We start from the raw sequence: 57,671 nt of genomic DNA on the forward strand, positions 1-57,671 counted from the left end.
CAGGATGGAGTTGTCGGGCAGAAAGTTCATGGTTGCACCTTTGTCGGGTCTATGGGCCATGCGGCCCGCTTCATGCGAAAAAAAGCCGGGCCTCAAGCAAGCCACGGCTTTCCTGTATTTCTTTACGTGTCTACGCCTTCTTGGTCACGACCATGCGACGATCGGGAAACATCATTTCATGCATCGCTGGACGATCTCCCACGCATTGGCCTCGGTTTGCCGGTACTCGTCCGGGGTCAACCCTGCGCCCAGGGCGATGGTCCGCCGCAGATCCTCGCCGATGAGATCGCGCGGAGCGTGCGCGTCGTTATCAACCACGAGCCTCGCCCCGTGCTTGCGGGCCATGGCGGCCACATGTCCGTTGGTGTAGCTGTGACCGCCGCGCGTGGTTATTTCCAGGGCCACGCCCTTTTCCACGGCAAGCCGGACCTCCTCGTCGGTGATCAGGCCGGGATGGGCCAGAATGTCCACGCCCGCCTCGATGGCCGCCAGATTGGTGCCGGGGGCCACGGGCTCCACCGGGGTCTCGCCATGCATGACCACCACTTGCGCCCCACTCTCTCGCGCGGCCCGGACCATTTCGCCGATAAGCGCGGGTGGCACGTGGGTCAGCTCCACCCCGGCCAGGACATTGATGTCGAAGAAATGGCCATGCTTCCGGACGAAACGCAAGACGTTCTCCAGGGTGTGGTACATGGTCGCCTCGTCCGCATGGTCGGTCATACACAGGGCCTTGTAGCCCATGACCTCGGCCCGACGGACGAGTTCGGCGGGAATAAGTTCCCCGTCGCTGAAAACGGTGTGGGTATGCAGATCAATCATGAAGGGCCTACATCTTGTATTTGATGTCGTCTTCGGAGAGCTTGTCCAGCTCCTCCTGCCATTTCTCGGCGTCCTCTGTCTTGATGACCGCCTCGGGGTGTTCCGGAAACGCCCCGCCAGCCTCGTCCAGGACGGTTTCGCCCGCCAGGATGGGACATTCGGCGCGCACGGCCAGGGCAATGGCGTCCGACGGGCGGCTGTCGATACGCAGGGTCTCGTTTCCCGTGTCCACGACGATCTCGGCGAAAAAGGTCCCGTCCTCGATATCGGTAATCTCCACGCGAGCGACGGCGCCGCCCAAGACGCGGATGGCGTTGAGCAGGAGGTCGTGAGTCATGGGTCGGGGAAACGGCACCTTGTTGATGGCCATGGAGATGGACATGGCTTCCATGGCCCCGATCCAGATGGGCAGGACCCGGGTCTCTTCCTCGTCCTTGAGGACGATGATCGGGGACTTGCCCGCCTCGTCCACGGCCAATCCGAAAATCTCGACCTTTACCACGGCTCGCCCGTCCTCTCTCCCACGAGGGAGTGTTTCTTGGCTTCCCTGATCCGCACCGGAACCATCATGCCAACCATGTCGCCGCGCTCAACCATGGAGACGTTGACGATACGTCCAGCCGGGTCGCGCCCCTTCCATGAGAGGACGTCCCCCTCCTGCATGCGGCTTAACCCTTCGATGAACGCATCGGTTTGCGCGCCCACCAAATTCTTTAGACATTTTCTAGTAATATTATTTTGCAGAGTCTGCAAGCGCAGCAGCCGATCCGCCGCTTCTTCGGCCGTGACCTTGGGCTCCATGTTCACGGCCGCCACGCCCGGGCGGTCGGAATACTTGAAGGAAAAGCTGGATTCGAAGCCGACCCGCTCGACCATCTCCAAAGTCTGAAGGAAGTCCTCCTCCGTCTCGCCGGGGAAGCCGACAATGAGGTCCGTGGTCAGGGAGATGTCCGGCCTGGCCGCCCTCAGTCCGTCCACGATGGAGAGATAGCGCTTCATGTCATACTTGCGGCGCATGGCCTTGAGTACCCGATCCGACCCGGCCTGCATGGGCAGATGCAACGAGGGACACAAATTTTCCAGCTCTCCGAAGGCTCGGACGACCTCCTCGGCGATGTCTTTGGGGTGGGACGTCGTGAAGCGCAGCCGGTCCAGGCCGGGGATGGCCGCCACCGAACGCAGAAGCCCGGCGAAGCTGACGCCCGTCCCGCCCTTGTCCAGGCCGAAGCTGTTGACGTTTTGCCCGAGCAGGGTGATCTCGCGCACGCCGCTTTCCACCAGCCCCCGGCACTCGTCCAGGATGGCGTCGGGGGTACGGGATTTCTGGCGGCCGCGCGTATAGGGCACGATACAGTAGGCGCAAAAATTGTCGCACCCCTGCATGATGTTGACGAATGCCTGCCGGGTGCCGTCCTGGGCGGCCGGGGCCTCGGGCTGCTCGCGCTCCTCGTACAGGGTCACGAAATCAAGCAGGGCCACGCGGTCGTCCCGACCCGAGGCGATACGCTCCAGGGCGTTGGGCGCCCCGGCGATGCCGTCCGAACCGAAGACCAGACGAACAAAGGGGAAGCGCTCGAAAAAGCCCCGGCCCACCTGCTGGGCCACGCAACCGCCCACGGCGGCGAAGACATTTTCATCCCGCCGGAGATGCGCGGCCACCCGGCCCAGTTCGCTGTAGACCTTCTGTTCCGGTTTGTCGCGTACGCTGCACGTGTTCAGAATGTAGACCTGGGCCTCGTCTTCGCCCGCCTGCTCCCAGCCCCTGCTTTCCAGGGCACGGGTCAGCCATTGCGAATCGTGGACGTTCATCTGGCACCCGAAGGTGGTGATATGGAATTTCATATGTATGTATCCGGCCTCGGGGACCGTTTCGTTTCGGTTCAGGCCGACACATCGGCGTGGTTATGAGGGCAGTTAAACACTGGCGAGCCAAGTGTCCAGAAAGTGCAAGGTTTTTCTCAAGGTCTCCGGCTTGGCCAAGGCGGTGTTGTCGATGACGAATTCGGCCCCGGGATCCTTCTCGAAAGGAACGTCAACTCCGATGACCTCGCCCAACCCATCGAAATCGCGGCCTGTTTTCTTACGCTCCAAGGCCTTGCAATAGAGCCCCGCCATGATTTTTCCCTCGGGCCGCCCGGCCTCGCGGGCCATGGCCGTCTCCAGGTCGCAACGGACGAATATCTCGGCGAACCGGGAGATAAGCGAACGCGCATACCGGCGCATGGATACCTGGTAGGCCGCCCCGTCCAGAATCACGTTGCGTCCCGCCCGCGTCAACCGGGCCGCTTCCTCGGCAAACAACCGGTAAGCCGTTTCGCGCTCCTCCCGGGTGTATCGGGGCTCGGGAAAATAGACTTTCCTCCGCTCGTCCATCTGGAGCAGTTCCACATCCACGCCCCGGGCCCGAAGCGAGTCGCGCAGGCCGTACGCCAGGGCGGACTTGCCGCACCCAGGCAGGCCCACAACCCAGACCGCCCAGCCGTCGCCATCTTGCCCGGTCATGCCTACTCCAAATAGCGGTTGACGTGCCGCCAGTCGAAGACGTCGTCCTCAAGGACGTTGGCCACGAAGTTGAACAGACGGCGGCGTACCGGCGCCGGGTGGTCCGGATACCACTCGGGCGAGGCAATGACCAGCCCGCGAAAGACGCAAAATGGGGCCAGGACCTCCAGGACCTCGCCGTCCCCGGTGCGGTCCAGGTACTCTCCGAAATAAGCCAGATACAACTCCTTGAAGGGGCCGCCCAGCTTCTCGCGGTCGTACAGGGACCAGAGCAGGTAGTTGATCGCCATGGAAGCCAGGTCGCCGCCCGGTTCGCCCCACTCGCCCCGGCTGCGATCGAGCACCGAGAAATCACCGTCCTCGGTAACGAGCACATTCCAGGGGTGGAAATCGCCGTGCACCGCGCTCAACCGATGAGCGTAGCCCTTGAGTTTCCAGCGCCAATCGATGAGCCGTTTTTCCAGGGCCCGAAAGCGGTCTTCCCCGAAGAAGGCGTAATCCCTGGGGAAGGCCTCATCCACCAGCCCGAGGATGCACTCGCTGGCCCCGAGCAGGTTGCGGATGCGCCGGGCGTACAGGTGCGAATCGTCGAGCTTGTCCGCGTGCACCCGGGCCAGCCAGCGGGCGAACTCGCGAGCCGTGTCCAGGTCGCCGTCGCGCAGGCCGTGCGCGCGGATCCGTTCCAGGTCCAGAAAATAATCGTGCCCGGGAAGCTTTGCGTTGACGATGAAGAACTCCTTGGGGGCCTCCATCGGAACGAGTTCGTCCGCATCGTTCACATAGCCGAGGCCGAGCGGCCGGACGTGGCGTTCCATGCGGGCGGAAGTCTCGTACTGGAACATGAGGATGGCTGCCCGGTCCCAGTAGAACTGGTGACCATACTTGTCGCCTTTCATGACCGAGAACACAGCCTCCCGGACCTCGCCGCCCGCCTCGAAGCGAACCAGAAGGGGTTTGCCGTAGCCGAACCCCTTCATGCCCTGGGCGTCGAGGCTGCCGATGTCTCCGGCCCCGAGGAGCCGGACGTCGTCGCCATGGACGCGCCGCAGATACTGTTCAATGGCACGGACTTCGAGTTCGATCATGTCGCCCTCCCCGGCCTGTTTGGCCGACGGCTACGTCAGCGGCCCGAAGACCGATTCATAGCGCTCGGTGAACTCCTCCAAAGTGAAGGAGTGTTCCTGGGTGCCCTTGAACTCCACCGCGTAGGTGGCGCAGGTGGCGCCCAATTTGCAAGCTTCGGCCACGGGTTTGCCCAAGGCCAGCCCCTTGAGCAGTCCGGCACGGAAGGCGTCGCCCGCCCCGGTGGGGTCGAGCACTTCTCTGGCCGGAACCATGCCCACGGAGATCTCCCCATCGCCGCTGCTGACGACGGAGCCCTTCTCCCCGAGAGTGGTAATCAGATACTCCACGCGCTCCACGATATCCGCCTTGGACAGGCCGGTGGACTTCATGACCATCTCCAACTCGTAGTCGTTGACGATCAGAATCTTCGCACCGTCGAGGGCCTCTTTCAGCCTGTCTCCGCCCAGGGCGGGAATCTGCTGGCCGGGATCAAAGATGTACGGGACGCCGTGCTCGCGATAATATCTCGGATGATCCACCATGTCGTTGATATTGCCGGGCGCGACGAGGCCGATGGCCTCGGCCGGGTCAATGCGGCTCATATCGTACTGCGAAGGGTATTTCATAGCCCCGGGGTTGAACCCGTTGATCTGGTTGTCCGACATGTCCGTGGTAATGTAACACCCGGCGGTGAACTCCTGCTCGATGGTCCGGATGCCGTCCACGGCAATGCCGTAGTGTTGCAGCCGCTCGTCATAGGGGCCGAAGTCCTTGCCCACCTGGCTCAGGATGGTCGATTTCTCGCCCAACAGGGAAAGGTTGTAGGCAATGTTGCCCGCAGTGCCGCCGAACCGCTCCACCAGCCCGTCCACCAAAAAGGAAACGTTAAGGATATGGATCTTGTCCGGCAGAATATGATTGGAAAACTTGTCGGGGAAAGTCATGATGCGGTCGAAGGCAAGGGAACCGGAAATATAAATCTGCATGAGCACTCCTTGGAAGCGGATTTGGTCAACGGGAACCTACTTGCATGATCCCGATGCTGTCAACGATCCCCTTGCGGAGCGTGCTTACTACTACTTCGTTTCATTCCCGATCCACTCCAGGAAGTCTTGGTTGCCGCCGGTAATGGGCAACGCGACCACGCACGGCACTTCGTAGCCGTGGGCCGCCTTCACCGCCCCGGTCAATTCGTCCACCAGGTCGGTGCGCGTCTTGGCGATGAGCACCACTTCCTCGGCCCGCTCCACCTTGCCACGCCACCAATAGAGCGAACGCATGCCGGGCAGGATATTCACGCAGGCGGCCAAGCGCGTTTCCACGAGCATCCTCCCGATGGTCTCGGCCTCCCCGGCGTCCGCGCAAGTCATGTAGATGAATGATTCGGACATGGTTGCCTCCATTCGTCCTGATGATACATGGTTCGCCGACGGACGCAAGCGGGGGCCGCCGCCTTTGACGCTTGAGCCGCACGGCCACAGGTGTTAACAAGCCTCCGACACGGAGGACACATGAACAAGAAAGAACGCGCAGCCGAAATTTTCGACCGCCTCTCCAAGCGGTACCCATCTCCTCAACCGGCCCTGACCTACACCACTCCCTGGGAACTGCTGGTGGCCACGGCCCTGTCCGCCCAGTGCACGGACGAGCGGGTGAATATGGTCACCCCGGCCTTCTTCGAACGCTGGCCCGCCATCCGGGACGCGGCCGAGGCCGATGTGACCGAGATCGAAGAGGTCGTCCGCTCCACGGGATTCTTCCGCAACAAGGCCAAAAACATCAAGGCCGCGGCCCGACGGATCATGGACGAGTATAACGGCGAAGTCCCCCGGACCATGGCCGAACTGGTCACCCTGGGCGGCGTGGCCCGCAAAACGGCGAGCATCGTCCTGGCCAACGCCTTCGGCGTGAACGAAGGCATCGCCGTGGACACTCATGTAAAACGGCTGGCCTTCCGCATGGGACTGACCACCAAGACCGACCCCATACAGATTGAAAAGGACCTCATGCCGCTCTTCCCGCGCGAACACTGGGGCGACGTCAACCATATCCTTGTTTTCTTTGGCCGTGAGGTATGCCCGGCCCGCAAGCCCCATTGCGACGCCTGCGAACTGGCCGACATCTGTCCGAAAAAGGGGGTCGCACAATGACCAAACCCGGAGATTTCGTCCTTCACGCCACGGACAACCTGGCCCGGCGCGGCACCCTGACCACGGCCCACGGCGACATCCAGACGCCCATCTTCATGCCCGTGGGCACCCAAGGCACGGTCAAGAGCCTGACCCCGCGCGACCTTGAGGAGATGGAGGCCCAGATCATCCTGGGCAACACCTACCACCTGTACCTCCGGCCCGGCGACGAGTTGGTGGCCCGACGCGGCGGCCTGCACAAATTCGCGGGCTGGAAACGCCCCATCCTGACCGACTCCGGCGGTTTCCAGGTCTTCAGCCTGGAGGGCATCCGCAAACTGACCGAAGAAGGCGTGGAATTCCGCTCCTATATTGATGGATCAAAGCACTTTTTCTCGCCGGAAAAAGCCATAGACATTCAGAAGAACCTCGGCTCGGACATCATGATGGTGCTCGACGAATGCGTGGGGTACGGCAACGACCGGGCCTACACCGAGAAATCCCTGGAGATGACCACCCGCTGGGCCCGACGATGCCGCGAGCATTACCCGAAAGGCAGCGGCGACCAAATCATGTTCGGCATCGTTCAGGGCGGGTTCCACAAGGATCTGCGCGAGCGCAGCCTCGAACAGCTCAGGGAAATAGATTTCGAAGGTTTCGCCATCGGCGGCCTGTCCGTGGGCGAATCCACCGAGGAGATGTACGACATCCTCCATCACATCGCGCCCAAACTGCCCCGCGACAAACCGCGCTACCTCATGGGCGTGGGTACACCCCTGGACATCCTCGAAGGAGTCTCGGCGGGCGTGGACATGTTCGACTGCGTGCTGCCCTCGCGCAACGCCCGCAACGGGACCCTGTTTACCTCCATGGGCAAGGTCAACATCAAGCGTGCCGAGTACGCCGAGGACGATTCACCCCTGGATCCCAACTGCGGCTGCTACACCTGCCGCAACTTCACCAAGGCATATCTGCGGCATCTGTACATGGCCAAGGAGCTGCTCTCCTACCGGCTGAACACCTACCACAACCTCTATTTCTATCTCGACCTGATGAAACAGATCAGACAGGCCGTGGAAACGGGAACCTTCCGCGAATTGAAGACGAAATACGAGACGGCCTACGGCCAGAAGTAAGCGGAATCAAACGCGTTGCGGGCAACGGCCCGATTCATCTTCCGGCACGATGCTGAAGACGGCCCCGGGGTACTCCTCGGCGCATTGCAGCAGGGTCAGGTTAGCCTCGCTTTCGGCCGTGGCCTGGCCCAGGCTGCCCAAAATACGGTCCAGAAAGCCGTATTTCTCGTCGAACTCGGCAAAAACCCGCCGCTCCCCTTCCATGTTGACGGCCCGGATGACATCGAGCACGCGCACGTCGCTCAGATCGCGCGCCGGGGCGTAGACCTCGCAGCCCGTCATCTCGGCCGGGATCGTATAACCTGCGCGCTGCAATACGCGAAACAGGTCCGAGACCAGCGATGCCGGGGCCATGAGGCCGTCGGAGATCTCTTCCACGGACGGCAGGGCCGCGCCCTCGTGGAACCGCTTGGCCAGAACGACCATCATCAGCACCGCGATCTTCTGCCGCTCGTAGGGCGAGGCCGTACCGAAGTAGCGTTGCTTGACGAAGGAATTGATATTCTGCCAGGCGTGGCTGACCTGGGCCCCGAGCAGGACGATGACCCAGCTCAGGTAAATCCAGACCAGAAGCAGGGGCAACTGGGCGAAGCTGCCGTAGATGGCGTTGTACTTGACCGCCCCGATTTGCCAATTGATGTACAGCCATTGGGCCATCTGCCACAGGACGCCGCCGACCACGCCGCCGATGACCGCGGCCCGGATGCGCACCCTGGTATTGGGAATGAAGGCGTACATCATGGAAAAGGCCATGATGATTAAAAAGTACGGCACGGTCTTGAGAAACACCGACTCCAAGTAGCCGATGGCCTTGAGGCTCATGACCGTGGTGATGATCTCCTGGTTTTGCAGGCTGACGTTGAAGCTCGAAGCCACGAACAGGAAAATGGGCCCGAAGAGGATGACCGGGAAAAAATCCGTGACCCGACGCCAGGGCGACCGCCCCTTGTCCACGCTCCAGATGACGTTGAAGGCCTTTTCGATGGTCCCCACCAGGGAAAGGACGGTGAAAAGCAGTGTAACCACGCCCACCCAACCCAGAGCCTGCACATTGGTCCGGTCGATGTACTCGATGATCTTGTCCGCCACCTCGGGCTGCCCCGTGGTCAGATGGAGGATCAGGTCGCGCATCCTGTCGGTGTTCTGAAAGCCGAATCCCTTGGAGATGGAAAAGGCCACGGCCAAAAACGGCACGATGGACAGGATCGTGGTGAAAGTCAGAGCCGCAGCGCGGATGATGACCTGGTCTTTCACGAAGCTGAAGCAGATCAAATAGATCAGGCGGCAAGCGCCCCGCCAGAGACGCACGATATACGGCGTCCCGGCGGTATTGCGCTCCCAGATGCCCTCGAAAAATTGCCGTTTCAACTGCATGATCTTCCTGACCAGACTCATAGCCGCTCCACGTGCATGATTGAAGTTCCGCCTTGCTGCCGCATACACTCATTACGACCGCGCAGGCAAGCCGGCCGTCTTTCCATCAAAACAGATCCCGCAGGAATTCGAACGATTTCTTGGGCAGGCTGAGGATGTTCAGGACCGTATCGTTGAGGATGCGTCCAGTGGGCACCTCCACTTTGGGGTCGCTCAATTTGCCCGTCAGACGCACTGTCACGCTTGGCACGGCCACGAAGTCGTTGCGTACCGACAGATTGATGGTATTGGCGGGCAGGCTGAAATTGCCTTCGCCGTAGGATTGAAGCATGGGCGGAGCCTCCAGCCGAAAATTATTGAGCGTGAATACGCCCTTTTCCACTGTGGCCTCGGTGGCCGCCCGGCGAAAGACGGTGCGTCCGTCGGTCTTGCGCTGCCGGTCTTCGCCGATCTGCGAGCTCCGCCCCTGGTTGACGGGCTTGGACGGCAGGTCCCAGCCGGTGAACTTGAAAGATCCATCGGTGATCCGCACTGAAGCCGTGCCGTTCAAGTTGGCCAGGATGTTGTCGTCGGTCCGGCCCACGCTGTTCAGGTCCGCCTTGATGTCCGTTGCGCCGCGCAGATATTCGCGCTTGGCCATTTCCCGCATGAACGGGCCGGCCTGCATATTGTCCACATCCAGAATCAGATGCAGGGCCAGGGCGGCGTCTCCCGCCTGGCCCCCCAGGTCCGCCTTAAGGTTCCCGCCGTAGAGTTTGCCCTGAACCTTGGCCAGGTGCAGGATGCCCTCGTTGGCCCGGATGTAACCTTCCAAGGACTCGCTGCGGATGCGCGCCAGGGTGAATTCCTGAAAAAAGACCTTGCCGTTGAGCTTGAGACCACGAAGAAATCCGAGCGGCAGATCCGCAGGCGCGGCCTCGGGCTCGCGGCCCTCGCGGATGTCGTTCAGGCTCCGGGCCGGGGGAGGCGGAAGGTAACGGTCCAGGTTGAAAGCCCCGGCGGCCAGGGAAAAGGCCAATAGGGGATCGGCATACCCTGTGCCGACCACGTGCCCCTTGACCGGCGTGCCATCCAGCTCGCCGTTCAGGTCGCTCAGGGTGAATCCGCTCCGGTCGGCCTTGAATTTCGCCGCAAGCGAGGCCTTGCGCAGGGCCGCGCCGTCCCGGGTGCGGAGACTCTTGCCGGTCAGGAGATACACGATCCGTTTGGGATCGGCCTCGGTCACGGCCAGGTTGCCTTCCACATGCCGCTCCCGAGCGGGACCCGCCAAACGGGCATCAGCCGTAAGTGTGGCCCCCAGGGCCTGGAACATACCGTCCGAAAGCGACACGAAGTCGTCCGCCGAGTCGAAGGCCACGGTACCGCCGAAGGCCAGCCTGCGGGCTTCCTGGGGCAGACGAGGCGAAGTCAGATACCCATTGACCACCATGTCCCGGCTCCGGGCGCGCAGTTCGTCGATGCCCGAAGAGAGCCCCCCCTCGACCGTAACGTTCAGGGATTCCAACTCGCCGCCGGTGCGCAACTTGAGAGCGGCCGAAAGGCGGCTGTTCCAGAACCCCTTGGCGACGTTGCCGTCGGGACGGACTTTCACTTCCAGATCGGCCTTGGCGTAGTCTAGGGAAAGAGGGGCTTCCTCGCCCCGCCGGAATGTCGCCCCGCCCCGGCCCAGGGAGAGCCGGGCCAGCCCGCCGAGATGTTGCAAAAGATAAATGGAACGGGCCTCGGGCGGGCAGGCCATCCGGGGAACCGAGGCTTCCAGATGGATCGAGCCACGGCCGCCCACGTTCAACGGATCCCGTTGCAGGAACGCGAAGCCCTGCCGTTGTGACTCGGCATCCACCGCCGCGTTCAGGGCCAGGGTCGGCTGCCCTTTCTTGTCCATACCGATAACCACGTTCATGGTCCCGCCCAGGGAGGCCAGTCCCTCGCGGATGGCGCCGGCATCGAAGGTCATGCCCTGGTCCGTGGCGGCCACCTTTATGCGGATGTCCGAGACCAGGGTGTCGAGAACCTTGAAGCCGTCCGCCCGAATCGTGCCGCCGCCCCGGAATGCCCGGAAGAACGGCAGGCTGAAATCGTCCCAGATAAACGGAGTGCCGGTGCGGAACAAGGGCAGGTAGCGGTCCAGGTCGATGGTGTCCGCATGCAGATCGAAATCGAAGACCGGGCGGCTCCACCCCGTAAAGCCGCACTGGCCGCGCACGGTGATGTCGTCCAGGGTCAGGGCCAGATTTTCCAAGCGCACCCCTTGCTCGGTGACGTGCACGAAGGAGGCCACCGCGCCGCTGCGCAGACCGTCCACGTCCTTGATGGGCATGCCCGGAGCATATTGGGCGATGAGGTCGCGCGGCACATAGGGGCGAACAGTGATATGTCCCTGGAAATCCCACCCCTTGTCCAAATCCCCGCTGGTCACATTGCCTTCGGCGCGCAGGCCGAACAGACTGGCTTCGAAATTATCGAAGGTCACGACCCGGTTGTCCCAATCCAGATTCACGGCGGCGATGAACTCCCCCCGGGCGGCGTTCCTGGGCAGGAAATCGCCGTAAACCTTGGCCTGGACCGTGGTCTGGGAAAAAACGGGCGGCGTGCCGTCATCCCTCACCCGGATCATGCCCTTGAGGATCAGATCCGCCCTGAGGCCTTGGTCGGCCCACGAAAATCCGCTGCTCAGAGAAAACGGCACATCCTCGTCCAAAGAGACGGTCCCGGTATTGATGTCGATACCGGAAAGGCGATACTCGGTGGATCCCATCTCGTCGCGAAAGAGGATATCGGCGTTCGCGATCTCCACGCTGTCCACGGCAATGGTCCAGTCGCCCAGGGTCATTCCCTGGCCGTCTTCGTCGCCATGCTCCACCAGGGATTGCCAATTGAAGACGCCTTTCTTGTTGCGGACCACGACGCCGTCCAGGCCGTTCAGTTCCAGGAATTCCACCTCCACGTGCCGGGAGAAAAGCGGAATGATGCGCACGCTGATACCGATGTCCTCGAACCGGGCCGCGGGGATATCGCCGAAGCCCGGGGCCTCGCCAATACTTAAATCCTCAACGGTCAGAGCCAGTCGCGGCCAGATCGCGATATCCAAATCGCCATTCAGGATCACGGGCCGGGCCAGGACAGCTTCAAGGGTCTCGGTGAACCGGGCGCGGAATTCACCGGTGTCGATGTAGTAGGAAGCCCAAAGCAGAAGCCCCGTGCAGCCCAGGACGAGAGCTACCAGACTCTCGACCAGGATGCGCGGCAGCCGCCTAAGCATGATCCGCCCCGCCATCACGCTCCGGGCCGTCATGGAGCGATCGCTCGCGAACGCTCAGGCACAGGGCGCTCGCCCCGAATCGTAGGCCGGTCTTGCGGGCGATGCGCGGGCATTTGACCTTGAAGGCGCAGAACACGCCGGGCCAGACCCCATCCAGGGCCTCGAAGTTGCCCTGCCCCTTACTCAGGATGACGTCGCTTGCGCGCATGCGCTCGATAAACGAGGGGGTGCAGCGGCTCAAGACCGTGCCGGGGGTGTCCACGCCGGATTCCACAACAGGACACAACGCGGTCATGCCCACGGCCACGGCGTCGTCCATGGTGGCGTCGTTGAGCACGGGTCGGGAGCGGACGGCATAGGTCACTTCGCAGCCAAGTCTGGTCAACTCGCGGACCAACAAGGTGTCCAAGACGATCTCGCCGGTATTGTCGCCCAGGATAAGCACGGACGCACCGGGCTCCACACGCTTGCGGAAGGCGTTCAGAACCTCGGGGGACACCGATTCGGCCACGTGGGCCAGCTCCTTCTCCAGATCGAAATCCAACTCCACGCCCCGGTCGATGTAGTTGCCGATGATGGCCAGCTCCAGGGCAAGGCTCAGGGGATCGCCCGAAGACCGCCGGGCTTCCACACGTTCCTCAAGGGACGGCAGCAACCCGAGAACAAAAGCGTTGGCGGCCCGCTTGTCCTCCGCATATAGATCGGTGCAACCGGAGATATCGCGGACCAGTTCGGCCAGACGGCGGGCGATGGCAGGCGGCGGCTCGTCCATGTCCAGCTGGGGAAGAAGCGCCTCCCACCGGGCCACGATTTCTTCGCGTAATGCGGGGTCGTTCGGACAGGCGATTCTCGCCTCCCTGATCGCCATCCGCTTGAAGCAGGGCATGCATTCGAGGGCAGTATCCATGGAGCCATCCGTCTTTGAAGGGAAATCAGAAAAACATGGGCGTTATGGCCAACCATAACTCCATGACTTCAAAGAGTAATCGCACAACGTCCCGCCATTGGCAAGACGTCGAAGGAATCGTCGAAAAGATGTCAGGAGGATTCGGGGAAGGAATCCGGGGTCAGACCGACCAAGGCGATGCCTGCCTTGTCGGCGAATTCGATGGCCGCTTCGCGATCGAAGAACAGGCTCTTGCCCGCCTCCACGCCAAGACAGGTGGCCTTGCCCTCGGCCATGAGCTTGACGGTATCCAGACCGAGGCTCGGCAGGTCCACTTCCTTTTGCTGGCCGGGCTTGAAGACCTTGACCACCACGCATTCCGGACCGCCATACTGGAAACCGCGGCGCAGGGTCTCGTCCGTGCCTTCCAAGGCTTCCACCGCAGCCACGATGCCTTCGCGGACCACGACGCACTGCCCCACGTCCAGACGGCCGAGTTCCTTGGCGATGCCCCAGGCGAAACGAAGATCGCCCCACTCACGCGCATCCGGTTCGCGCCGGGTCATGACGCCCTCGGGCGAAAGCAGATCCGGCATATATTCATGGGCCGGGACCACGGGCATGCCCTCCTGCTCGAACTCCCGGGCGATGATGCCCAACAGCGCGGAATCGCCTTTGTCCCGGCGTCCGAGAACGAGTTTGATGGCCCGCATGTCCAGATGACGGATATCCATGACCTTGGGTTTTTCGATGGTCCCGGCCATGATGACCCGGTCCACCTTCTCGTCCTTGAAGAAAGAGATGAGTTGGTTGAGCTTGCCAAGCTTCAATTCGCGAAAGACGTCGGCCAGCGGCGCCACATCCATGTTGGTGTGGCCGGTGAATCCAGCCACCACGAGTCGGTGGCCCCTGGCTTTGACGCCGCGGGCCACCAACTCGGGAAACTGCTTGCCTCCGGCAATGAGGCCGATGGTGCTGACGGATTCGGACATATTGCTCCGGCCTAGTGGCCGTTGGCGCAGCGCTGCTTATGATCGGGCACCACGCCGTTCTTGCTTTCGCGGATAAAGCCGATGAGTCGGTCCACCTGCGGAATGCCGGGAAGCTCCTCCTCCACTTGGGCCAAGCTCTGTTCCTTGGTCAGGCCGGAGCGGAAGATGATCTTGTATGCCTTCTTGAGCGCCTTGCAGGTCGCGGAGTCGAAACCGTTGCGCCTGAGACCGATGAGGTTGGGGCCGAAAAGCATGCCCCGAACGCCGTGGGCCAGCATGAACGGCGGCACATCGAGCTTGTAGCCGCTGGCCCCGCCGAGGAAGGAATACTCGCCGATGCGGATGAACTGCTGAACCGCGGACATGCCGGAGATGGTCACGTTGCGGCCGACCTCCACGTGCCCGGCCAGCTGCACGGCGTTCGCCAGGATGACGTGATCGCCGATCTTACAGTCGTGGGCAACGTGCGAATAGGCCATGAACATGCAGCCCGAACCGATGACGGTCTCCTGCACGCCCTGCACCGTGCCGCGATGAATGGTCACGCATTCGCGGATGATGTTGTTGTCGCCGATGCGGGTGAAGGTCTTCTCGCCCTTGAAGGCGGAATGCTGCGGCTCGCCGCCGATAACGGCATGCGGGTGTATGTGATTATTCTTTCCGAGTTCGGTGTTGGCCTGGATGACGCAGTGGGCCTCCAGGAAGGTACCGTCGCCGATCTTGGTGTCGGCCCCCACAACCACGTAAGGGTCGATACGGACATCGGCTCCCAGTTCCGCCGAGGGATGAATGATGGCGCTGGGATGGATCTGACTGGACATTACATGTCCCCCTTGTGGGCGATGGCGGCGGAGAATTCGCCCTGGCAGGTCACTTGGCCGTCCACTTTGGCGACGCCGCGCATCTTCCATATGTTCAATTTTTGTTTCAAGAATTCGACGTTCAGGATGAGTTGGTCACCCGGAACAACGGGCCTACGGAATTTGACCTTGTCCAGGCCGGTGAACAGGAACACCCTGTCTCCCAAGGGTTCATCGAAGGAATTCACGACGAACAGCCCGCCGGTCTGAGCCAGGGCCTCCAGTTGGAGCACGCCGGGCATAACCGGCAGCCCCGGGAAATGTCCCTGGAAAAAATTCTCGTTGATGGTCACGTTTTTCATGGCCGTGAGGTGCCCCCCAGGCTCGAACTCCAGGACGCGGTCCACCAGCAGAAACGGGTACCGGTGGGGGAGCATCTCCATGATCTTGCGTATATCGAGTGGATAGCCGTTATTCATCGCTCCCTCCGGCGGCCGCTTTCAGCGCAGCCAATTCTTTTTCCATTTTCTTCACGCGCTTGAACAGCTCGGGCAATTGGGGCGTGCAGACGCCCACGGCCTTGAGGTAGGTCTTGGCAGGCATGGCCGGACTGCCTGCGATCCTGCTGCCGGGCTCGACGTCGCCGAGGACGCCGCTCTGAGCGGCCACCATGGCCCCGTCGCCGATCTTCACGTTGTCGGGCACGCCGGTCTGCCCCGCCAGAACCACGCCGTTGCCGATCCGGGAGGACCCGCCTATGCCGGTCTGGCCGATGATCAGGCAGTGTTCGCCGATCTCCACATTGTGGCCGATCTGAACCAGGTTATCGATCTTGGTCCCCCGGCGGATGCGGGTGGTGTCCAGGGCGGCCCGGTCAATAGCCGTGTTGGAGCCGACCTCCACGTCGTTTTCGATGACCACGGTGCCGATCTGCGGAATCTTCATATGTCCGACAGGAGTTTGGGCATAGCCGTAACCATCGCCGCCGAGCACTGCTCCGGGCTGGAGGATGACATTGTCGCCGAGAGTCAGCCCGCCCATGACCACACAATTCGGGTAGAGGATGCAACCGCTTCCGATCACGCTCCCTTCGCCCACGTAGGCTCCGGCGAAGATCACGGTGTCCGGACCAACGGTCGCGCCCTCGCCCACGAAGGCGAAGGGATACACCGTGGCGGATTCAGCCACGTCGGCATCCGGATGGACGAAGGCAAGTTCATGCACGCCGGTCAGGCAACCCTGAGGACGGGCAAAGACATTCACCACACGGGCCAAGTCCATATAGACGTTCTCGCTTATGAGCGCGCACGGGACTTTGGCGGCATAAGAGCCGGATGTGAGAACACATCCGGCCTTGGTGATTTCCAATTGCGACAGATACTTGGGATTAACCAGGAACGACAGGTCGCCATCCCCGGCCCTCTCCAGGGTATTGACCCCGGATATCTCCCTATCCGCGCCGGTAAATGCAAGCCCGAGCCTTTCGGCCAGGGCGGACAGCTTGATGTTCATTCAACTACTTTCCGGCCTTTTTGAGATTGTCGAGTTCCTTGATAAGCTGGGGGGTAATGTCCACGCCGTCGGCGATGTAGGCCAGGCCCGGAGTCTGTTTGTCGAAGGCGAGGGTATAGCCGTGCGCGGAGCAGTAAGTCATGACGACTTTCTCAAGCTTCTTGAGGACGGGCTTGCCCAACTCGTTCTGCTCGGCCTGGATGGCCTTCTGGTAGACGGAAAAATCTTCGTTCCAGTCGCGGCCGCGACGGCGAAGCTCAGTCACCTTGTCCTGCAGAACCTTGCCCTCGAAGGCATTGCTATCGATCTGCATTTTCAACTTCTCAAGGTCTTCGCGCTCTTTCTTCAGCTGATTGCCGCGTGCGGTGAATTTGGCGTCGAGCTTTGCCCGCACATCTTTGCCAAAAGCGGACTCCTGCACGACTTCCTTGGTGCTGAAAACCGCGATCTTGGTCTCGGCAAAGGCCGCGGACTGGAGCAGGAAGACGAAACAAATGGCAAACAGACAGACTTTCTTCATTGTATGACTCCTTAACTGATTGAAGGCTGTGTCAGGTTAAAATTGCTGGCCCATGATCAACTCGATGGTGTGCTGCTTCGAGTCGGACAGGTCATCCAAAGCGTAAGCGTAAATCAAGCCCACGGGACCGATGGGAGAATACCAGTTAACGCCCGCGCCGACGCTCTTGTACAGGCCCATTGAGGGCTCGCCTACATCGCCGCGCTCCACGGACTCGAACCAATCCTCGTCCTCCTTCCAGGAGTTACCGGCGTCGAAGAAGCCCAGCGCGGTGATGCCGAGTTCCTTGCTGATGGGACGCTTGAGCTCAAGGTTGGTGTAGAAGGCCTTGTTGCCGCCGACGTCCGCGTCGGACTTGGGACCTTCCGTAGGCGTAATCAAGTAGTTGGAATAGCCGCGAACTGTGTATTGGCCGCCAAGTTCGAAACGTTGCGCAGTGGGGATTTCGTCGCCACCCCAGTTCTTGTGCAGATAGCCGCCCCAGAACTTGGAATGGAAGACAATCTGCTCAAGCACCGGGTGCCACCACTCGAAACTTCCGATATATTTGACAAAATCATCAGTACCGCCCACAGGACCGCCACCGAAGACAATCGCCAGAGAGGTCTTGGTACCCGAGGACGTATCGCGGTAGTTGTCGCGTGTATCGCGAACAGCCTGTCCGCTCACGGTCGAAGCCAAATGTGAACCGGCGTCGGCCTTGACCTTCCGGGAGGCGTCGTGATCCACGTCGGTGATGTCGTAGGATTCGAGGCCGTATCCCCACTTGAGTCGCGTATATTCGCCGATGGGATAGAAGAAGTTCAGGTCGCTTCCCACTCTATTGATGGAGTATTGGGAGTAGTCGGTATCGCGTTTGTAGGCCTGAACTCCGAAACCAAGATCCGTATCGTTGATGTGCGGATTGGTGAAATGCAGCACATACTTGTTGTTGGACCCGCCGATCTGGCCGGTAAAGCCCACGTCGTAGCCCCGTCCGAAGAGGTTCTTTTCGGAAATTTCACCGCCGAAGAAGACGCCGTCATAAGTGGAGAAGCCCACGCCGCCGCTGATCTTGCCGGTGGCCTTGTCCTTGACTTTGACCACCAGGTCCATCTCCTCGGGGTTGCCCGTGGGCACGGGGGCGATGTCCACCTTCTCAAAGAAATCAAGGTTGGTCAGCCTTTGGCTGGAGCGTTTGAGCTTGCTGCCGCTGAACTGATCACCGTCGGCCAGACGCATCTCGCGCAGTATGACGTTGTCCCGGGTGACCGTATTGCCCTCGATGAGCACTCGGCGGATGTGCACCCGTTGATGCTTGCTGATATTGTAGATGACGTTGACGATTTTGGTCTCGGGGTTGTCATCAAGTTTCACGCCCACGTCGGCGTAGGCGTAACCATAATTATTGTAATAATTGGTCAGGGCCGAGACGTCTTTCTGGAGGATGAGCCGATCGAAATATTCATCTTCATCCTTGAGCTGATCGATCTGGGTCACCTGCATGAGCTTGGACGGATCGTCGATGAGATCGCCGGTGAAGGAGGTGCTGCCCATCTTGTACCGGTCGCCCTCCCAAACTTTATAGATGACGTCGATGCCGTCGTCCTTGATATCCACCTCGGGCTGGCCAACCTTGGCGGTCAAAAAGCCCTTGGACTGATAGTAGGCCATGATGGCGGAGGCGTCGCGGTCGAGGAGTTCCTCCTTGAGCACGCCGGAATTGTCGATCCAGGAGAGCCAGCCGCGTTCCTTGAGAGCCAGGACCTTTTTGATGTCGTCGGGGTCGAGTTGCTCGGCACCGTCGATGATGACGTGTTCGATATATAATTGCGGGCCTTCGTCGATGACAAAGGTCAGCCTGGCGATGCCGGAGCCGGCGTCATCGATCTCCTGGGTGACGTTGGCCTTGTAATAACCGTCCTTGCGGTACATTTCTCGGATGACGCGGATGTCGTCGGCCAGGACTTTGGGGTTGATGACGCTGCCCTTTTTGGTGGATACCGCCTCAAGGATGTCGTCGGAATCGATTTCCTTGGCTCCGCGGACGCCTATGGCCTGAATGCGCGGCTTCTCCTTGACCACGAAAACGACCTTCTTGCCCTCATCTCCATCCTCGACCCGGACGCGAACGTCATCGAAGTAACCGAGGTCATAAACATTCTTCAGTGCAGTATTGATGGACTTGGCGGTAATCGTATCGCCTTTCTGCATGGTCATGCGCATGAGGACCACGTCCTTGTCCAGGACCTTGGTCCCCTCCACGTCGACCTCGGATACGATGTCCAGGCGCAGGAGATCCATGCGCATATGATCCACCAGGGCGTCCACTGCGGGCAGCAGATTGATCAGCCCCTTCTTGGTCACGGAAATTTTCTTGCCCGAATCGCTGGTATAGGCGTCGATCAGCCGGGCGTCGATGGTCAAATTTTCCCCGATCTGATTCAGGGCGCCGTAGACGCCGAATTGGGCCCCGGCCAGCAAAGCGATCTCGCGCGCCTTGTCCGGATCAAACTGGGTGTATCCCTTGTCGTGAACCATGCGGGCCACTTCCTCGGGAGCGATGACCTTGAACCCGGCTTCCTTCAGCCGGTCGGCCAACAGTTCGGGCAGGCTGTCCTTGAGATAGCTCAAGTCATCCCCCGCGTTGACTGCGAAGGGAAGCACCGCGACGGAGACATCCTGATTGAGTTTTTCGGCGGCATGACCCGTAGCGGCGGCCAGCAGGACAAAGGTTGCGATCACTCCCATCGCCAGGCCGCGAACGAGATTACTGAGCATAAAGTTCTCCTGAACGCAGTTCGAAGCGCCGATGCATCATCGCTGCGAGTTCCGGATTATGTGTGACGACGATAAAGGTCATACCCAATTCATTATTCAGAGAAGCCAGCAAATTCCCGATCCTGGCGCCGTTTTCCTCATCAAGATTGCCCGTGGGCTCGTCGGCAAGCAACACCTTGGGACGGAGGAGAATCGCCCGGGCGATGGCCGCCCGCTGTCTCTCGCCGCCCGACAATGTCGTTACCTTGTGTTCGAGCCTGTGCGCAAGTCCTACCATGTCGAGCGCCTCCCGCGCCATGCGCAGACCTTCGCTGCGCCCCTTCCCTGCAATGAAGGCGGGCATCGCCACGTTCTCCAGCGTGGAGAACTCAGGCAGGAGGTGATGGAACTGGAACACGAAACCGATGTCCCTGTTCCGCAGCACCGCCCGATCCCTGTCTCCCAGGGTACCGAGATCGACACCATTCAAAAAAATCTTGCCGCTAGTCACGGTATCCAGCGTGCCGAGCATGTGCAGCAATGTGGTCTTTCCGGATCCGGACGCCCCTAGAATGGCCAGGGATTCACCCCGTCGAATCTCCAGATCGACCCCACGAAGCACGCGGACCACTTCGGACGGCCCGTCGAACTCCTTACTGACGTCAATCAGTTGGTATATCGACTCCCTACTCATAACGCAAGGCCTCCGACGGGCTCAAACCCGCCGCCCGGCGCGCCGGGTAAATGGTGGCCACGAAACAGAGCAGAAAAGCGGCGGCCCCGATGGTGAACAGGTCAAGCGCCTCCAGGCGCACGGGCAGGTAGTCGACGGGGTAAACGTTGCTCGGCAACTTGATGAACTGATACTCCTTGAGAAGCAGGCTCAACGGCACGCCGAGGAGGAAGCCGAAGAGCGTCCCGGCCAGGCCGATGAACGTCCCCTGGAGCATGAAAATGTTGCGGATGCTGCGTTTGTCCGCGCCCAGCGACATGAGGACGGCGATGTCCTTGGTCTTCTGGATGACCAGCATAACCAAGGTGGTGACGATGGAAAAGGACCCCACCAGGACGATCATGGCCAGGATGATGAACATGGCCGTTTTTTCAAGCTCCAGCGCGGCGAAGAGATTGGCGTTCATTTCCTGCCAGTTGCGTACGTAGACCGTAAAGGACGAGACCTTGTCGCGCAGATCGTTTGAAATCTGTTTGACATTATACACGTCGTTCACGCTGATCTCCAGGCCGGAAACCACGTCGCCCTTGAAGCCGAGCAGCTGACGGGCCGCCGGGATGCTGACGTAGCCCATGGAGGAATCGTATTCGAACATGCCGGTACGAAAAATGCCGGCCACGGCGAAGCGGCGAACCTTGGGAGCGAAACCGGCCGAACTGGTCCGCCCCGAGGGCGAGAGCAGATTGACCAGGGATCCCTCGGTCAGGCCGAGACGCTTGGCCAGCTCCGAGCCGATGATGATCCCGGGGAAGTCCCCGTTGTCGTTGAGGCGGTTGACGCTGCCGCTGACCATGTCTTTGGACAGGGACAGGACCGAAGACGAGGTGGAGGGGTCGATGCCGCGCAGGACCACGCCCTTGACCCCGGTACGGGTGGACAGCATGACCTCGGAATAGACAAAGGGCGTCACACCCGTGACGCCCGGAACTTTTTTCGCCTCGTCGGCCAGTTCCTCGTAATCGCTGATGCCGCCGCGCAGCGAGGTGATCAGGATATGCGCGTTGACCCCGAGGATTTTGTCCCGCAGGTCGGTGGAAAAACCGTTCATAACCCCGATGACCACGATGAGCGCCCCCACGCCGATGGCCACCCCGCAAACCGCAAACAACGATATGACGGAAATGAACGACTGCTTGCGCAGGGCGAACAGATATCTCAGTGCGACGAAACTCTCAAACCGCATAACCCCTACCCGACCTCAGGCCTGAGCAGCGGGAAGAGGATGACCTCGCGGATGGAAGCGGAGTCCGTGAGCAGCATCACCAGGCGGTCGATGCCGATGCCCTGCCCGGCAGCCGGGGGCATGCCGTATTCCAGGGCGCGGACATAGTCCTCATCCATGAAGTGGGCCTCTTCGTCGCCAGCCTCCTTTTCCTGAACCTGGACCTCGAAACGACCGCGCTGGTCAACGGGATCGTTCAGTTCGGAAAAGGCGTTGGCCAACTCGCGGCCGGTCATGAACAATTCGAAGCGGTCGGTTATGTCGGGATTGTCCTCGTTTCGGCGGGACAACGGCGAAATATCGGTCGGGTAATGATAGATGAAGTGAGGCTGGACCAGCCGGGGTTCCACCAGCAGGTCGAAGAGCTTGGCCTGGAGCTTGCCGAGCTTCTCGCCCTTGATAATCTTCTCGCCTTTTTCCTTCACCAGGGCCGCGCACTTGTCGTAATCCGTGTAGACCTCGGGGGAAACGCCGCCGATCTTCTCCAGGGATTCGTGAAACGGCAGACGCGTCCAGGCACCCGGGGACAGGTCGATCATCTCGCCCTGGTACGGGACCACGGTGTCCCCGGTAACCTTCTTGGCCACGCGGGAGAAAATCTCCTCGGTCAGGTCCATGAGGTCCATGAAGTCCGCATATGCCCAGTAAAATTCGAGCATGGTGAACTCGGGATTGTGCTGGGTGTCCATGCCTTCGTTGCGGAAATTACGGTTGATCTCGTAGACCCGTTCAAAGCCACCCACCAAAAGGCGCTTCAAGTAGAGCTCGGGCGCGATGCGCATGTACAGCTTCATGTCCATGGCGTTGTGATGGGTCTCGAAGGGCTTGGCCGTGGCCCCGCCGGGGATGGCCTGCATCATGGGCGTCTCCACTTCCATGAAGCCCTTTTCATCGAGAATCGTCCGCAATTCCCGGATGATGGCCGTTCTGGCCTGGAAAATCTCCTTGGTCCGGGGAGTGACGATAAGGTCCACATAGCGCTGGCGGTAGCGCGTCTCCACGTCCTTGAGCCCATGGTATTTCTCGGGCAGAGGGCGCATGGACTTGGTCACCAGCTGAAAATGCCGGGTCTTGACGGTCAGTTCGCCGGTCTTGGTTCGGAACAGGGAGCCGGTCACGCCGACGATGTCGCCGATGTCGGTCTTCTTGAACAACTGATATTCATCGGGGCCGAGTTCGTCGCGGGCGGCGTAGACCTGGATGTTCCCGCTGCGGTCCTGCATGTGGAAGAAGGTGACCTTGCCGAAAGAACGGTAGGAAACCACCCGTCCGGCGATAGTGAACTGAACGTCCGTATTCTCGAAATCCTCGCCGTCCATATCTCCGCACTGATCCCAGATGGCCTGTATTTCGGAATCACGCCGAAAGTCGTTGGGGTACAGGGGGATATCGTTATCCATGAGAAGACACGCTTTTTCCACGCGCGTCTTGATGACGGAGTTGAGTTCGTCCTTGGCCTGAAGGGCCTCCAACATGTGGGTGAACCGGGCCGCGTTCGGCGACTTGGTTGCCAGCTTAATTTTCTTTTCTTTTTTAGTATCTTGTGCCAAAATTTTTTTCCCTGTTTCCCACTAAATCTAGAAAAATTCGAAAGACGTTGATTCCGTAAGCCATATAACGGATGCCGTCAAGAAAATGGGAGCCTTAGCCCCCGGTAAAAGCGTATTCGCATTTTCCTGAAAAAGTCTACTTTTTTTGCTTGACCCTCCGAAACGATTTGTTTAAACACTCTCTCGCTTCGACGAAAAAATGTTCCCCAGTAGCTCAATTGGCAGAGCGGGTGACTGTTAATCACTAGGTTCGCGGTTCAAGTCCGTGCTGGGGAGCCAAAGAGAACAAGGCCCTTACGAGAAATCGTAAGGGCTTTTTCTTGTCCCGTTCCCGGCCCCCACGCCCCCTATTCTTCGCGACGCAGTAGACACTTCTTCGCAGCCCCGCGCCGCCAACAAGTTATAATCACATAGGCGATATTTTTCTGGTATCATTCTATCTTGACATTATAACCATATGCATTTTCAAAACTTTTCATGACGATGCATAACGGGAGGAAAGAATGAGCCTGAGAGTGAAGCTGTATTCGGCCATAGGACTGCTGCTGGCCGTGGGGCTGGCCATGTTCGTGGCCACCGTGATCATTACCTCGGCACAGGAGCACGATGGGCTGGTCGTCAATCTGGCGGGCCGCCAACGCATGCTCAGCCAGAAAATGGCCAAGGAGGCCCTGCTTTACCTTGAGGAACGTCAGGCCGGACGGGATGGAGCCGAACTCGGCGGGCAGGTCCGAGCCACTTCGCGCCTGTTCCGTCAGACCCTGGCCGCCCTGACCGACTCGGGACCGGCCCCGATAACAGCCGACCCAGACGGCGAAACGCGGGATCTGCCCGCCCCGTCGGACGCGGTCCGAGAACAATTGCTCAAGGTCCAGCAGCTCTGGACACGCTACAGCTCCGCCCTGGACGACATCCTGGAGCGCCAAGTCCTGAATGACGACTTCAACAAGAAGAGCCTGGCCGTGCTGGTCAACATGAACCAGGCCGTGGCCATGATGCAGGGCGAGTCCGAGAGCCGGGTGGACGGTCTGCTCGCCTCGCAGGTCGTCGGCATAGCCATTATGATCCTGACCACCCTGATCAGTTTCCTGGCCATCCAGCGCAAGCTGATCCGACCACTGCACGACTTCAGTTCGACCATGGACAACATCTGCCGGGGCGACCTGACCCAGGTTTGCTTCAGTCCGCAAAACGATGAAATCGGCCTGGTCGCGCGCACGTTGAGTTCCATGGAGGATAAGCTCAAGGGCGTGGTCAGCCACGCCAAGGACTCCACCGTGACCATGGCCGACCGCAGCTCGAGCCTGAACGACATGGCCTCCACCCTGGCCCAGAACGCCACGCGGCAGGCCGGTTCCGTCAGCGAAATAGCCTCCCTGATGGAGGGCATGAACGCCAATATCTCCACCACGGCCGCCAACTCCCGGGAAACCTATCAATTGGCCACCAAGGCGGCCGAGGACGCCCGCCGAAGCGGCCGATCCGTGGGCGTGGCCCTGGAGGCCATCACAACCATCGCGGGAAAGATTACGGTCATTGAGGAAATTGCCCGGCAGACCAACCTCCTGGCCCTGAACGCGGCCATCGAGGCAGCCCGGGCCGGCGACCACGGCAAGGGGTTCGCCGTGGTCGCCTCCGAAGTCCGCAAGCTGGCCGAGCGCAGCGGCGGCGCGGCCAAGGAAATCGGCGAGCTGTCGGCCAGCACCCTGGACATCTCCAACGAGGCCGGAAAACTGCTGGAGTTGCTCGTGCCAGACATTGAGAAAACTTCGGCCATGATTGAGGAGATCAACACGTCCAGTTCTGAGCAGCAGCGCGACACCGAGATGATCGGCCGGTCCGTCCATGACCTGGACCGAGGCATCGGCGAAACCGCCCGCATGGCCCGCGAGTTGTCCGACACTACCGCGGAACTGTCCAGCGAGGCGTCCGGCCTGCGCCAGGAACTGCTCTTTTTTAAGACCGACGACGACGGCCAATGCTCCCCTCCGGCCCGGATGGCAAACCCGGCGTCGATTCCACCGCTGACCGCGCAACCGATCCGCCCCGCGCCAAAACCGGCCGCGCTCCGGCCGTCCGGCCCACCGCGATCCGCGCCAAAACCCGTTGCAGCCCAACCGGCCGCAACACGGAGCGACCAGCCCGAGGGAGTTGAGGAAGCCAAACCGCTCATCGTCTGGGATGACACCATCGCCACGGGCATCGACCTTATCGACGATCAGCACATGGAACTGGTCAAGATGGTCAATCGGCTGAACAGCGCCATGCAACAGGGTAAGGGCAAAGCCGCAGTCGGCAAAATATTGGACGAATTGCGCCACTATACCACCTTCCATTTCAGCCAGGAGGAGGCCCTGTTCGACAAGTACGGCTATGCCGAAACAGAGGAGCACAAAAAATCCCACCAGAAACTGCTTGCCCAGGCCGTGGCCTTCAGCGAGGACTTCGAATCGGGCCGGTCGGCCATGAGCCGCGACCTCTTCCACTTCCTCAAAGATTGGTTGGTAGGGCATATTCAGGGCGTTGACCGGCGCTATGTCGCCTTTCTCAAGGAGGCCCTCGAACGGGACGCCTGACCCATCGCCTGCCACGGGTCCCGGACCGACGACGGTCCGGGACCGACGACCGTTCCACGCCCGCCGAACTCTGCCTACACCATGCTCATGGAAAACAATATCATAATTTCAGCTGGTTATGTGAAAAATCAGCCCGTATCCCGGCCGCATCCCGACACGCCAAACCTTGAGCGGCCGAAAGGCTGAACGCGGGGATCCGCCTGTGCACCCAAACGAAGCATTGCCCAAAGCGGGCGCGCGGGGTAGCCTTGAACCCGACGGGGCGGCCGGACCGCCCCGAGGCCGCCGAAGCGGACGACGAGTACGCCTGGGACCACGAAAAGCAACCACTACCCCCTGCCGGGAGGCAAGGTCATGAAACAAAACCGGACCGCCCTCATATTGATCAGTTGCGCCGTGCTGCTTGCCGTCGGCGCCTTTCTCATCCTAAACCGGAGCCGGGATGAATCCTCCGCCGTCCGGCAGGAGGTCGCCCAACCCGCCGCCGAGCCCGCCAAGGCCCCGGACTGGGTGGACAAGGGCCAAGAGGCCAAGCCCGACTACTCGGCCGCCACGGCCGAGCCCGAGACCACCACCCCGGTTCCGGCCGCCGAATCCGAGCAGCCCAAGGAACCAAAGACCATCGAAGTGACCGAGGACAAGGTTGTCACATTCACCTTCGTGGAATCCCTGGCGGACTTCCTGCTTCAGCGTTTTCAGCCGCGCGGTCCCAACGGCAAGCCCGATACCCTGGCCACGGCCGTGGCCCTGAACCGCTACTACGGCCGCGAACTGGACGGCTTCGCCGTCTCCGGAAACGACATCCGAGCCTCGCGCAAGGCGGTCTACGACTACGTCTTCAATCCGGCCATGATCAAAACCCTGTATGAACTCTACGCCCCGGCCTTCATGGTCCACTTGGTGGACACCGCGGCCAACACCGAACGCGAATACACGGTCGGCAACGCCACCGAAACCCGGCCCCTGACCACCGAGGAAATCAAGGTCATGCTCCGGCTCAACGCCGGGCGCATCGAGCGCACCGCAGAAGTGCTCCACGCCTTTGCCGACGACCCGGCCATCCTCGAAATGGCGGGCAAATACCGCCGCGCGGCCAAGGCCGTGGAGCGGGCCAACGGCCAGTTGCAGACCGCCATGGCCGACGGCAAGGACACGGGAGCGGCAGGCGACCGCCTCAAGCAGGCCATCCTGTTCCGCGAACGGACCCGGGGCGAGATCGTCACGCAGCTCCGGCGGGTCTGCCAGGCCTGCCCGGAATCCGAGCTCTTCCACCTCTCCCAGTGGGGATACCGGCGCACCCTCGACCAGCCCGAGGAAAAGACTAAGACCTTCGGCGCGGCTGCCGACGTCCTGGATGACTTGGCCGCGCGCTTCCGCACCAAGGCCGAAGAACTCAAATAGGTGCTCATATGTTGCATTGACCCCCCTTTGTGCTTATCCTTGCGATAGCAAGAAGAGAATTCACCAAGGAGCTCTCAATGTACTTCAAACAGATCACCACCCCCGGACTCGGTTGCTTTTCCTACGTCATCGGCTGCCCCGCCGCCGGTGAAATGGTCGTCGTGGATCCCAAGCGGGACGTACAGGACTACCTGGACATCTCCCGCGAGGAAGGCATGAAAATCGTCCATGTCATCGACACCCACGTGCACGCGGACCACGTGTCTGGCGCGCAGGAGATCAAATCCCAGACCGGCTGCGACGTCATGGTCTACGAGACCTCGCCGGTGAGCTACGACTTCACCCCGCTCAAGGAAGGCCAGCAACTGGTCGTGGGCAACGCCAAGCTCGAAGTCCTGCATACCCCCGGGCATACCCCGGATTCCCTGTCCCTGCTGGTCACGGATACCACGCGGGGCGACGAGCCGTGGATGCTGCTGACCGGCGACGTGCTCTTCGTGGGCGACATCGGACGGCCCGACCTGGTGGGCGGCGCCAAGCTCGACGAACAGGTCCACAACTTGTGGGATTCCCTGTACGTGAAGTTCGCCAAGTTCCCCGACAGCCTGGAGGTCTTCCCGGCCCACGGCGCGGGTTCCCTGTGCGGGCGCGGCATGTCCTCGAAGCCAAGCTCCACATTGGGCTTCGAACGCCGCCATAACCCCATGCTCGGCTTCGGCGATTTCGAGGCGTTCCGCCGGGCCATGAGCCAGAACTTCCCGGCCCGGCCCAAGTCCTTCACCCACATCATCTCCACCAATGCCTCGGGAGCGCCCCTGCTGGAACGCTGCCCGCTCGACCTGGCCATGAACCCCTATAAGTTCGAGGAGAAGATGCAGGACGGCGCCGTGGTCATCGACGTGCGCGACGCTGCCGCCTTCGCCGGGTACCATATCCCCGGTTCCCTGAACATCGGCTTCGAGCCCAGCTTGGCCAATTGGGTGGGCATGACCGTGGAGCCCGATGCCGACATCCTCCTGGTGGTCGATACCCGCGACGACTACGAGCGCATGCGCATAGAGCTGCACCGCATCGGCTACGACCGCATCTACGGCTACCTGTCCGGCGGCATCCAGGCCTGGGTCTACTCCGGCCGCCCGGTGGATTCCCTGGCCATAGACTCGGCCCAGGTCCTCCAAAACATCCAGGCGGAAGGCAAGCCCCTCAGCCTGATCGACGTGCGCACCCCCGCCGAATGGGCGGGCGGGCACATTCCCGGGGCCAGGCACATCCCGCTCATCGACATCCTGGACGGCAAATTCGACCTCGACGAAAACGCCCACCACCTGCTCTACTGCGCGGCGGGCTATCGCGCGAACATTGCCGCGTCCTATCTGCAAAAGCACGGCTATTGGGACGTCCGCAGCCTGGCGGGCGGCTACCTCGCCTGGAGCCGCGCCGGCTTCCATACCGAAAAATAAAGCCCAAAAAACGTCGGGCGGTCCCGGAACTCCGGGGCCGCCTTTTTTCTGTCCGCCATCCCCTCCAGGCGGCAAGGGCTATCCAACCGCAAAAACACCCGATCCAGCGTCACTCCGACGGCCAGGGCAATGCGTCGAATTATATCATCAAACCGGTTTTCCGCGCCCTTGCCGCGCGATAAATCCGGTAAATGGCCCCGATTCGTCGGGGAACGGAAGGCAAAGGACTTGACCCCGGCTGCATAAATCGCGAGAAAACTAAGACGGAATGTGTATGAACACGCAAGATCCGGTCCGCACGGACCGCACGACTCCCGACCGTCGGGAGCCGCCATATGTCCAAAGTCAGTTACAGGTCCAATCAAAACACTTGGAGAAGCACATGCCCAAGAAGACCATGAAAACTATGGACGGCAACACCGCCGCCGCGCATGTGGCCTACGCCATGAGCGAGACGGCCGCCATCTACCCCATCACCCCCTCCACGCCCATGGGCGAGATCGCCGACGAATGGGCCGCGCATGGACGAAAAAACATTTTCGGCCAGACCGTACAGATCCGCCAGATGCAGTCCGAAGCGGGCGCGGCGGGCGCGGTGCACGGTTCCCTGGCCGGAGGCGCATTGACCACCACTTTCACCGCCTCCCAGGGGCTGCTGCTGATGATCCCGAACATGTACAAGATCTCCGGCGAACTGCTGCCCGGCGTCTTCCACGTGTCCGCTCGCGCCGTGGCGGCCCACGCCCTGTCCATCTTCGGCGACCACCAGGACGTCATGGCTACCCGCCAGACCGGCTTCGCCATGCTCTTTTCCAATTCCGTCCAAGAGGTCATGGATCTCTCCCTGGTGGCGCACCTCGCCGCCGTGGAGGCCTCCGTCCCGTTCATGTCCGTGTTCGACGGCTTCCGCACCTCCCACGAAATCCAGAAAATCGCGGTCATCGACTACGAAGACATGAAGCCCCTGATCAACATGGACAAGGTGGCCGAATTCCGCAAGCGGGCCATGAACCCCGAACACCCGAACATTCGCGGCACCGCCCAGAACCCGGACATCTACTTCCAGGGCCGCGAGGCGACCAACACCTATTATGAGGCCATCCCGGACATCGTCACCGAGGCCATGAAAAAGGTCGGCAAGATCACCGGCCGCCGCTACAAGCTCTTCGACTACGTGGGACACCCCAAGGCCGACCGCATCATCATCGCCATGGGCTCGGCCTGCGAGACCATCGAGGAAACCGTCAACTACCTCAATGCCAACGGCAAGAAGGTCGGCCTGATCAAGGTTCGCTTGTACCGGCCCTTCTCGGTCAAGCACCTGCTCGCCGCCATCCCCAAGACCGTGAAGAAAATCGCGGTGCTCGACCGCACCAAGGAGCCCGGCTCCCTGGGTGACCCCCTGTACCTCGACATCTGCGCCGCCTACGTGGGCAAGCGCAACGCCCCGGTCATCGTGGGCGGCCGCTACGGCCTCGGCTCCAAGGATTTCACTCCGGCCCAGGCCGAATCGGTCTTCAACTCCCTGGCCCGGCCCAAAAACGGATTCACCGTGGGCATCACCGACGACGTCACCCACACCTCGCTATTCGACTGCGACTGCGTGGATACCGCTCCCGAGGGCACGGTCCAGTGCAAGTTCTGGGGCCTCGGTTCCGACGGCACGGTGGGCGCCAACAAGCAGGCCATCAAGATCATCGGCGACAACACCAACCTCTACGCCCAGGGCTATTTCGCCTACGACTCCAAAAAATCGGGCGGCATCACCATCTCCCACCTGCGCTTCGGCAAAAAGCCCATCCAGTCCACCTACCTGGTCCAGAACGCGGACTATGTGGCCTGCCACAACCCGAGCTACGTGAACCTCTATGACGTGCTCGAAGGCATCAGGGACGGCGGCACCTTCGTGCTGAACTGTCCCTGGACCGCCGAGGAGATGGACAAGAAACTGCCCGCGGCCATGCGGCGCACCATCGCGCAGAAAAACCTCAAGTTCTACACTGTGGACGCGGTCAAGATCGCCGGCGGGGTCGGCCTGGGCGGACGCATCAACATGGTCATGCAGACCGCCTTCTTCAAGCTGGCCGACGTCATCCCGTTCAAGAAGGCCGTGGATCTGCTCAAGGAAGGCATCGACAAGGCCTACGGCAAAAAGGGCCAAAAGATCGTAGACATGAACTGCGCCGCCGTGGATGCGGCCACCGACGCCATCGTCGAGATTCCGGTGCCCAAGGCCTGGAAAACCCTCAAGGACGACAAGCCGGTCAACCGCCGCGAGCCCGATTACGTCAAGAACGTCGTGCGCCCGGTTCTGGCCCAAAAAGGCGATTACCTGCCCGTCTCGGCCTTCTCCCACGACGGGACCATGCCTTCCGCCACCTCCAAATACGAAAAACGCGGCGTGGCCATCCTAGTGCCCGAATGGATCAAGGAAAATTGCATCCAGTGCAACCAGTGCGCCTTCGTCTGCCCGCACTCCGCCCTACGCGCCGTACTGGCCACCGACGACGAGATGAAAAACGCCCCGGCCACCTACGAAACCATCGACGCCGTGGGCAAGGACGTCAAGGGCATGCACTTCCGCCTCCAGGTCAACACCCTGGATTGCCTGGGCTGCGGCAACTGCGCCGACATCTGCCCGGCCAAGGAAAAGGCGCTGGTCATGAAGCCCATCGCCACCCAGACCGAGGTTCAGGTGCCCAACTTCGACTTCGCGGACACCGTCGCCTACAAGGACGTCTTTGCCCGCGACACGGTCAAGGGCTCCCAGTTCCGCAAGTCCCTCATGGAATTCTCCGGGGCCTGCGCGGGCTGCGGCGAAACCCCCTACGTCAAGGTCATCACCCAGCTCTTCGGTGAACGCATGGTCATCGCCAACGCCACCGGCTGCTCGTCCATCTGGGGCGCTTCCGCGCCGACCGCACCCTACTGCGTCAATCCCGACGGCCACGGTCCGGCCTGGGGCAACTCCCTGTTCGAGGACGCGGCCGAATTCGGCTACGGCATCGAGATGGCTACCGACCAGCGCCGCGCCCACCTGGCCCGGCTTTGCACGGAGGCCGCCGAGACCGAGACCGGCGAGCTCAAGGCCAAGCTGGACAAGTGGGTCAACGTCATGGGCGATCCCGAGGAATCCCGGCTGGCTGGTGAAGATCTGAAGGCCGCCCTCAAGGGAACGCGCAAGAAGGCGCTCAAGGAAATCCTGGACATGTCCGACCTGTTCACCAAGCAGTCCATCTGGGTGTTCGGCGGTGACGGCTGGGCCTACGACATCGGTTACGGCGGGCTGGACCACGTCCTCGCCTCGGGCAAGGACATCAACGTCCTGGTCCTGGACACCGAGGTCTACTCCAACACCGGAGGACAATCCTCCAAGGCCACCCCGCTCGGCTCCATAGCCAAGTTCGCGGCGGCCGGAAAGACCACCAACAAGAAGGACCTCGGCCGCATGGCCATGACCTACGGCTACGTCTACGTGGCCTCCGTGTCCATGGGCGCCAACAAGCAACAGTTCCTCAAGGCGGTCAAGGAGGCCGAGGCCTACCCCGGCCCGTCCCTGATTATCGCCTACGCCCCGTGCATCAACCAAGGCATCAAGAAGGGCATGGGCAAGACCCAGTTGGAACAGAAGCTGGCCGTGGACTCCGGCTACTGGCCGCTCTACCGCTACAACCCGCAATTGGCCGACGAAGGCAAGAACCCGTTCATCCTGGAGTCCAAGGCCCCCGACGGGTCTCTCCAGGAGTTCCTGTCGGGCGAAAACCGCTACGCCATGCTTGAACGGTTCTACCCCGAGTTCTCCAAGGAGTACCGGACCGAGATCGAGACCAATTACAACAAGCGCTACGAAACCCTCAAGCACATGGCCGGTGAAGGCTGCAAGGAATAGCCGACCCGCGATCACGCACCATCAAGGCCGGGGCAAATGCCCCGGCCTTTTTTGGCCCCCGGCCCATACGCTCCCCATCCCGCCTGCATTTTTCAGCGCTGGAGGGGGGGACGAACGAACGCGGGGAGACGGTTCCCGGGATGGCAAAACTCGGATTTACCGAGCGCCGGGCATTGACGTTGAAAGGGAATGGATCAATCCTGAACGCGTCGGCCGTCCGAAAATGGCCATGGATGAACGCATCAACAAGGAAAAAGTATCATGAGTTGTGTAGCCACCTTCAGCATATTCCCGCTGGAACGGCCCGATCAGGGGTCATTCGCCCCATATGTGGCGCGGACCATCGAGATCGTCCGGGAATCCGGACTGCCCTACGAACTCGGTGCCATGGGCACCGTTCTCGAAGGCGATCTCGATCGAATCATGGAAACCATCAAGCACTGTCACGACGACATGCGCAAGGAATGTGGCCGAGTCTACCTGAGCCTGACCGTGGATTCCCGCTCCGGCGAATCCGGACGCATGCACGGCAAGGTGGACAGCGTCGGGGAGCTGCTGAAATGAGTGCCCCCGAAGAACTTATCAAGGCCATATGGAAGGACGTCTGCGAAGTCCGCAGGCAGACGCCGCTCATCGTCAACATCACCAACTACGTGGTCACGAACAATACGGCCAATTCCCTGCTTGCCCTGGGCGCGTCCCCGGCCATGAACCATGTGGCCGAAGACCTGCCCGGTCTGGTGGACCTGGCCGGAGCCCTGGTGGTCAACATCGGCACCCTGGCCGACGACTACGTGGAGGGCATGCACGTGGCCATGGCCCAGGCCAACGACATGGGCATGCCCGTGATCCTCGATCCGGTGGCCGCCGGGGTGAACGCCCTTCGGACAGACACCTGTTTGGAATTTTTGGAGAAGTATCATCCCGACATAGTTCGGGGCAATGCCTCGGAAATCATGGCCCTGGCCGGCGAGGACGGTCGGCCCAAGGGAGTGGATACCTCCATGGAAGTGAACGAGGCCCGGGGCGCGGCCAGAGAACTGAACAGGCGCTACGGCTGCGTGGTCCTGGTCAGCGGTGAAACCGACCTGGTGGTCGGCGCGGACCGTGAAACGCGTCTGGCCGGCGGTTCGGCCATGATGCCGCGCGTGACCGGACTGGGCTGCACCTGCACCGCGCTGGCAGGTGCGTTCGCCGCCGTCCAACGCGACTTCTTCCAGGCCGCCGTGGACACCGCCGCAGCCATGGACATTGCGGGCGAAATGGCCGCCGAACACTCGCCGGGACCCGGCAGCCTCCAGATGCACCTCCAGGATGCCCTCTACCTCCTGGACGAGGAAGCCATACGGAACCGCCTCAAGGTGGTGGCGTCATGAGAACCGAAGACCTGCTCGTCTATCTCGTCACGGACCGCAGCCTCTGCCTGGGACGCCCCCTCGAAGAGGTAGTGGCCCAAGCCGCCGAGGGCGGCTGCACCATGGTCCAGTTGCGCGAAAAGACGGCCGACACCGGGGAATTCGTCGAGTTGGCCCGCGCCCTGCACAAACTGCTCAAGCCGTTGTCCATCCCCCTGCTCATCAACGACCGCGTGGACGTGGCCCTGGCCGCCGGGGTCGAGGGCGTGCATGTGGGCCAATCGGACATGCGTCCCGAGGATGTTCGCCGGATCCTCGGTCCGAACGCCATTCTCGGCCTGTCCGTGGACACCGAAGCCGAACTCCTGGATGCCCAGAACCGGCCCGTGGATTACCTCGGCATCGGCCCGGCCTACCCCACCCAGACCAAGAAGGATGTCAAGGGTTCGCCGTGGGGACCGGAAGGGCTCAGGCGCGCGGTCCGGCAATCCGCCATCCCGCTGGTGGCTATCGGCGGCGTGCAGCGCGACAACGTCCGGGCCGTGGCAGGTTCGGGCGTGGCGGGCATCGCCGTGGTTTCGGCCATCTGTTCCGCGTCTTCGCCCGCTGAAGCCGCGCGCGAACTGGCCTACGCCATGAAGGAAGGCGCGCGGTAAACCCGCCGCTCTCCATACCCCGGTTACCGGGGCGTATGCGCGGCCTCCCTCGGGAGGCCGCGTCGTTTTTCTTCCGACCGCCTCCGACGCGCTCCACAGGGCCTTCGCGACTCCTATGCGGCGGAAGAGAATCCGGAAGGATGATAAAAGTTGTTAAACAATGTAAAAGGGTGCGCCCGGACCTTTTCATCCCGCACGACATGCGGGTAAGGGAGATTCATGAAGAGCAACGGCCCGATCCTGATTATCGACGACGACCGCAAGCTGCGCGACCTCGTGGTCGAGTACCTGGAGGAATACAATTTCGCCACGGCCACCCTGCCCTCGGGCATGAAGGCGGTGGAGACCATCCGCTCGCTCGCCCCGAGCGTCATCGTCCTGGATGTGATGATGCCGGGCAGGAACGGGCTCGATGTCCTGCGCGACATCCGCGTCGAGTTCGCCACGCCGGTGATCATGCTCACGGCCAAGGGAGAGGATACCGACCGCATCGTCGGGCTCGAACTCGGGGCCGACGATTACATGGCCAAACCGTTCAACCCGCGCGAATTGCTGGCCCGGATCAAGGCCGTGCTCCGCCGGGTGAATACCGGCGCGGAACGCAAAACGGACACGCCGGTCATCCACGCGGGCGGGCTTGCCCTGACCCTCTCCCGCCAGGTCCTGACCATCGACCGGGACGAAATCGAGCTGGCGCCCACGGAGTTTCGGCTGCTCAAGGCGCTCATGGCCCACGCCGACCGCACCCTGACCCGGGACGAACTCATGGACATGGTCTGGGACAAGGACTTCGCGGCCTACGACCGGTCCATCGACGTGCATATTTCCAAACTCCGCTCCCAGCTCAGGCCGTACCCGGCCCACGCCAAGCGGATCAGGACCGTCTGGGGCACGGGCTACATGTTTGTGGGTGAATGATGAAAGTCAGCCGGTTGTATCTCAAAATACTTCTCGCCTTCGTCCTGGTCCTGGCGGTGACCATAGTCGGCATCGGCGGACTGCTCAAGATGGGGCACATGCGTCCGCCCCTCAACCGTCATGCCCTCAACCGCAACGGGGCCCTCAAGCGGATCATCGGGCTGGAGATCGACGGAGCGGCCGAGCTCGACCCGGAACTCCGCAACCGCCTGAACCGCATCCTGACCATCTATGCCAACGCCTTTGACGGCGAGGCGTGGATCGCCAACGAACGCGGCGAGATCGTGGCCCAATCCTACCGCACCCCGCCTCTGGACGGCGGGGAAGAACTGGATCTCAAGCTGGTCACGGACCAGGGCGACCACGTCTACTTCGTGAGCAAGGGCGATCAAGGGTCCATCTATTCCTACGGCCCCCTGAAAACGCCGATGGGCCCCTTGTCCGTGCACCTGCTCAACAAGTGGATCACCCGCAACGAGGAAATCTGGTTCATGGAGGGGCTCGCCCTCATGGCCACGGTGGCCGCCCTGCTGCTCATCCCGGTGTCGCGGCGCATTACACGGCCCATGATCCAAATGACCCGGTCCGCACAGCGGTTGGCCCGGGGAGACTTTTCTCCGCGCGTGGACGAAAACCGCAAGGACGAGATGGGCACCCTGGCCCGGACCTTCAACCACATGGCCAGCAGCCTGGAAAAAATGGTCCGAGGCGGACGCGAACTGACTGCCAACCTCTCCCATGAACTGCGGTCCCCCCTGGCGCGCATCCGCGTCTCCCAGCAGATCGTCCTCGAACGGCTGGAAGCGGGCCGCACGGACGGTGTGGTCAAGCACGTCCGTCGCATGGAGGCGGAGATCGACCACATGGACTCGCTCATCGACCAGATCATGAAGCTGTCCAAGCTCGACCTCCAGGAACCCCCGCCGCGCGCGGACATGGTCAACATGAACGAAATGCTCGAAGAAGCCGCCGAACGGGTTGGCCCGCTCACGGGCGGGCGGTCCATCCGGCTCCAACCGCATCTCGCGCCCGTACCCTTCTTCCGTTGCCGCAGGCAGGATCTGCGCATCGTCCTGGACAATGTCCTGTCCAACGCGGTCAAGTACAGCCAGGACAACGGCCGTGTGGACATCCATTGCGAGGCCGAGCGCAAAAATGACCAGGAGGCCGTCGTCATCCGGATTTCCAACGGCTACCCCGATCTGACCGGCGAGGAACTGGAGGCGGTGTTCGCGCCGTTCCGACGGCTGGGCTACGACAACGTCGAGGGCCATGGCCTGGGCCTGGCCTTCGCCCGCAAGATCGTCGAGGACCACGGCGGGACCATCCACGCGGAAAGCGTAAACGGAACCTTCCGCGTGACCATCAAACTGCCCCTCGACTGAGCCCTTCCCCCGCCCCGCCCGCGGGCCGTCCGCCGCCTCCGGCGCGCGCAATAGTTGAAAAAAGCCTATCCTTCCATCCGCCCTCACCGGGCCCACTTGGTGCGCGATTGGTCGCGCGACATGGCAACGCATTGAATATTAAGCATAAAATGAGCTTGTGCAAAAAGCCGTTTCAAAATTGATAATCCCTTGGGCATCGCGTACTGTGCTGTTTCTTGCGGCCACGGACCTGGTCCTGCCCCGGAAACAACCAACAAGCGAAAACCCGTACCCATGCCACAACGCAAACAATTGTCCGGCCACGCCATCAGGCGCATATACCTCCTGCTTCCGGCCCTGCTTCTGCTCGCCCAACTCCTGCCAAAAACCGTATCGGCGGAACCGGCCCCGACCGGGAAGGCCGAACCCTTTTCCCGCCAACTGGTGGTGGACAAGGCTCGGCAATTGAGCCAGGCCCCCTTCAATCCGGCCCAAGGGGAGGTGCCCCAATCTCTGCTCGCCCTCAGCTACAGCGCCTGGCGCGACATCCGCTATCGCCCTGAAAAGGCCCTGTGGAAGAAAGAAAAACTCCCCTTCCAACTGCAATTCTTCCACCCCGGCCTGTTTTACGACCGGCTGGTGACCATTAACATTGTCAGCGGAGGCGAGGTCCGGGGGGTCCCCTTTGAAACCGCCCTGTTCGACTACGGCAACAACCATACCCTGCCGGAGCAGATCCCGGAACGGTTCGGCTTTGCCGGATTCCGCATCCACGGCCCGATCAATACACCCGGACACTTTGACGAAATCGCCGTGTTCCTGGGCGCAAGCTATCTCCGGGCCGTGGCCAAAGGCCAGGCCTACGGACTGTCGGCGCGCGGGCTGGCTGTGGACACCGCCCTGCCCGACGGCGAGGAATTTCCCTATTTCAAGGAATTCTGGATCGAAAAGCCGACCCGCCGGAGCACGAGCCTAACCGTACACGCCCTGCTGGACAGCAAAAGCCTGACCGGGGCCTACACCTTTGTCGTTCGCGGTGGCAAAACCACCACCATGGACGTCACCGCCACTTTGTTTCTGCGCATGCCCGTGACCAAGATCGGCATCGCTCCGCTGACCAGCATGTTCCTGTTCGGCGAAAATACCGACGACCGCAAGGTCCGGGACTTCCGCCCCGAGGTGCACGACTCGGACGGCCTGCTCATCAAGAACAACTCGGGCGAATGGTTCTGGCGTCCCTTGGACAACCCGGAGAACCTCGACATCAACGCCTTTCAGGCGGATAATGTGCGCGGCTTCGGGCTCATCCAGCGGGACCGCGAGTTTGCCCATTACCAGGACCTCGAAGCGAGCTACGAACGCCGTCCGACCCTCTGGGTGGAGCCCGTGGGCGACTGGGGTCGCGGCCATGTGGAGTTAATCAATATCCCCACGGACCGGGACATCCACGACAACATTGTGGCCTTCTGGCGACCCAAGGATGAACTGCCCGTAGGGGTCCCCCAGACGTATGAATACCGGCTGCTGTGGTATAACGGCGGCTTCACCCACCCGCCCCTCGGCTATGTCGGGGCCACCCGGACCGGCGAAACCGAAAACGGCGGCCAGCGATTCATCGTCGATTTTCAAAGCAAAGCCCTGGGGCTGCTGCAACCGCCGGCCGAGGTGAAGGGCGTGGTCACCTGCGGCAAGGGCGCGGTGGTCGTCGAGCAGATTGTGGAGAAAAACCCCCATACCGGCGGCTGGCGCCTCTCTTTCGTGATTCGACCGGACCAGGCCCCCTCAGCCCTGGACAAGGTCCTGCCCAAACGCAGACAGCCCGTAGACCTGCGCGCCTTCCTAAAAATCAACGACACCACCCTGACGGAAACCTGGAACTATGCCTACCGCCCCTAACCAAAGCCCGGCCGACGAAAAAGCGTCACGCGAACGGGCGGCTCGTTGCCTGACGGCCTACGCCGAACAATTGCCCATGGATACCGAGGACCGTCTGGTCCTGGTCCTTGAGACATTGCGCTCCCTGCCCGCCGGGGCCACCCCGGAACAGGCCCTGGACGCGCTCCTCTCCCGGTTGCCCGCCCAGGCTCCCAGGGCGTATCCACCGGACCGGCCGCCCATGTGCCGCAACCACATGCCCGGCCAGTATCTCGGCCGCCCTCGCTCCGGCCTGTCCGGATTTGCAGCCCAATGGGGCTGGCTGGCCATGCTCGGCCTCCTGCTGGCCTTGACGCTCCTGCTGAACTTTTTTCAATGAGACGGACCATGCAACGCGATGCGCAGAAGTCCCGCGCCCAGTTCTCCACCGCCAAACGCCGCTCGGTGCTGACCCTGCTCATCCTGATCCCGTCGGCCCTGGCCAGTGCCTACGTCGGATCCGTGCTGCCCGAAAAGGGGTCCACCCCGCTGGAGCTGGCCATCATCATCGTCTACTCGATCCTCTTCGCCTGGATATCCGTCGGGTTCTGGACGGCCATCATGGGCTGGTTCACGTTGATGCGCCGCTATGACCGCTTTACGGCCAGTCACGCCCTGAGCGAACCGCTGGAGCCGGAATCCGCCCCGCGCACGGCCGTGCTCTTCCCCATTTGCAATGAGGATACGCCGAGGGTCATGGCCGGGGTCAAGACCACTTACCTCTCCCTGCAACGCACGGGAAAGACGGAGCAATTCGACATCCACATCCTGAGCGACTCCGGCAGCGCGGACAAATGGATGGAGGAAGAGGCCGCCTGGGCCGGGCTGGTGGAGGAACTCGGAGCGCAAGAGCGCATCTTCTACCGCAACCGAAAGGTGAACCTGAAGCGCAAGAGCGGCAACGTAGCCGACTTCTGCCGCCGCCATGGCCGAAGCTACACTTACATGGCCGTGTTCGACGCGGACAGCGTCATGCGCGGCGACACCCTGTGCGACATGGTCCACATCATGGAGCGGCGGCCCCGCATCGGCATCCTGCAAACCGCGCCCGCCTGCTTCGGGCGGGAAACCCTGCTCGGGCGGCTGCAACAGTTCGCCAACCGCGCCTACGGCCCCATGTTCGCGGCCGGACTGCACTTCTGGCAGCTGGGCGACGCCCAATACTGGGGCCACAACGCGCTCATCCGCGTGGAACCGTTCATGCGCCACTGCGGCCTGCCCCGGCTGTCGGGCAATCCGCCTCTGGGCGGCGACATCCTCAGTCACGACTTCGTGGAAGCCTCGCTCATGCGCCGCGCCGGGTGGGAAGTTTGGCTGGCCTTCGACCTGACCGGCAGTTGGGAGGAGAACCCGCCCAACCTGCTCTCGGAGCTGAAACGCGACCGGCGCTGGTGCCAGGGCAATCTGCAACACCTCCGCCTGCTGTTCACCGAAGGGCTCTTCCCGGCCCACCGGGTGCTTTTTCTCAACGGCGCCATGAGCTACGTCTCGGCCCTGTTGTGGTTCCTCTTCCTGATGCTATCCTCGGCCGAGGCCGTGCTCCAAGCCATGGTCGGACCGAGCTACTTCGCGGCAACGCGCTCCCTGTTCCCGTCCTGGCCCGTATGGCAGCCCCTCTGGGCCCTGGTTCTGCTGGGCACCACGGGCGTCCTGCTCTTCTTTCCCAAGGTCCTGAGCTACCTGATAATCGTGTTCAAGACCCGACAGGCAAAACAGTTCGGCGGCGCATTGAAGTTGCTGTCGAGTATTGTCCTGGAAGTGGCCTTCTCGGCATTGCTCGCACCCATACGCATGTTTTTCCATAGCAAGTTTGTGTGCATCACCCTGCTTGGCCGGAAAATAGGCTGGGGGTCGCAACAGCGCGACGACCGACCGACCACCTGGGGCGACGCTCTGCGTTTTCACGGCGGGGGCACCCTCTTTGGACTACTTTGGGGCGGAATCGTCTGGCTCTATGCCCCGCGCTTTTTCTGGTGGATCGCCCCCATCGTCCTGCCCATCGTCCTGTCCATGCCCCTGTCCGTGTTGACCAGCCACGACGGCCCAGGCCGCTGGCTGCGCAAGAAGGGACTGCTCCTCATTCCCGAGGAGACCTGCCCGGATCAAGAAATTCGGGATGTGACCCGCTTCACGGCCGAAATGGAGGCCGCGCCCGTGCCCCTCAATCTGCCCCGCCAGGCGGGCTTCCTGCGCGCGCTGCTCGACCCGGCAGTCAACGGCCTGCGCCGCGCCCTGCTCCTGCGCCACAAGCGTAATCCGGGCGAAGCAGCCCGCAAACGAAGCGCCAGCCTGACGGAAAAGGTGTTGACGGCGGGTCCCAACGCCCTGTCCCCCGGCGAAAAGCTGACCTTGTTGCGCGACCCGGACGGTCTCCTGGCCGTGCATCGCCAGGCCTGGACCGCCGACGACGGCGCCGTGCGCCGGGCATGGCTCAAACAGGCCTGACCCCGCCCGCGCAACGACGCGCCAGGGGCGTCCCCTATCGAACATCATTCCATTGACCTGACGCCAGGGTAAGGTAAGATAAATTCGCGCCGGAAAGACCGCAGGCCGTACGGCGTGCGCTCAGGCAATCACCCAGATCAGCGACGAGAACATCCATGAACAACACCGCCAACGGCATTCACGGAATCAGGAAACGAAAAAACCCCGCCATTGCTGACGGGGTGTGTTTTCTGAGTGGTGGGTCACCAAGGAATCGAACCTTGAACCTCCGGATTAAGAGTCCGCTGCTCTGCCAATTGAGCTAGTGACCCACTCGGTCGCGCCGTTGTTCGTCACGACGGAGAGATAACTATAAGTAGGCCCAGAAAAAGTCAACAACAAATTTCCATTTTTTTTAAATAGGACCTAAATGCCCATAAACAAGCTGTTTTTCACCCTCCTTCTAAGCGCCCTTCTGTTCCTGCCCGCATCGCCCGCAAAGGCTCTGATGCAGCCATCTTCCCTGCCAATGAAGACTTCGATGGAACCGTTCGGCCTGGCCCCGGACGCGATTAGAACCGGTTCTCCGGGCGGCGTCCTGCTGGCCCTGACCCTGCACATCGAAAAGGATTGGTACGCCTATTCCAACGTGCCGGGCGAGACGGGCAAGCCCACGCGGCTGACGGCCACCGCCGCCGACGGGACCTCCCTGGCCGTGTTCTATCCCAAAGGCGAGGACAAGCCGGATTCCTACGATCCGACGATCACCGTGGCCGCGTACCACGACGGGACCACCCTATTCGTTCTGGTGCCCAACGGCCTGAAACGCCCCTTCCCGGTGAATCTGTCCCTGGACCTGCTCCTGTGCCACCCGACCAAGTGCGTCCCGGCCCGGGTCGAATCCGCCTTCGGACAGGCCGAACTCGACGCCGGCGCCCTCCCGGCCGCCGCCGCACAACCGTGGTGGGACGACTTCCGGCACATGGCTCGCGGCACGGCGCAGTCCCCGGCCGAGCCTGCCCCCGAGGCCGATGCGGCCGTCATAAACTGGCAATTTGCCCCGACCTACTTCCAGCCGGGACTCGAAGTGGGCGGTCTGCTCTCGGCCGTGCTCATGGGGCTTTTGGCAGGACTCATCCTCAACATCATGCCGTGCGTCCTGCCGGTGGTCAGCCTGAAGCTCTCCTCCCTGCTCGGAGCCGGGGCCGACGGAGACCCACACGCGCGTATCCGGGCCTTCCGCGAGCACAACGTCTTTTTCGTGCTCGGCGTATTGACCTTCTTCCTGATTCTGGCCCTGGTCCTGGGCGCCACGGGCTCGGCCTGGGGGGCGCTGTTCCAGAACCGCTGGCTGGTATTCGGCATGGCCGCAATCATGGGCGCCCTGGCCCTGAGCCTGTTCGGCCTGTTCCACCTGCCGGTCATCGACCTCAAATTCGGGGCCGGGCACAACACCCCGCGCAAGCAGGCGTTCTTCACCGGAATGCTGACGACCCTGCTGGCCACCCCATGCAGCGGCCCGTTTCTGGGCGGCGTGCTCGGTTGGGCACTCATCCAGGGGCCGGTGATCATCGCCACGGTTTTCGTTTCCATCGGCCTGGGCATGTCCGCGCCCTACTTGCTGCTCATAGTGAGCCCCGGCCTGTCACGCTTCCTGCCTCGGTCCGGACCGTGGATCGTGTACGTGGAAAAGGGCATCGCCTTCTTCCTGCTGGGCACGGCCTTCTATCTGCTCGGCATCGCCTTGGGCGGCGCGAGCATGCGCATCCTCGCCCCCTTGTGGGTCATCCTGTTCGGCGGCTGGCTGTGGGTCCGCTCCCGCCCTCTCCGGCAGGGGACCCAACTCGTCCTGCGCATCGCCATGCTCGTGCTCCTGGCCGCCACGGTCTACTGGACTCTCCCCATGCAAACCCAATCCGATCCGTGGGAGCAATTCTCTCCCGCCACACTCGACCGCGACCTGGGCGGCGAAAAGATCTTCCTGGAATTCACCGCCGACTGGTGTCCCACCTGCAAGGCCCTTGAGGCCACGGTCATGACCAGGAAAAACGTAACCACGTGGAAGGAGCGCTACGGCGTCCGCTTCATCAAGGTGGACATGACCAAACGCGACCCCGAGGCCGAGGCGCTGCTGGCCGCGCTGGGCAGCCGCAGCCTGCCCACGGCTGCCGTGTTCCGGGTCAACGGTCGCGAGACCCCGGTGGTCATCCGCGATCTGTACACAGCCGACCAGCTTGAAAGCTTGCTGAAATCCCTTTAGATAATCGAAAACAACTTCGAGGAGACACCCCTTGCTCAACTTTCAGTACTTCATGCCCACCCGCATAGTCTTCGGTCCCGACAGCCTCGACCGCCTGGGAGACACCCCCCACCTGCCGCGCGGCGACAAGGCCATGATCGTCATCGGCCAGTCCGGTGCAATGATCGACCAGGGCTACCTGGCCCGCGTCCAGTCCCTGCTCTCCAAGCAGGACGTCCAGACCATCGTCTACGACAAAATCCAACCCAACCCCGAATCCGACACCGTGGACGAGGCGGCCGCCGTCTGCCGCGACATGGGCGTCAAGTTCGTGGTCGGCCTGGGCGGCGGGTCCACCATCGACTCGGCCAAGGCCATCGCCACCATGGCAACCAATCCCGGCAAATACTGGGACTACATGCAGGCGGGTTCCGGCGGAGGCCAGACCCCGGCAAACGAGCCCCTGCCCATCGTGGCCATCCCGACCACGGCGGGCACCGGCACCGAGGCCGACCCGTGGACTGTCATCACCAAGTCCGGCACCGACGCGCAAGAGAAAGTCGGCTGGGGGTATGACGGAACCTTCCCGGCCCTGTCCATCGTGGATCCCAAGTTGATGCTTTCCGTGCCGCCGAGGCAGACCGCCTACACCGGCATGGACGCCTTTTTCCACGCGGCTGAGGCATATCTGGCCACCTGCCGCCAGCCTGCCAGCGACGCGCTCGCCCTGGAGGCCGTGCACCTCATCAGCCACACCCTGCCCCAGGCCGTGGCCGATGGCGGCAACCTGGAGGCGCGGACCGTCATGGCCTGGGCCAGCACTGCGGCCGGGCTGTGCGAAACCTACTCCTCGTGCATCTCCCAGCACTCCCTGGAACACGCCCTGTCGGCCTTCCACCCCCATCTGCCCCACGGGGCCGGGCTGGTGCTGCTGTCCAAGGCGTACTTCGGCTTCCTGGCCGCCCGGGGCGAGGAACGCCTGGGCGATCTGGCCCTGGCCATGGGCGATACCCTGGCCGAGGACCTGGAAGAGGAAGTGAGCGGCGTGGCCTTCCTGGACGCCCTGGACACGCTCATCACCGAGGTCGGCCTGGGCGAGGAGAAATTGTCCGACTACGGCGTGACCCGCGAGGAAATCCCGGCCCTGGCCGAAAATGCGCTGTCCACCATGGGCGAACTCTTCGCCGTCACCCCGGTGGACATGTCCGTGGAGGACGTCATCGCCATCTACGAGGCGGCCTACGAATAAACCGCCCCCCTGTGCGCAGATAAAGAAAAGGCTCCCTTTCGGGAGCCTTTTTCATTCCGGCAGGGACGATTCGCGAAGGAGCCAGTGTTGCGCGTCCTGTTGGGTATGGAAACTCTTGTAGGAAGCGGAACGGTTGACCAGGGCGGTTTCCACCAGCCGGCTGGCCTCCGGGTTGTGCGGATTGGACAGGACGGCCAGGCGCAGGCCGAGCTTGGCCACGTCCCTGTTCTCCATGAAATTGGCGAAGGTGATGACGTCCAATGGCGAAAGGTCCAGGCGAAAGGTCCGGTTATCTACCAAAATGCGCGTCCGGCGGGTCTCCCGGGCCTTGGACAGCAAGTGCAGCCCCCATTCGATAAAGGTCTCGGCATCGTTGACCACGCCATCGGTGATGCACAGAAGATACTCATCCTTGGATGTGAAAATCTGGGTGTAATCCATGCTTCCCCCGGTTGTTGCGAACAGGTGGCGGAAGGCCCGCCTTTGTTTCACCTTACAACACCCGACGGAAAGAATCCAATCAGGCTCTCCTATTTCACCGGAATCATGTCGTAGCGGTCGCCCGAAATGCAGCGGCAGCCGTCGGCCGTGATCTCGAAGGTGTTCTCCACGCCGACCATGGCCACGTCGCGAATGCCTTGTTTGGGCTCCAAGGCGATAACCATGCCCTGTTCCAGCGGCTGGGTGAACCCCTTGGCCATGGGCGGGAACTCGTCCACGGTCAAGCCGATGCCATGGCCCACGAACGGGACCTTGTTCTCATCCAGCCCCATGAAGCCGTCGGCAAAGCCCCGTTTCCCGGCCTCCTCTACGCAATGGACGTAGAGTGTCTCCGGCGTGACGCCCGGTCCGGCCTCGGCGCACATCCAGTCCTGAAGCTCCATGCAGAACTCGTGGGCGCGGCGGATGTCGGCGGGGATGGACGAGGCGGCCCCGGCGAAATAGGCCTGGGTCTTGTCCGTATGGTAACCTTCGAGCTGGAAGCCGATGTCGAGCATGAGCGGCTCACCCTCCCGCCAGATCTTGTTTGCGTTCCCCATAAGCGCCGAGGCGGGATGCTCGCCGCGCAATCCCAAGGGCCCGTTGAACCCGCTGGGGTAGTTGCCGGAATCCCCGGCCGAGACATGGCCCAGGAAAGCCTCTTCGTCGTGAGCCTGCATGCGCAGAATGCCCATATGCCCTTCGCCGAAGAAGACCTCCCACGCCTTGTGAGCGATCTCGCGCTCGGTCATGCCGGGATGGATCCTGCCGGGCAGGACGTCATACAGGCAGTGATGGTGCTTTTCGCCGCAGCGGCGCAGGATGTCCAGCTCGAACTCGGACTTGACCATTCTGGCCAAGGCCACGGCATGATCGCCGGGAACGAGGGTGTAATCCTTAAGCTTGGCCGCCAGCATGGTCCCGAGCTGCCAGGTGAGCCCGGACATGACCGCGGCCAGGGTCGGGGTAAAGGGACTGCCGACGTCAGCGCACAGGCCGGGCAGTTCCGAATAGGATTTGTATGGAAGGATATGATCGATGCCCGCCTCCAGCCGGGCCCGGTTAACGCCCTTGCGGATGAGCAGCACGGAATCGCCCTCGAGCGGAACCCAAAGCACGCCCTGGCCGAACGTGCCGGTCAGGTAGTAGATGTTCAGCCTGGAAAAGACTAGGATGCCGCCCGCTTCGGGAGCGAGAACATGCAGATGGCGCCGAACGGCGTCACGGCGGCGCTTCAGTTCTTCTTCGGGGATACGGGCAAGGGCTTCGAACATGGGGAGGCTCCTTCAAGGATATATCGACTAGGCAATCGGAAGGCTTTGCTGTACAACGGCCTTCGCAATCAACGAGGTATCGAACTATGCTGATCGACATCAAAGAGCTAGCGCCCCTGCTGCGCGAGGTCAAGACCATCGCGGTGATCGGAGCCGTGGACAAACCGGGACGCCCCGTGGACATGGTGGGCCGCGCCCTCATCGACATGGGCTTCACCGTCATCCCCGTCCACCCAAAACGCACCGATGTCTGGGGATTGGCCACCTACCCCACCCTGGGCGACATTCCCGTGCCCGTGGACCTGGTGGACGTTTTCCGGGCCCCGCAGTTCTGCCCGGATCACGCCCGCGAAACCCTGGCCCTGGAGCCGCGGCCGAAGGTTTTCTGGATGCAGTCCGGCATCGTCAGCCCCGAAGCCCGCAACATCCTCGCCGGAAGCGGCATCACCGTGGTCGAAGATCACTGCACCCAGGTCGAAATGCGGGCCATGGGGATCCGCCCATGACCGTGGCCGCCTTCACCTGCCGCATGTGCGGCCATTGTTGCCAGGGCGAGGGCGGCATCGTCATGACCGACAAGGACCGCGAACGGCTCGCCGACTTTCTCGATATTTCCGTGGAGGAACTGGTCGCGCGCTACGCCCATACGCGCGGCGGCAAGATTCAGCTCAACGTGGGCGAGGACAACTACTGCGTCTTTTACAAAGACGGCTGTGGAGTGCACCCCGGCCGCCCCGACATCTGCCGGGCCTGGCCCTATTTCCGGGGCAACCTCATCGACGAAACCAGTTGGGAAATGATTCAGGAATACTGTCCCGGCATAAATCCGGAAGCCGGCCACGCTGAATTCGTCCGCCAGGGGCGCGCCTATTTGCGCGAGCACGGCCTTTTGCGCTATGATCCCGACACGTCGCCCAACGCATTGATTTCCGACGAGTAAACCAAGGACGCATCCCATGAATCTCCAGGAATGCCTCAAAGAGCTTCAGCTCGCCCCCGGGGCGAACCTGGAAGAGGTCAAATCCGCCTTCCGCAAACTGGCCTTCAAGTACCACCCGGACCTGAACCCGAGCCCCCGGGCCGCCGAACGGTTCCGCGTGGTCAACGAGGCCTACGTCACGGCCCGCAAGATCCTGGACGAAGCAGGTCCGGCACGGACCGCGTCTCGCGGCCCCGATTCGGAAGGCCCGAAGACCGGCCGCGAACAAGGGGCCAAGGCCTACGCACGCCAACAGGGCAAAACGGTCCCGCCCAAACCGGAAAGAAGACGGCGCTCCACCCGGGCCAGGACTCAAAGCTATTATTACAAGGAAGAGGAAGTCCTGCGGACCATCCTCAACGACCCCTTTGCCAAGAAGGTGTTCGAGGACATCTACTCCCAGATCCGCAAGGACAAACCCGGCTACAAGGGACCGCTGGAACTCAAGAAGCGCAGTCTGCAACTGCACTGGGGCGAGCGGACCCTCAACCTGGACTTCTCCAAGGGCATCAAGGGATGGCTCAAGGGCCAGATGGACTTTGAGCAGACCGTCCACTATCCGGCCTCCCACCTCCTGCCGGGCCGCAAGATCCGCATCACCGTGGAACATCCCTTCACCAAGGGGACCAAGACCATCGAGGTCACCCTGCCCCGGGATTTCGTGGTCGGCCGTCCCATCCGGCTCAAGGGACTGGGCCGCAAGCTCGGCCCTTTCAAGGGCGACCTGCTTTTGCGCATCCTCGGAAAATGACAATTTCAGGGCCGAAATCCGCCTCGGCCAACCCCCTGCCGAAACGAACATTTGCCAATTCTGGCATACACTTTTGCCGCTGAAATAAAAGCCTTGTTTTCCACCGGTATTTTTACTAGTCGCTGTAGCATACCGAGTATAAAGCGGAGGAACCCCCATGCTCGCCATCTTCGATTACAAGGCGGGGAACCAGACCAGCGTCCACAGGGCCCTGGAGCATCTGGGTATCCCGAATGAAATTACCAACGATCCGGAAAAATTGGACAAAGCCTCAGGGATCATCTTTCCGGGCGTTGGCGCCGCAGGCCAAGCCATGGAAGAACTGGAATCCGGCGGCCTCGACGAAGTCATCAAGAAACTCATCGGGCAAAAGAAGCCCGTGCTGGGCATTTGCGTGGGCTGCCAGATTCTCCTGGACTACTCCGAGGAAAACGACACCAAGGCCCTGGAGGTCATCCCCGGCGAATGCCGCCTGTTCAACCCTTCCTGGGTGGACTACGAGGACATTCAAATCCGCGTGCCGCACATGGGCTGGAACCAGGTGGAGCTGCTCAAGGAATGCGAACTCTTCGACGGAATCGACCCGGACGCGGATTTCTACTTCGTGCACAGCTACTACCCCGCCCCCAAGGAGGAGTTCGTCATCGGCACCACCCGCTACGGCATCGACTTCTGCTCAGTGCATGGCCGCAAGGGACTGTGGGCCGTTCAATTCCACCCGGAAAAGAGCGGCCGTCCCGGCCTGAAGATGCTCCGCAATTTCTACGACTACTGTCTGGAGGCCTCCGATGCTGAGTAAACGCGTCATCCCCTGCCTCGACGTGCGCAACGGCCGTCTGACCAAGGGCATCAAGTTCGAGGGCAACGTGGACATCGGCGACCCGGTTGAATCCGCCAGGCGATACTACGAGGAAGGCGCGGACGAAATCGTCTTCTACGACATCACCGCCTCGCACGAAGCGCGCGGCATCTTCCTGGACGTGGTCGAAAAAGTCGCCTCCCAGATTTTCATACCCTTCTCCGTGGGCGGCGGCATCAACACCGTGGCCGACATGCGCGATGTGCTCGTGGCCGGAGCGGAAAAGGTCTCGGTCAACTCCGGCGCGGTCAAGAACCCCGACATAATCAGCGAAGGCGCGGCCATGTTCGGCTCCCAGTGCGTGGTGCTCGGCATGGACGTCAAACGCGTGCCCAAATCCGAAGACATCCCCTCGGGTTTCGAGATCGTCATCCACGGCGGCCGCAAATACATGGGCATGGACGCCATCGAATGGGCCAAGACCGGCGAAGCGCTGGGTGCGGGTGAAATCTGCCTGAACTCCATTGACGCCGACGGCGTGAAGAACGGCTATGACCTGGAGCTGACCCGCCTGGTGGCCGAATCCGTGACCATCCCGGTCATCGCCTCCGGTGGTGCGGGCAACCCTCAGCACATGGTGGACGCCGTGACCGAAGGCAAGGCCACTGCCGCGCTCATCGCCTCCATCGTCCATTACGGCGAGTACACCATCCCACAAATCAAGAAATACATGTCCGAGCACGGCGTCCAGACGCGAATGGTCTGGTAGTGCCGCAACGAGCGAAACAAACAAGAAAGCCCCGCCGGATCAATCCGACGGGGCTTTTCCTTCTCTTGAAGAAGCGCTTTGGTCCGGCCTATTCACCCCGGAACGTACCGCTTTTGCCGCCGGATTTGAAAATCAAGCGGCAATTGTCGATGACGATATCCTTCTGGACCGCCTTGCACATGTCGTAGATAGTCGCGGCCGCCGCCTGGCAGCCGATCAAGGCTTCCATCTCGACACCGGTCTTGTAGGCTGTCCGAACCTCGCATTCCAGCTCGATGGTCGAATCCTCGTCATGCACGGTGAATCGCACGTCGATGTAGCTGATGGGCAGGGGATGGCACATGGGGATCAGATCACTGGTCCGTTTGGCCGCCTGGATGCCCGCTATCTTGGCCGTGGTCAACACGTCTCCCTTGGGCAGGGCGTCCGCCTTGAGCAGACGCAAGGTTTCCGAGGAAAGGCGAACCAGCCCCCGGACAATAGCCGTGCGGGTCGTGTCGTTCTTGGCGGAAACGTCCACCATGCGGGCATTGCCGTCACGGTCCATGTGCGAAAATCCGTCTGCCATAGTCTACTCTCCCATGACCTTGTCCTTGGCCTTCTTGAAGAAGCCCTTGGCCCGGTTCTTGAGTTTTCCGGCTTCGATCTCGGCGAACTCCTTGAGAAGCTCCTCTTGGCGGCCGTTCAGCTTGGAGGGCGTCTTCACGCGGACCTCCACAAGCAGGTCGCCATTCTGGGTGGAACCGAGATGGGGCAAACCCAGGCCGCGCAGCCGAAAGACTTCGCCGGACTGGGTGCCACTGGGGATGTCCAGGTTCACCGGCTCGTCCAGAGTAGGCACTTCCAGGCGGTGCCCCAGAGCAGCCTCGACCATGGAGATTTCTCGGCTGAGGATCAAATTCTGGCCCTGGCGCTCGAAGGTTTCGTCCGGAGTGACCCGGATGACCACGTAGAGATCGCCCGGAGGGCCTCCGTTAACCCCGGCCTCGCCCTCGCCGCGCAGGCGCAGGCGCGAATTGTTGTCCACGCCCGCCGGAATGCGGACGTTGAGGTCCTTGTCCTTGATGACCGTGCCGCGCCCCATGCAGGTGTCGCAGGGCTCGGTGATCAGCTTACCCGCGCCCCGACATTGGGGACAGGTGGCGGAAATGCGGAAGAACCCCTGGGATTGCTGGACCGTGCCGGACCCGCCGCACTGGGGACAGGTCTGGGGCGAAGAGCCGGGGGCCGCCCCGCTGCCGCCACAGGTCTCGCAGGTGGATTCCACGGGAATTTTGATGGAAACTTCGGTGCCCTTGGCCGCATCCCGAAAGGAAATCTCCAGGTTGTACCGCAGGTCGGAACCGGCCCGGGGCCGATTGGTCCGCCCGGCCGAAGAAAACCCGAAGACTTCGCCAAAGATATCGCTGAACGCGCCGAAGATGTCCTCGTTGCTCGAAAATCCGGAGAAGCCGTTGCCGTTCACGCCGTCATGGCCGAACCGGTCATAGGACTGGCGTTTTTCCGGGCTGCCCAGGACCTCGTAGGCCTCGGCGGCTTCCTTGAACTTGGATTCGGCGTCGGGATCATCCTGGTTGCGGTCGGGATGAAACTTGAAGGCCAACCTCCGATACGCCGTCTTGATCTCGTCCTGGGAGGCGGTTCGCTCCACCTCCAGGATCTCGTAATAATCGCGTTTGGACATGGTCGGCTACTGAGCGTCCTCGGTTTCGGAAGCATGCAGGTGAAGGTCCGAGGAAGTGTCGGGAATGACTTTGGCCGCCGCGATCTCACGCAGGGCATTGACTATTTCCTTATTCTTGGAATCAACCAGCGGCTCGTAGCCTTCACGGTACTGCTTGACCCGCTTGATAGCCATCTGGGTGATGAGAAAACGATTGCTCACTTTGGCCAGACAATCTTCAACGGTAATCCTTGCCATGATATTCTCCTTAAAGACTTCGTTTGAAGCGCCGTTATTCGTTTTTTACGGACTCGCCCGCCGGGAACATCCCCTGCAGGTCCTTGAGCAGCCGGGCGGAGACCGGGTAATACATACCGTCTCCGTTCTTTACCCAACACTGCCCCTGGGGCAGCTTGGGGTCCGCGTAGAAGGTAACCGCCTTCAACTCGTTTCCGTTGCCGTCCAGCAGGCGGCAGTGCATGAGCTTCACAGCCGTGGCGGCCAGATTATTCAGGGGCAACGCCTCAAACTGTAATTCAGTAAATCGCCAGAGCGCCATGTCAATGCCGGGGATGTCTTTTCCCCCACCTTCCACGCGCCAGCCGGCATGCTCACGACGGACCACGTAGCGCCGATCGCCGTTGACGATGACGATGACGGCCACTTGGCCGATATCCAGGGTAAACACGTTGCGCCCCTGAACGTCGAATGCGCTCTTCACCAGTTGGCTGACGCTCTCCGCATCGAGCAGGAACGGCACGGTCAACCAGGACGAGCGGCCGAAATAGTATTTGGAGTCATCCGCAATGGTAAAAAACTCCACCGACGACGGCTCATCATTCCCCGTCCAGACCTTAATGGTCAGGGCCGCCATGCTCTTTTCCGGCTCCGCAGGTTCAAGCACCAGCTTGCCCGCCCGAAGCAAGGCCAGGGTGTGCAGGTAGAGCTTGAGCTCCGAGCTGGACGCCTCCTTGCCTTTGAGGTAGCCGGGCTGGACGAAGGTGAACCCCTTGGCCCCGCGCCTGGCCACCCAACTCGAACCGAACGGCTGGACGAGCTGCACCTGGCTGACTCGCTCCTCGTTGAAGCGAAAAATCCTGGTGTCGAGAAAATGGGCGACAGGATGGGCCAACTGCCCGAAAACCTCGCCCCCGAATTCGTATACCCGGCCAGGTGTCTCCGAATTCCATCCGTAGGTCTTGCCCGACTCGCCCGGGACGAACCGAATGTTCAGGGACGGCGAATTTTCGTCGCCGGACTGGACTACGAGCCTGAGTCCGGGTTCGTTCAGGCCGTATTGCCTGAGCAACCCGACCTCGTCCCCTTCGAAGACGAGCAACGGAACCAACCCGGCCAGGCGATTCAGGTAATCACGAACCCGGGAATCCACGGCCTTGGCCGAAACGTTCCAGGACGCGCCTGGAACCCGCGCCGCCCAATGGCCGCCCGAGGCGACCAGGGTATATGCGTCGCCACCCTGTCGGATGTGCAACGACTTGACCTTGTTCAGGGAATGTGCCAGCCAACGGGACGTCACGACCTGTTTCTCCATACCGGACCTGAGCCAGTACGCGCCACCGGCCAAGGCGGCCGCAAGCACGACAATGACGAGAAACAGAATCCGTTTCAAAACAGGCATCCTCCGGAAGGACCTGGCGCCGACCCCGAACGGCGGCTCGAACCGTGACGCGAAAGCTTGTAAAGCTGCCCCAAGGGGGCTTGCAAGTCAAGCAGGAATACTCTATCTGCCTGACCTGGCAAGCCCTGCATAGCAAATCGAACGGGAGAAAAACAGATGGCCTCATGGGGCAAACTCACCTTCGCGCAGAAAAAATGCGTCACCGCCACGGGCAAGCTCATGCAGCAGACCGACATGGTCACCGGGGGAGCACGCATCGGCCTGGCCATCTCCGGCGGCGTGGACAGTTTCCTCATGCTCAAGGTCATGACCATTCGCCGGGCGATCATGCCCTTTCCGGTCGAACTGATGGCCCTGCACGTCAACCCGGGCTTCGACCCCGCCTCCCACAAACCGCTGGTCAAATGGTGCGCGGAGAACGGACTGGCCGCGCATGTGGAGCTGACCGACTTCGGGCCGCGCGCCCATGGCGAGGAAAACCGCAAGAATTCTCCGTGCTTCTGGTGTGCCATGCAACGCCGAAAGCGCCTCTTCGAGCTCTGCCGCAACTACGGCTTGACCCACCTGGCCTTCGGTCACAACGCCGACGACAACGTAGTCACATTCTTCATGAACGTGGTCCAAAACGGACGCGCCGACGGACTTTCCGCCAACGAACCGTTCTTCGGCGGCAAGCTCAAGGTCATCCGGCCGACCATGCTTCTGGACAAAAAAACCGTCATCAAGGCGGCCTCCCAGTGGGATCTGCCCATCTGGGAAAACGTCTGCCCTTCCAACGGATTCACCAAGCGGGACGAAATTCATGAATGGTTGCGGACCATGTGGAAAAAAGATAAACGCATAAAAAACAACATCTTCAATGCCATAACTCGGCAACAAGTCAACTTGACAAGTAAAAAAGTCTAGACTAAAAGTACTCAAAGCCCGTATCCGGCTGCTCTGCAAACTTCTAACATCCTGGAAAGGTAATGCTTTTCCGAAAATATCATATAGTTGTCTTTAAAGACAAACAGGGTTCGTGCAAGAAGTTCCAGCTTCGAGGCTGGTTTATCGTGTTTCTTTTCTTCCTGACGGTGTCCATGGCCGCGGGCAACGTCATCCTTTGGAACAAATACGCCGAGCACTCCCGCGTCGAGCAAGGCCTGAACATCGCGGAAAAAACCGTCCAGGAACAAAAGACCCAACTCCTCAGCCTGTCTCAAAAAATCACCTCCCTGCAGAGCAACCTGAACCGCATCCGCGATTTCGACTCCAAACTCCGGGTCATGATCAACCTGGATCAGGACGGCAGTCAGGCCGCCGCCCCCAAGGGCGGTCCCGCCAACGAAAATTTCTCCAAGGGCTACCTGCCCCTCTATCGCCAAGAACTGCTCGCCCGCAAAATGCATGAATTCTTGCGCCAGTTGAACGTTGAGGCGCGCCTCGAAGAGGTCCGCCAGCAGGAAATCATGCACACCCTGCGCTCCAATCAAAACATCCTCGAAGCCACTCCGTCCATCTGGCCGACCTCCGGCTGGGTGACCTCGGGCTTCGCCTGGCGCACCTCGCCCTTCACGGGCAAACGCGAATTCCACAAGGGACTGGACATCTCGGCCCCGCGCGGCACCCCTGTCTATGCCCCGGCCCGCGGCTCCGTGACCTTTGCGGGCCGCGACGGTTCCTACGGCCTGTCCATCCGCCTAAAGCACAATGCCAGCCTGTCCACCCGGTTCGCGCACCTCAACCGTATCGCCATCAAGAGCGGCCAGGAGGTCACCCGGGGAGAACTCATTGGCTATGTAGGCAATACCGGTCGCTCCACCGGCCCTCACCTGCACTATGAAGTCCGCCTGAACGGCGTGCCGGTGAACCCCAAACGGTACATCCTCAACTAAACCGGTCCCCGGTCCAAGAATGCTCCAGGCCCTTTTGGAATACGACATTCCAGGAGGGTCTGTTTGTTTCGGGACGCTCCGGATGACGCCCCGATTGGTTCGGGTTTTGCAGTGATGCGGTAATGGAGATTTTCGGATTTCAACCGAGCGACATGCTCAGCTACTTCCTGACGCTGTTCCGCATCAGCGTTGTTCTCTTTCTGCTGCCTTTTTTCGGAGGACAGTCCATCCCCAAAACGATCAAAGCGGCCCTGGTTTTGGTCCTGTCCATGGCCTTTTGGCCACAACTCTCCTTCCCCGGCTCCATGATGCCCACGGGCTGGAACATCGCGATCATGTTCCTCGGTGAATTGGTGCTCGGCCTGATTCTCGGCATGCTCGTCAATTTTTTGTTCGCCGCGGTCCAGTTGGGCGGCCAGATCATCGGCTTCCAGATGGGATTCGCCATGGTCAACGTGGTCGATCCCATCACCGGCACCAGCAACGCGGTCTCGGCTCATTTCCTGTACATGTGCACCATGCTGACCTTCCTGGTCCTTAACGGACACCTCTACCTGCTCAAGGCCGTGGGCACGAGCTTCCAATACATCCCGCCGGGCACTCTGTTGCTCCAGCCCGAACTGGCCGACCACATTTTCCACTTCTCCAACATCATGTTTACCCTGGCCATCAAGATTGCGGCCCCGGTCATGGCCTCCCTGTTCCTGGTGGACCTCTCCCTGGCGCTCATCTCGCGGGCCGCGCCCCAGATGCACGTGCTCGTTCTCGGCTTCCCCATCAAGATCACCGTGGGGTTCTTCTTCCTGGGATTCATCTTCAGCATCATGGCGTTATATGTGGGCGACTTCCTGTCCGGCCTGAACAACATGTACGACAACGTCATGAAGTTCGGCACGATAAACCTGCAATAGGAAACGACTGTCATGATCGGCCAGGACGACCCGAGTAAAACCGAAAAAGCCACATCCAAACGGCGCGACAAGCAACGCGGTGAAGGCAACGTCGCCAAGGGACAGGAAATCCCCAAGGTCATGACCCTGCTCGTCGGAGTCCTGTTCCTGCGCGCCACGATCGGCTTCTACCACAATCAGTTTACCGAGATATACCGCTGGACTTTCCTGGAAGCCATCAACTTCCAGTTGGACAAATCCATGGCGTATTCTCTGTTCACCTGGGGACTCGGAAAGCTGGCCCTCCTCGTGGTGCCGCTCATGCTGGTCCTTGCACTGATGTCCTTTCTCTCCATGCGGCTTCAGGTGGGCGCCCTGTGGACCTCCAAGCCCCTCCAACCGAAATTCGGCAAGCTGTTCAACATCGCAAACGGCATCAAGAAGCTCATGCTCAGCCCGGACGCCCTGCTCAAGCTGTGCAAGAGTTTGCTTCAGGCCATGGCCGTGGCCATAGCTCCTTACATTGTCATCAAGCAGGAGCTGCCCAACCTGCTGCCCCTGTTCCACGCCAACGTCCAGGGAATCATTATCTTTATCCTCTCGGCGGGCTACAAAATGGTCTGCTATGCGCTCGTCCCCATGCTGCTCATCGCCGTGGCCGACCTCGTCTACGAACGCTGGAACTACGAGGAACAGATCAAGATGACCAAGGACGAAATCAAGGACGAACGCAAACAGGCCGAAGGTGATCCGAGGATCAAGCAGAAGCAGCGCCAGAAGATGATGGAGGCCATAACCTCCCGCATGTTCCAGGACATCCCCAAGGCCGACGTGGTCATCACCAACCCGACCCATTACGCCGTTGCCCTCCAGTACGACCCGCTCAAGGCCCCCGCGCCCCTGGTCCTGGCCAAGGGCGTGAACAAGGTTGCCGAACGAATCAAGGAAGTTGCCCGGGAAAACTCCATCCCCATCGAAGAAAACAGACCCTTGGCACAGGCTTTGTATAAACAGGTGGAGATCGGAGAAACCATCCCGGAGGAACTGTTCCAGGCCGTGGCCGCGATTCTGGCAAAGCTGGAGAAATTCAAGCATCGCCAATAGTTGCACAGCCTGACACCTTCCCCGGAATCCACAGACAAACCATCCGAGAGGTGTCAAAAACATGGCCCAGCCTTCCGCCAAGACCGCGACCCCCAGAATCGACTACACCCAGTTCGCCAAACAGGGCGACATCCTCCTGGCCGGGGGTGTGGTGGTCATCCTCTTCGTGATGCTCATTCCCCTGCCCACTCCGTTCATCGACTTCATGCTCTCGGTTTCCATTTCCCTGGGGCTGGTCATTCTGGTCACCTCCATGTTCATGACCTCGCCGCTCGAATTCTCCATCTTCCCGTCGCTGCTGCTGGTCACCACCCTGCTCCGGCTGGCGCTGAACGTGGCCACCACCCGGGCCATCCTGCTGCACGGCGACGAGGGTACTTCAGCCGCAGGCTCGGTCATCCAAAGTTTCGGAGAATTCGTCGTCGGAGGCAATTACGTCATCGGCATCGTCATTTTCATGATCCTGTTCATCCTGAACAAGACCGTCATCGTCAGCGGTACCACCCGCATCGCCGAGGTAGCCGCCCGCTTCACCCTGGACGCCATGCCGGGCAAACAGATGGCCATTGAGGCCGACCTCAACGCCGGACTCATCGACGAGGAGCAAGCCACCCAAAAACGCGAGAACTTGCGTCGCGAGGCAGACTTTTACGGTGCCATGGACGGTGCGGGCAAGTTCGTGTCCGGAGACGTCAAGGCCGGCCTGATGATTACGGCCATCAACATCATCGGCGGCTTCCTCATCGGCGTGCTGCAAAAGGAC

51 protein-coding genes and 2 tRNA genes (1 of these 53 running past the window's edge) are annotated in these 57,671 nt (G+C 61.4%); 27 read left to right on the forward strand and 26 right to left on the reverse strand.

What is annotated here, in order from left to right; genetic code table 11:
* Positions 1-171: 171 nt before the first annotated feature.
* The 7 genes from J0909_RS00005 to cutA all read right to left on the reverse strand — a co-directional run bounded on the left by J0909_RS00005 (position 172) and on the right by cutA (position 5,780).
* A complete protein-coding gene (locus tag J0909_RS00005) occupies positions 172-822 on the reverse strand; it encodes a histidinol phosphate phosphatase domain-containing protein (protein WP_207259552.1) in 651 nt (216 codons plus the stop codon).
* A 7-nt stretch (positions 823-829) separates the two neighbouring features.
* The gene (locus J0909_RS00010; protein WP_207259553.1) at positions 830-1,324 is read right to left on the reverse strand and encodes a bifunctional nuclease family protein; all 495 of its coding nucleotides are present in this window, start codon (positions 1,322-1,324) and stop codon (positions 830-832) included.
* The gene (gene miaB, locus J0909_RS00015; RefSeq protein WP_207259554.1) at positions 1,318-2,664 is read right to left on the reverse strand and encodes a tRNA (N6-isopentenyl adenosine(37)-C2)-methylthiotransferase MiaB; all 1,347 of its coding nucleotides are present in this window, start codon (positions 2,662-2,664) and stop codon (positions 1,318-1,320) included. The genes J0909_RS00010 and miaB overlap by 7 nt, the downstream gene beginning before the upstream one ends.
* A gap of 72 nt (positions 2,665-2,736) precedes the next feature.
* Positions 2,737-3,324, reverse strand: coding sequence for an adenylyl-sulfate kinase (locus J0909_RS00020; protein WP_207259555.1), 588 nt, complete (start codon positions 3,322-3,324; stop codon positions 2,737-2,739).
* A 2-nt stretch (positions 3,325-3,326) separates the two neighbouring features.
* Complete coding sequence (locus J0909_RS00025; protein WP_207259556.1) at positions 3,327-4,409, reverse strand: phosphotransferase family protein; 1,083 nt, start codon at positions 4,407-4,409, stop codon at positions 3,327-3,329.
* A 30-nt stretch (positions 4,410-4,439) separates the two neighbouring features.
* Positions 4,440-5,375 (reverse strand): carbohydrate kinase family protein, encoded by a 936-nt coding sequence (locus J0909_RS00030; protein WP_207259557.1) that lies wholly within the window; start codon positions 5,373-5,375, stop codon positions 4,440-4,442.
* Between the two features lie 90 nt (positions 5,376-5,465).
* Complete coding sequence (gene cutA / locus J0909_RS00035) at positions 5,466-5,780, reverse strand: divalent-cation tolerance protein CutA (RefSeq protein ID WP_207259558.1); 315 nt, start codon at positions 5,778-5,780, stop codon at positions 5,466-5,468.
* A 120-nt stretch (positions 5,781-5,900) separates the two neighbouring features.
* On the opposite strand from cutA, the gene nth reads away from it, so the two are divergent.
* Together nth and tgt are read left to right on the forward strand one after the other, a co-directional pair.
* Complete coding sequence (gene nth / locus J0909_RS00040; protein WP_207259559.1) at positions 5,901-6,539, forward strand: endonuclease III; 639 nt, start codon at positions 5,901-5,903, stop codon at positions 6,537-6,539.
* Positions 6,536-7,654 (forward strand): tRNA guanosine(34) transglycosylase Tgt, encoded by a 1,119-nt coding sequence (tgt, locus tag J0909_RS00045; RefSeq protein WP_207259560.1) that lies wholly within the window; start codon positions 6,536-6,538, stop codon positions 7,652-7,654. Before nth ends, tgt begins: the two co-directional genes overlap by 4 nt.
* A 6-nt stretch (positions 7,655-7,660) precedes the next feature.
* Here tgt and J0909_RS00050 read toward each other — a convergent pair whose 3' ends face one another.
* The 12 genes from J0909_RS00050 to lysS form a co-directional block, all read right to left on the reverse strand.
* Complete coding sequence (locus J0909_RS00050; RefSeq protein WP_207259561.1) at positions 7,661-9,049, reverse strand: YhjD/YihY/BrkB family envelope integrity protein; 1,389 nt, start codon at positions 9,047-9,049, stop codon at positions 7,661-7,663.
* Between the two features lie 85 nt (positions 9,050-9,134).
* A complete protein-coding gene (locus J0909_RS00055; protein ID WP_207259562.1) occupies positions 9,135-12,287 on the reverse strand; it encodes an AsmA family protein in 3,153 nt (1,050 codons plus the stop codon).
* Entirely contained in the window at positions 12,280-13,194 is a 915-nt protein-coding gene (locus J0909_RS00060) for a damage-control phosphatase ARMT1 family protein (protein WP_207259563.1), read from the reverse strand. Before J0909_RS00060 ends, J0909_RS00055 begins: the two co-directional genes overlap by 8 nt.
* Before the next feature lie 131 nt (positions 13,195-13,325).
* A complete protein-coding gene (locus J0909_RS00065) occupies positions 13,326-14,165 on the reverse strand; it encodes an LpxI family protein (protein WP_207259564.1) in 840 nt (279 codons plus the stop codon).
* An 11-nt stretch (positions 14,166-14,176) separates the two neighbouring features.
* Positions 14,177-14,986: an acyl-ACP--UDP-N-acetylglucosamine O-acyltransferase gene (lpxA, locus tag J0909_RS00070; RefSeq protein WP_207259565.1), complete on the reverse strand. Its 810-nt coding sequence runs from the start codon at positions 14,984-14,986 to the stop codon at positions 14,177-14,179.
* On the reverse strand, positions 14,986-15,444 hold the full coding sequence (gene fabZ, locus J0909_RS00075; protein ID WP_207259566.1) for a 3-hydroxyacyl-ACP dehydratase FabZ: 459 nt from the start codon (positions 15,442-15,444) through the stop codon (positions 14,986-14,988). Before fabZ ends, lpxA begins: the two co-directional genes overlap by 1 nt.
* Positions 15,437-16,477: a UDP-3-O-(3-hydroxymyristoyl)glucosamine N-acyltransferase gene (gene lpxD, locus J0909_RS00080; protein ID WP_207259567.1), complete on the reverse strand. Its 1,041-nt coding sequence runs from the start codon at positions 16,475-16,477 to the stop codon at positions 15,437-15,439. Before lpxD ends, fabZ begins: the two co-directional genes overlap by 8 nt.
* A 4-nt stretch (positions 16,478-16,481) precedes the next feature.
* The gene (locus tag J0909_RS00085; protein ID WP_207259568.1) at positions 16,482-16,997 is read right to left on the reverse strand and encodes an OmpH/Skp family outer membrane protein; all 516 of its coding nucleotides are present in this window, start codon (positions 16,995-16,997) and stop codon (positions 16,482-16,484) included.
* Positions 16,998-17,033: 36 nt separating this feature from the next.
* Positions 17,034-19,757, reverse strand: a complete 2,724-nt coding sequence (bamA, locus tag J0909_RS00090; protein WP_207259569.1) for an outer membrane protein assembly factor BamA — start codon at positions 19,755-19,757, stop codon at positions 17,034-17,036.
* A complete protein-coding gene (locus J0909_RS00095; protein ID WP_207259570.1) occupies positions 19,747-20,430 on the reverse strand; it encodes an ABC transporter ATP-binding protein in 684 nt (227 codons plus the stop codon). The genes bamA and J0909_RS00095 overlap by 11 nt, the downstream gene beginning before the upstream one ends.
* Complete coding sequence (locus J0909_RS00100) at positions 20,423-21,652, reverse strand: lipoprotein-releasing ABC transporter permease subunit (protein WP_207259571.1); 1,230 nt, start codon at positions 21,650-21,652, stop codon at positions 20,423-20,425. Before J0909_RS00100 ends, J0909_RS00095 begins: the two co-directional genes overlap by 8 nt.
* Before the next feature lie 5 nt (positions 21,653-21,657).
* Positions 21,658-23,166, reverse strand: a complete 1,509-nt coding sequence (gene lysS, locus J0909_RS00105) for a lysine--tRNA ligase (RefSeq protein WP_207259881.1) — start codon at positions 23,164-23,166, stop codon at positions 21,658-21,660.
* Between the two features lie 278 nt (positions 23,167-23,444).
* Between lysS and J0909_RS00110 the strand changes: the two genes are divergently transcribed.
* The 13 genes from J0909_RS00110 to mdoH all read left to right on the forward strand — a co-directional run bounded on the left by J0909_RS00110 (position 23,445) and on the right by mdoH (position 41,219).
* A tRNA-Asn gene (locus J0909_RS00110) sits at positions 23,445-23,520 on the forward strand.
* Between the two features lie 224 nt (positions 23,521-23,744).
* Entirely contained in the window at positions 23,745-25,817 is a 2,073-nt protein-coding gene (locus tag J0909_RS00115) for a bacteriohemerythrin (RefSeq protein WP_207259572.1), read from the forward strand.
* Positions 25,818-26,171: 354 nt separating this feature from the next.
* The gene (locus J0909_RS00120) at positions 26,172-27,218 is read left to right on the forward strand and encodes a hypothetical protein (RefSeq protein ID WP_207259573.1); all 1,047 of its coding nucleotides are present in this window, start codon (positions 26,172-26,174) and stop codon (positions 27,216-27,218) included.
* 77 nt (positions 27,219-27,295) lie between these two features.
* Positions 27,296-28,678, forward strand: a complete 1,383-nt coding sequence (locus tag J0909_RS00125) for an MBL fold metallo-hydrolase (RefSeq protein WP_207259574.1) — start codon at positions 27,296-27,298, stop codon at positions 28,676-28,678.
* Between the two features lie 382 nt (positions 28,679-29,060).
* Positions 29,061-32,567 carry a pyruvate:ferredoxin (flavodoxin) oxidoreductase gene (gene nifJ / locus J0909_RS00130; RefSeq protein WP_207259575.1) on the forward strand — a complete coding sequence of 1,169 codons (3,507 nt, stop codon included), beginning with the start codon at positions 29,061-29,063 and terminating at the stop codon, positions 32,565-32,567.
* A gap of 261 nt (positions 32,568-32,828) precedes the next feature.
* Positions 32,829-33,131, forward strand: a complete 303-nt coding sequence (locus tag J0909_RS00135; RefSeq protein ID WP_207259576.1) for an MTH1187 family thiamine-binding protein — start codon at positions 32,829-32,831, stop codon at positions 33,129-33,131.
* A complete protein-coding gene (thiM, locus tag J0909_RS00140) occupies positions 33,128-33,943 on the forward strand; it encodes a hydroxyethylthiazole kinase (protein WP_207259577.1) in 816 nt (271 codons plus the stop codon). Before J0909_RS00135 ends, thiM begins: the two co-directional genes overlap by 4 nt.
* Positions 33,940-34,578 carry a thiamine phosphate synthase gene (thiE, locus tag J0909_RS00145; protein WP_207259578.1) on the forward strand — a complete coding sequence of 213 codons (639 nt, stop codon included), beginning with the start codon at positions 33,940-33,942 and terminating at the stop codon, positions 34,576-34,578. Before thiM ends, thiE begins: the two co-directional genes overlap by 4 nt.
* A 219-nt stretch (positions 34,579-34,797) precedes the next feature.
* The gene (locus tag J0909_RS00150; protein WP_207259579.1) at positions 34,798-35,496 is read left to right on the forward strand and encodes a response regulator; all 699 of its coding nucleotides are present in this window, start codon (positions 34,798-34,800) and stop codon (positions 35,494-35,496) included.
* Entirely contained in the window at positions 35,493-36,881 is a 1,389-nt protein-coding gene (locus J0909_RS00155) for a HAMP domain-containing sensor histidine kinase (RefSeq protein WP_207259580.1), read from the forward strand. Before J0909_RS00150 ends, J0909_RS00155 begins: the two co-directional genes overlap by 4 nt.
* A 273-nt stretch (positions 36,882-37,154) precedes the next feature.
* Positions 37,155-38,756 carry an OpgD/OpgG family glucan biosynthesis protein gene (locus J0909_RS00160; protein ID WP_207259581.1) on the forward strand — a complete coding sequence of 534 codons (1,602 nt, stop codon included), beginning with the start codon at positions 37,155-37,157 and terminating at the stop codon, positions 38,754-38,756.
* Positions 38,740-39,114, forward strand: a complete 375-nt coding sequence (locus tag J0909_RS00165; RefSeq protein WP_207259582.1) for a hypothetical protein — start codon at positions 38,740-38,742, stop codon at positions 39,112-39,114. Before J0909_RS00160 ends, J0909_RS00165 begins: the two co-directional genes overlap by 17 nt.
* 8 nt (positions 39,115-39,122) lie before the next feature.
* On the forward strand, positions 39,123-41,219 hold the full coding sequence (mdoH, locus tag J0909_RS00170) for a glucans biosynthesis glucosyltransferase MdoH (protein ID WP_286181642.1): 2,097 nt from the start codon (positions 39,123-39,125) through the stop codon (positions 41,217-41,219).
* Positions 41,220-41,454: 235 nt separating this feature from the next.
* On the opposite strand, the gene J0909_RS00175 is transcribed toward mdoH, so the two are convergent.
* Positions 41,455-41,530 (reverse strand) — tRNA-Lys (locus J0909_RS00175).
* A gap of 209 nt (positions 41,531-41,739) precedes the next feature.
* On the opposite strand from J0909_RS00175, the gene J0909_RS00180 reads away from it, so the two are divergent.
* The gene (locus tag J0909_RS00180) at positions 41,740-43,458 is read left to right on the forward strand and encodes a protein-disulfide reductase DsbD family protein (protein WP_286181643.1); all 1,719 of its coding nucleotides are present in this window, start codon (positions 41,740-41,742) and stop codon (positions 43,456-43,458) included.
* Between the two features lie 31 nt (positions 43,459-43,489).
* Positions 43,490-44,686 carry an iron-containing alcohol dehydrogenase gene (locus J0909_RS00185; RefSeq protein ID WP_207259585.1) on the forward strand — a complete coding sequence of 399 codons (1,197 nt, stop codon included), beginning with the start codon at positions 43,490-43,492 and terminating at the stop codon, positions 44,684-44,686.
* A 51-nt stretch (positions 44,687-44,737) separates the two neighbouring features.
* Here the strand turns inward: J0909_RS00185 and J0909_RS00190 are convergent, their stop codons facing one another.
* Positions 44,738-45,127: a hypothetical protein gene (locus J0909_RS00190; RefSeq protein WP_207259586.1), complete on the reverse strand. Its 390-nt coding sequence runs from the start codon at positions 45,125-45,127 to the stop codon at positions 44,738-44,740.
* 89 nt (positions 45,128-45,216) lie between these two features.
* Positions 45,217-46,440, reverse strand: coding sequence for a M24 family metallopeptidase (locus J0909_RS00195; RefSeq protein WP_207259587.1), 1,224 nt, complete (start codon positions 46,438-46,440; stop codon positions 45,217-45,219).
* 86 nt (positions 46,441-46,526) lie between these two features.
* Between J0909_RS00195 and J0909_RS00200 the strand changes: the two genes are divergently transcribed.
* The 5 genes from J0909_RS00200 (at position 46,527) to hisF (ending at position 49,738) form a co-directional block, all read left to right on the forward strand.
* Positions 46,527-46,946, forward strand: coding sequence for a CoA-binding protein (locus tag J0909_RS00200; RefSeq protein ID WP_207259588.1), 420 nt, complete (start codon positions 46,527-46,529; stop codon positions 46,944-46,946).
* A complete protein-coding gene (locus tag J0909_RS00205) occupies positions 46,943-47,380 on the forward strand; it encodes a YkgJ family cysteine cluster protein (protein WP_207259589.1) in 438 nt (145 codons plus the stop codon). The genes J0909_RS00200 and J0909_RS00205 overlap by 4 nt, the downstream gene beginning before the upstream one ends.
* A 16-nt stretch (positions 47,381-47,396) precedes the next feature.
* Positions 47,397-48,170, forward strand: a complete 774-nt coding sequence (locus tag J0909_RS00210) for a J domain-containing protein (protein WP_207259590.1) — start codon at positions 47,397-47,399, stop codon at positions 48,168-48,170.
* Between the two features lie 157 nt (positions 48,171-48,327).
* Complete coding sequence (gene hisH / locus J0909_RS00215) at positions 48,328-48,969, forward strand: imidazole glycerol phosphate synthase subunit HisH (protein WP_207259591.1); 642 nt, start codon at positions 48,328-48,330, stop codon at positions 48,967-48,969.
* Positions 48,959-49,738 carry an imidazole glycerol phosphate synthase subunit HisF gene (gene hisF, locus J0909_RS00220; RefSeq protein ID WP_207259592.1) on the forward strand — a complete coding sequence of 260 codons (780 nt, stop codon included), beginning with the start codon at positions 48,959-48,961 and terminating at the stop codon, positions 49,736-49,738. The genes hisH and hisF overlap by 11 nt, the downstream gene beginning before the upstream one ends.
* A gap of 88 nt (positions 49,739-49,826) precedes the next feature.
* On the opposite strand, the gene moaC is transcribed toward hisF, so the two are convergent.
* Genes moaC through J0909_RS00240 form a run of 4 tightly spaced genes read right to left on the reverse strand, consistent with a single transcriptional unit; the run spans position 49,827 to position 53,031 of the window.
* Positions 49,827-50,306 carry a cyclic pyranopterin monophosphate synthase MoaC gene (moaC, locus tag J0909_RS00225; RefSeq protein ID WP_207259593.1) on the reverse strand — a complete coding sequence of 160 codons (480 nt, stop codon included), beginning with the start codon at positions 50,304-50,306 and terminating at the stop codon, positions 49,827-49,829.
* A 3-nt stretch (positions 50,307-50,309) separates the two neighbouring features.
* The gene (dnaJ, locus tag J0909_RS00230; RefSeq protein ID WP_207259594.1) at positions 50,310-51,422 is read right to left on the reverse strand and encodes a molecular chaperone DnaJ; all 1,113 of its coding nucleotides are present in this window, start codon (positions 51,420-51,422) and stop codon (positions 50,310-50,312) included.
* A 6-nt stretch (positions 51,423-51,428) separates the two neighbouring features.
* Positions 51,429-51,659 carry a DNA-directed RNA polymerase subunit omega gene (rpoZ, locus tag J0909_RS00235; protein ID WP_207259595.1) on the reverse strand — a complete coding sequence of 77 codons (231 nt, stop codon included), beginning with the start codon at positions 51,657-51,659 and terminating at the stop codon, positions 51,429-51,431.
* Positions 51,660-51,693: 34 nt separating this feature from the next.
* Positions 51,694-53,031, reverse strand: a complete 1,338-nt coding sequence (locus tag J0909_RS00240) for a DUF4340 domain-containing protein (RefSeq protein ID WP_207259596.1) — start codon at positions 53,029-53,031, stop codon at positions 51,694-51,696.
* Positions 53,032-53,196: 165 nt separating this feature from the next.
* On the opposite strand from J0909_RS00240, the gene J0909_RS00245 reads away from it, so the two are divergent.
* The 5 genes from J0909_RS00245 to flhA form a co-directional block, all read left to right on the forward strand.
* Positions 53,197-53,946 (forward strand): tRNA lysidine(34) synthetase, encoded by a 750-nt coding sequence (locus J0909_RS00245; RefSeq protein ID WP_207259597.1) that lies wholly within the window; start codon positions 53,197-53,199, stop codon positions 53,944-53,946.
* 62 nt (positions 53,947-54,008) lie between these two features.
* Positions 54,009-54,914 (forward strand): M23 family metallopeptidase, encoded by a 906-nt coding sequence (locus J0909_RS00250; protein ID WP_207259598.1) that lies wholly within the window; start codon positions 54,009-54,011, stop codon positions 54,912-54,914.
* Between the two features lie 122 nt (positions 54,915-55,036).
* The gene (gene fliR, locus J0909_RS00255; protein WP_207259599.1) at positions 55,037-55,825 is read left to right on the forward strand and encodes a flagellar biosynthetic protein FliR; all 789 of its coding nucleotides are present in this window, start codon (positions 55,037-55,039) and stop codon (positions 55,823-55,825) included.
* Positions 55,826-55,837: 12 nt separating this feature from the next.
* The gene (flhB, locus tag J0909_RS00260) at positions 55,838-56,908 is read left to right on the forward strand and encodes a flagellar biosynthesis protein FlhB (protein ID WP_207259600.1); all 1,071 of its coding nucleotides are present in this window, start codon (positions 55,838-55,840) and stop codon (positions 56,906-56,908) included.
* Positions 56,909-56,969: 61 nt separating this feature from the next.
* Positions 56,970-57,671, forward strand: the start of a protein-coding gene (gene flhA, locus J0909_RS00265; protein ID WP_207259601.1) for a flagellar biosynthesis protein FlhA. 1,398 nt of this gene lie beyond the right edge of the window; the window shows 702 of its 2,100 coding nt (coding positions 1-702); the start codon lies at positions 56,970-56,972; its stop codon lies off the right edge, out of view.

Source organism: Desulfovibrio sp. Huiquan2017, assembly GCF_017351175.1.
Classification (GTDB): domain Bacteria; phylum Desulfobacterota; class Desulfovibrionia; order Desulfovibrionales; family Desulfovibrionaceae; genus Pseudodesulfovibrio.

Excerpts from the sequence above, each read along its gene's own strand:
- moaC (WP_207259593.1), bottom strand. The coding sequence starts at position 50,306 with ATGGCAGACGGATTTTCGCACATGGACCGTGACGGCAATGCCCGCATG.
- rpoZ (WP_207259595.1), bottom strand. The coding sequence starts at position 51,659 with ATGGCAAGGATTACCGTTGAAGATTGTCTGGCCAAAGTGAGCAATCGT.
- lpxA (WP_207259565.1), bottom strand. The coding sequence starts at position 14,986 with ATGTCCAGTCAGATCCATCCCAGCGCCATCATTCATCCCTCGGCGGAA.
- J0909_RS00055 (WP_207259562.1), bottom strand. The coding sequence starts at position 12,287 with ATGCTTAGGCGGCTGCCGCGCATCCTGGTCGAGAGTCTGGTAGCTCTC.
- J0909_RS00085 (WP_207259568.1), bottom strand. The coding sequence starts at position 16,997 with ATGAAGAAAGTCTGTCTGTTTGCCATTTGTTTCGTCTTCCTGCTCCAG.
- nth (WP_207259559.1), top strand. The coding sequence starts at position 5,901 with ATGAACAAGAAAGAACGCGCAGCCGAAATTTTCGACCGCCTCTCCAAG.
- J0909_RS00205 (WP_207259589.1), top strand. The coding sequence starts at position 46,943 with ATGACCGTGGCCGCCTTCACCTGCCGCATGTGCGGCCATTGTTGCCAG.
- mdoH (WP_286181642.1), top strand. The coding sequence starts at position 39,123 with ATGCAACGCGATGCGCAGAAGTCCCGCGCCCAGTTCTCCACCGCCAAA.
- fabZ (WP_207259566.1), bottom strand. The coding sequence starts at position 15,444 with ATGAATAACGGCTATCCACTCGATATACGCAAGATCATGGAGATGCTC.
- J0909_RS00200 (WP_207259588.1), top strand. The coding sequence starts at position 46,527 with ATGCTGATCGACATCAAAGAGCTAGCGCCCCTGCTGCGCGAGGTCAAG.
- J0909_RS00005 (WP_207259552.1), bottom strand. The coding sequence starts at position 822 with ATGATTGATCTGCATACCCACACCGTTTTCAGCGACGGGGAACTTATT.
- thiM (WP_207259577.1), top strand. The coding sequence starts at position 33,128 with ATGAGTGCCCCCGAAGAACTTATCAAGGCCATATGGAAGGACGTCTGC.
- dnaJ (WP_207259594.1), bottom strand. The coding sequence starts at position 51,422 with ATGTCCAAACGCGATTATTACGAGATCCTGGAGGTGGAGCGAACCGCC.
- J0909_RS00065 (WP_207259564.1), bottom strand. The coding sequence starts at position 14,165 with ATGTCCGAATCCGTCAGCACCATCGGCCTCATTGCCGGAGGCAAGCAG.
- J0909_RS00115 (WP_207259572.1), top strand. The coding sequence starts at position 23,745 with ATGAGCCTGAGAGTGAAGCTGTATTCGGCCATAGGACTGCTGCTGGCC.
- J0909_RS00190 (WP_207259586.1), bottom strand. The coding sequence starts at position 45,127 with ATGGATTACACCCAGATTTTCACATCCAAGGATGAGTATCTTCTGTGC.
- fliR (WP_207259599.1), top strand. The coding sequence starts at position 55,037 with ATGGAGATTTTCGGATTTCAACCGAGCGACATGCTCAGCTACTTCCTG.
- J0909_RS00030 (WP_207259557.1), bottom strand. The coding sequence starts at position 5,375 with ATGCAGATTTATATTTCCGGTTCCCTTGCCTTCGACCGCATCATGACT.
- lysS (WP_207259881.1), bottom strand. The coding sequence starts at position 23,166 with ATGTTGGAGGCCCTTCAGGCCAAGGACGAACTCAACTCCGTCATCAAG.
- bamA (WP_207259569.1), bottom strand. The coding sequence starts at position 19,757 with ATGCTCAGTAATCTCGTTCGCGGCCTGGCGATGGGAGTGATCGCAACC.
- J0909_RS00250 (WP_207259598.1), top strand. The coding sequence starts at position 54,009 with ATGCTTTTCCGAAAATATCATATAGTTGTCTTTAAAGACAAACAGGGT.
- J0909_RS00155 (WP_207259580.1), top strand. The coding sequence starts at position 35,493 with ATGATGAAAGTCAGCCGGTTGTATCTCAAAATACTTCTCGCCTTCGTC.
- J0909_RS00160 (WP_207259581.1), top strand. The coding sequence starts at position 37,155 with ATGCCACAACGCAAACAATTGTCCGGCCACGCCATCAGGCGCATATAC.
- J0909_RS00095 (WP_207259570.1), bottom strand. The coding sequence starts at position 20,430 with ATGAGTAGGGAGTCGATATACCAACTGATTGACGTCAGTAAGGAGTTC.
- J0909_RS00120 (WP_207259573.1), top strand. The coding sequence starts at position 26,172 with ATGAAACAAAACCGGACCGCCCTCATATTGATCAGTTGCGCCGTGCTG.
- cutA (WP_207259558.1), bottom strand. The coding sequence starts at position 5,780 with ATGTCCGAATCATTCATCTACATGACTTGCGCGGACGCCGGGGAGGCC.
- nifJ (WP_207259575.1), top strand. The coding sequence starts at position 29,061 with ATGCCCAAGAAGACCATGAAAACTATGGACGGCAACACCGCCGCCGCG.
- J0909_RS00150 (WP_207259579.1), top strand. The coding sequence starts at position 34,798 with ATGAAGAGCAACGGCCCGATCCTGATTATCGACGACGACCGCAAGCTG.
- J0909_RS00025 (WP_207259556.1), bottom strand. The coding sequence starts at position 4,409 with ATGATCGAACTCGAAGTCCGTGCCATTGAACAGTATCTGCGGCGCGTC.
- J0909_RS00050 (WP_207259561.1), bottom strand. The coding sequence starts at position 9,049 with ATGAGTCTGGTCAGGAAGATCATGCAGTTGAAACGGCAATTTTTCGAG.
- J0909_RS00210 (WP_207259590.1), top strand. The coding sequence starts at position 47,397 with ATGAATCTCCAGGAATGCCTCAAAGAGCTTCAGCTCGCCCCCGGGGCG.
- J0909_RS00100 (WP_207259571.1), bottom strand. The coding sequence starts at position 21,652 with ATGCGGTTTGAGAGTTTCGTCGCACTGAGATATCTGTTCGCCCTGCGC.
- J0909_RS00125 (WP_207259574.1), top strand. The coding sequence starts at position 27,296 with ATGTACTTCAAACAGATCACCACCCCCGGACTCGGTTGCTTTTCCTAC.
- flhB (WP_207259600.1), top strand. The coding sequence starts at position 55,838 with ATGATCGGCCAGGACGACCCGAGTAAAACCGAAAAAGCCACATCCAAA.
- hisF (WP_207259592.1), top strand. The coding sequence starts at position 48,959 with ATGCTGAGTAAACGCGTCATCCCCTGCCTCGACGTGCGCAACGGCCGT.
- J0909_RS00020 (WP_207259555.1), bottom strand. The coding sequence starts at position 3,324 with ATGACCGGGCAAGATGGCGACGGCTGGGCGGTCTGGGTTGTGGGCCTG.
- lpxD (WP_207259567.1), bottom strand. The coding sequence starts at position 16,477 with ATGAACATCAAGCTGTCCGCCCTGGCCGAAAGGCTCGGGCTTGCATTT.
- J0909_RS00245 (WP_207259597.1), top strand. The coding sequence starts at position 53,197 with ATGGCCTCATGGGGCAAACTCACCTTCGCGCAGAAAAAATGCGTCACC.
- J0909_RS00135 (WP_207259576.1), top strand. The coding sequence starts at position 32,829 with ATGAGTTGTGTAGCCACCTTCAGCATATTCCCGCTGGAACGGCCCGAT.
- tgt (WP_207259560.1), top strand. The coding sequence starts at position 6,536 with ATGACCAAACCCGGAGATTTCGTCCTTCACGCCACGGACAACCTGGCC.
- J0909_RS00180 (WP_286181643.1), top strand. The coding sequence starts at position 41,740 with ATGGAACCGTTCGGCCTGGCCCCGGACGCGATTAGAACCGGTTCTCCG.
- J0909_RS00060 (WP_207259563.1), bottom strand. The coding sequence starts at position 13,194 with ATGGATACTGCCCTCGAATGCATGCCCTGCTTCAAGCGGATGGCGATC.
- hisH (WP_207259591.1), top strand. The coding sequence starts at position 48,328 with ATGCTCGCCATCTTCGATTACAAGGCGGGGAACCAGACCAGCGTCCAC.
- miaB (WP_207259554.1), bottom strand. The coding sequence starts at position 2,664 with ATGAAATTCCATATCACCACCTTCGGGTGCCAGATGAACGTCCACGAT.
- J0909_RS00195 (WP_207259587.1), bottom strand. The coding sequence starts at position 46,440 with ATGTTCGAAGCCCTTGCCCGTATCCCCGAAGAAGAACTGAAGCGCCGC.
- J0909_RS00165 (WP_207259582.1), top strand. The coding sequence starts at position 38,740 with ATGCCTACCGCCCCTAACCAAAGCCCGGCCGACGAAAAAGCGTCACGC.
- thiE (WP_207259578.1), top strand. The coding sequence starts at position 33,940 with ATGAGAACCGAAGACCTGCTCGTCTATCTCGTCACGGACCGCAGCCTC.